We start from the raw sequence: 57671 nt of genomic DNA, 5'->3' as shown, positions 1-57671 counted from the left end.
TCGGCGATCGGGCCGCTCTCGGCCGCCGCCCCGACCACGTCCGCCGGGAGCGCCGCGGCATGACCGTCGTCCCGTCCCACCGCACCGTCGCCACTACCCCGCACCCCCGCACCGAGGAGTCCGCATGAGCACCCCCGCCGTCGCCCGTCCCGTCCGCGCCGCCCGGGGACCCGAGCTGTCCTGCCGCGGCTGGCAGCAGGAGGCCGCCCTGCGGATGCTCCAGAACAACCTCGACCCGCAGGTCGCCGAGCACCCCGACCAGCTCGTCGTCTACGGCGGCACCGGCAAGGCCGCCCGCAGCTGGGCCGCCTACGACGCGATCGTCCGCACGCTCCGCGACCTCCGCGACGACGAGACCCTGCTCGTCCAGTCCGGCAAGCCGGTCGGCGTGCTGACGACCCACGAGTGGGCACCGCGGGTGCTGCTGGCCAACTCCAACCTGGTCGGCGACTGGGCCAACTGGGAGGACTTCCGCAAGCTCGACGACCTCGGGCTGACGATGTACGGCCAGATGACGGCCGGCTCGTGGATCTACATCGGCAGCCAGGGGATCCTCCAGGGCACCTACGAGACCTTTGCCGCCGTCGCCGCCAAGCGCTTCGGCGGCTCGCTGAACGGGACGATCACCCTCACCGGCGGACTCGGCGGGATGGGCGGCGCGCAGCCGCTGGCCGTGACGATGGCCGGCGGCGTGGCGATCTGCGTCGAGGTCGACCGCTCGCGGATCACCCGCCGGATCGAGCACGGCTACCTCGACGTCGAGGCCAGCGATCTGGACGACGCCGTCCGCCGCGCCGTCGCCGCCCGCGACGCCGGTACGCCGCTCTCGATCGGCGTCGTCGCCAACACCGCCGAGGCGGTCCCCACGCTGCTGGCGATGGGTGCCCCGATCGACGTCGTCACCGACCAGACCTCGGCCCACGATCCGCTCGCCTACCTGCCGGCCGGCGTCGCCTTCGAGGACTGGAAGCGGCTGGCGCAGGAGGATCCGGCGGACTTCACCCGTCGCGCCCGCGAATCGATGGCCCGCCACGTCGAGGCGATGGTCGGCTTCCAGGACGCCGGCGCGGAGGTCTTCGACTACGGCAACTCGCTGCGGGCCGAGGCCCAGCTCGGCGGCTACGAGAACGCGTTCGCCTTTCCCGGCTTCGTCCCGGCCTACATCCGCCCGCAGTTCTGCGCCGGCCGCGGCCCGTTCCGCTGGGCCGCGCTCTCCGGCGATCCGGCCGACATCGCGGCGACCGACAAGGCCGTGCTCGACCTCTTCCCCGAGCACGAGTCGCTCAACCGGTGGATGAAGATGGCGGCGGAGAAGGTCCACTTCGAGGGGCTGCCGGCGCGGATCTGCTGGCTCGGTCACGGCGAGCGGCACCTCGCCGGGCTCAAGTTCAACGAGCTGGTCGAGAGCGGCGCGGTCCAGGCCCCGATCGTGATCGGCCGCGACCACCTCGACTGCGGCTCGGTCGCCTCGCCCTACCGCGAGACCGAGTCGATGCTCGACGGCTCCGACGCGATCGCCGACTGGCCGCTGCTGAACGCGATGGTCAACGTCGCCTCGGGCGCCTCCTGGGTCTCGATCCACCACGGTGGCGGCGTCGGGATGGGCCGCTCGATCCACGCCGGCCAGGTCTCGGTCGCCGACGGCACCCCGCTGGCCGCCCAGAAGCTCGAGCGGGTCCTGAGCAACGATCCCGCCACCGGCGTGATCCGCCACGTCGACGCCGGCTACGACGCGGCCGCCGACGTCGCAGTGGACCACGGGATCCGGGTGCCGATGAACGAGGGGGCGGACGGGGCGTGACGGGAGAGAGCGAACCCGTGGGCGCCGGGGCCGATCGCCGTTCCCGGACGGACGGAGGCAGCACGACCGCGGTCGGCGCCCCGACGGTCGGGGTCCCCGCCGTCGGCGATGCTGCTGCGGTGACCGTCTTCCACGCCGAGTTCGCTTGGCTCGGCGGCGACCGGGTCGAGACCGACGTCGAGATCCGCGTCGCCGACGGGCGGATCGCTGCGGTCCGGCCCGGGGTCGAGGCGGCCGACGGCGCCGTGCGGCTGCGCGGCGTGACGCTGCCGGGGATGGCCAACGGCCACTCGCACGCCTTCCACCGCGCCCTGCGCGGGCGGACCCACCGCGGCGGCGGGACCTTCTGGACCTGGCGCGAGGACATGTACGCGGTCGCCGCGCGGCTGACCCCCGATCACTACCGGGCGCTGGCGCGGGCGGTCTACGCCGAGATGGCGCTGGCCGGGATCACCTGCGTCGGCGAGTTCCACTACCTCCACCACGCACCCGACGGCACGCCCTACGCGGATCCGAACGCCTTCGGCGAGGCGCTGATCGACGCGGCCGACGAGGCCGGGATCCGGATCACGCTGCTCGACGCCTGCTACCTCTCGGGCGGCTTCGGCGACCCGGGCGCGGGCGCCGCCGGACCGCGGGCGACGCCCCTGGTCGGGCCGCAGCTCCGCTTCGGCGACGGCGATGCGGCGGCCTGGGGTGAGCGGGTCGCGGCGCTGCGTCCGCGCGACCACGCGCGGATCGGGGCGGCGATCCACTCCGTGCGGGCGGTGCCCGCCGACCAGCTGGCGACCGTCGTCGGCTGGACCGACGAGCGCGAGGCACCGCTGCACGTCCACCTCTCCGAGCAGCGGGCGGAGAACGAGGCCTGCCTCGCGGTCCACGGCTGCACCCCGACCCAGCTGTTGGAGGCCCACGGCGCGCTCGGCCCGCGCTGTTGCGCCGTCCACGCCACCCATCTGACCGACACCGACGTCGACCGGCTCGGCGGCTCGGCGACCTGCATCTGCATGTGCCCGACGACCGAGCGCGACCTCGCCGACGGGATCGGCCCGGCGGGCCGGCTGGCCCGCGCCGGCTCGCCGCTGGCGCTCGGCAGCGACAGCAACGCGATCGTCGACCCGTTCGAGGAGGCGCGGGCGATGGAGCTGAACGAGCGGCTGGCGAGCGAGCGCCGCGGCCACTGGCCGTCCGCCGCGCTGCTGCGGGCCGCGACGGTCGACGGCCACCGTGCGCTCGGCTGGCCCGAGGCCGGCGTCCTGGCCGCGGGCGCCCCGGCCGACTTCGTGACGGTCGGCCTCGAGTCGGTCCGGCTCGCCGGCACGCGACCGGAGACGGCGCTGGAGTCGGTCGTCTTCGCCGCCGCCGCGGCCGACGTCCGTGAGCTCGTCGTCGCCGGCCGCCGGGTCGTCTCCGACGGCCGTCACCTGCTGGTCGACGACGTCGTCGGCGCGCTCGACGCCACGATCGCCGAGGTCCTGGCGTGACCGGCGTCGTGGCGGCGCCCGGCGGAGCGACAGCGGCCCGCCCGGGCGCGATGCTCCGCCTCCGTCCTGTTCGCCCCACCACCGAGGACCGCGCATGAGCGTGCTGATCGACCGCATCGGGACCCTGGTCACCAACGACCCCGAGCTCGGGCGCGGCCCGATCGGGCTGATCGAGGACGCCGCCCTGGTGCTCGACGACGGCGTCGTGCAGTGGGTCGGCTCGCGAAAGGACGTGCCAGAGGCCGCCGCGACGGAGCGCTTCGACGCCGCCGGCCGCGCCGTCATCCCCGGCTTCGTCGACAGCCACGGGCACCTCGTCTTCGCCGGCGAGCGGGCCGACGAGTTCGCGGCCCGGATGTCCGGCCAGCCGTACGCGGCGGGCGGGATCCGCACGACCGTCGAGGCGACCCGGGCGGCCAGCGACGAGCAGCTGACCGCGACGATCGACCGCTTGACCGCCGAGGCGATGCGCTCGGGCACGACCACGATCGAGTGCAAGTCCGGCTACGGGCTGACGGTCGAGGACGAGCGCCGGAGCCTCGAGATCGCCGCCGGCCGGACCGACGAGGTGACCTTCCTCGGTGGCCACGTCGTGGCGCCCGAGTACGCCGATCGCCCCGCCGCCTACGTCGATCTGGTCTGCGGTGACATGCTCCACGCCTGCGCCCCGCGCGCCCGCTGGATCGACGTCTTCTGCGACCGCGGTGCCTTCGACGGCGACCAGACCCGCGAGATCCTGGCCGCCGGCGTCGCCGCCGGCCTGGTCCCGCGGCTGCACGCCAACCAGCTCCAGCACGGGCCGGGCGTCCAGATCGCGGTCGAGTTCGACGCGGCCTCGGCCGACCACGTCACCCACGTCGACGACGCCGACGTCGACGCGTTGACCAGCGGCAACACGGTCGCGACGCTGCTGCCCGCCGCCGAGTTCTCGACCCGCGCGGTCTACCCGGACGCCCGCCGGCTGCTCGACGCGGGGGTCACGGTGGCGCTGGCCGCCGACTGCAACCCCGGTTCCAGCTACACGACGAGCATGCCGTTCTGCATCGCGGTAGCGGTCCGCGACATGCGGATGACGCCTGACGAGGCGATCTGGTCGGCGACCGCCGGCGGTGCCCGTGCGCTGCGGCGGAGCGACGTCGGGCACCTGGGGGTCGGCGCCCGCGCCGACGCGATCCTGCTCGACGCCCCGTCGCACATCCATCTGTCCTACCGGCCGGGGGTGCCGCTGGTCGCGGCGGTCTGGCAGGCCGGCGTCCTGGCCTGGGGAGGCACCCGTGGTTGATCCGACGACGACCGAGACCACGTCGGCGCAGGCCGCAGCGGCGGCGACTCCCGGCGCCACCCCGCTGCGGGTGACGGCCGACGACCTCGCTGTCCGGATGGCCGGGCTCGAGGCGATCGGCGCCGGGTCCGACGGGGTCACGCGGCTGCCGTGGTCGGCCGAGGACGAGCAGACCGGACGCTGGTTCGCCGAGCAGGCCGCCGAGCTGGGCCTGCGCGTCGAGCGCGACGCGGCCGGCAACCGCTGGGCGCTGCCGGACGGCGACGGTCCCTGGTGGGCCGTCGGCTCGCACCTCGACAGCGTCCGCGGTGGCGGTCGCTTCGACGGGCCGCTCGGGGTGGTGGCGGCGTTCGCCGTCGCCGCCCGCTCGAGCCGGCCGATCGCGGTCGTCTCGTTCGCCGACGAGGAGGGCGCTCGCTTCAACACGCCGACCTTCGGCAGCCGCGCGCTGGCCGGGGTGCTCGACGTCCCGGACGCGCTGGCGCGGGTCGACGAGGACGGCGTGACGATGGCCGCGGCCCTGACCGCGGCCGGCGTCGATCCGGAGGGGCTGGCCGGCGCGCCGCAGGGCCTCGACCGGATCCGTGGCTTCGTCGAGCTGCACATCGACCAGTCGCTCGACCTCGTCGGGGCCGGGGTCCCGTTCGCGGTCGTCGAGGGTCTCGCGGCCCGGCTGCGGTTGGCGATCGAGCTGGGCGGGACGGCCGATCACGCCGGCACCACGCCGATGGACGAGCGCCGCGACGCGATGGCCGCGGCGGCCCGGATCGTCGTCGCCGCGCTCGACCTCGCCGACGACGGGATGCGGGTGACCTCGGGGCGGCTGCTGGTCGAGCCGAACGCGCGCACAACGATCGCCTCGTACGTGCGGGTCTGGCTCGACGTCCGCGCACCGACGCCGGAGATCCTCGACGCCTACGAGCGGACCTGGCGGGCGCGGGCCCAGGAGCTGGCGGACGCCGGCCGGGTCGACCTCGCGATCCGGGTCGAGTCCCGCTCGCAGGGCGCCACCTTCGACCCCGAGCTGCGCGCGCGACTGCGCGGCCCGGAAGGCGACGAGACGCTCTGCTTCGCGGGGCACGACGCGGGCAACATCGCCCCGCACCGTCCGGCCGCGATGGTCCTCGTGCGCAACCCGACCGGGATCAGCCACAGCCCGGAGGAGTCCGTCACCCTCGACGACGCGGCGGCGGGGGCGACCCGGATCCTCGAGGTGCTGGAGGGGCTGGGCTGAGCGGGGCGCCGTCCGGCCCCGCGGTCAGGCGGACTTCGGCGCGTAGCGGTGGTGCAGGTCCAGCGCGTTGCCGGCCGGGTCGAGGAAGATCGCCTGGTGGCAGACACCGCTGTCGATCGTGTCGGCGACGAACGAGACGCCCTTCGCCTCGAGCTGGGCCCGGGCGGTGGGGACGTCGTCGACCTGCAGCGCGAGCGGGACGCCGTGGGGCCGGAACTCCTGCCCGAAGGCGGTCGGGTCCATGATCGCGATCGTGAGGTTGCCCGCCTGGAACTCGGCGGCGGGCATCGCACCCCACCGCTTGACGAAGGGGAGGCCGAGCACCTCCCCGTAGAAGTGGAAGGAGGCGTCGAAGTCCTGGGCCGGAATGGCGACGAAGTCGACGCCGGTGATCAGGGGCGTGGTGGTCATGTGTCTCTCTCGATCGTGTGCAGGAGTGCGGGACGGTCTCTGTGAGACGCCCGGGGTGGCCGGAAGTCATCGATCGCCCGCGCCGCGGCGGCCGCGCGGCGCTCGGGCACGGCGGCCACGCTCAGCCCGTCGCCGTCGCCGCCTGGGTCGCGGAGGCCGGCACGCCCGCCGACGTCCCACCGCGCGAGAACTCCATCACCCCGTCGTCGACCGCCCCGAACTTGAGGCTGATGATGTCCCGCGGGTAGTTCTGGTAAAGCCGCCAGGGGGCCCTCGCGCCCTGCTTGGGGAAGGCGTCGAGCGAGCGCAGCACGTAGCCGGAGGCGAGGTCGATGAACGGCTCGACCGCCTGCGACGGGTCGTCATTGCGCGGGACGCAGACGCGGTAGCCGCGCTCGTCCATGTGCTGCAGCAGCCGGCAGACGTAGCCGCAGGTCAGGTCGCACTTGAGCGTCCACGAGGCGTTCGTGTAGCCGATCGACAGCGCCATGTTCGGCACGCCGCTGAGCATCATGCCCTTGTAGCTCATCGTCTCGCCGAGCTCGACCACGCGCCCGTCGACGGCCAGCTGCATCCCACCCAGCGCCAGCAGGTTGAGGCCGGTCGCGGTGATGACCAGGTCTGCCTCCAGCTCCGCGCCGGAGGTGAGCTTCAGGCCGGTCTCGGTGAAGCTCTCGATCTGGTCGGTGACGATCGACGCGTCGCCGCGACGGATCGTCCGGAAGAGGTCGCCGTTGGGCACGACGCAGAGCCGCTGGTCCCACGGGTCGTAGCGTGGCGTGAAGTGGGTGGCGACGTCGTAGCCGTCCGGCAGCTGCTTCTCGACGCCCTTGCGCAGGACCGACTTCATCAACCGCGGGCGCCGGCGGCTGAGCTGGAAGCTCGCCATCGTCAGCAGCACGTTCTTCCAGCGGACCACGGGGTAGGTCAGCTTGTCGGGCAGGAACCGCCGCAGCCCGTTGGCGAGCGCGTCCTCGGCCGGCAGCGAGACGACGTAGGTGGGAGAGCGCTGGAGCATCGTCACATGCTCGGCGTCGTCGGCGAGCGCGGGGACGAGCGTGACCGCGGTCGCGCCGCTGCCGATCACGACGACCTTCTTGCCGGCGTAGTCGACGTCGTCGCTCCAGTGCTGCGGGTGCACGATCTCGCCGCCGAACCGCTCCATCCCGGCGAAGTCGGGGGTGTAGCCCTCGTCGTAGCGGTAGTAGCCGCTGCACATGAAGAGGAAGCCGCAGGTCATCCGGACGGGCTCCTGGCCGTCGCCGCGCGCGACCTCGATCGTCCAGCGCGCGTCGGCGGTCGACCACTCGGCGCGCACGACCCGGTGGCCGAAGCGGATCTTCCGGTCGATCCCGTTGTCGGCAGCCGTCTGGCGGACGTACGCGAGGATGTCGGAGCCGTCGGCGATCGCCTTCGGCGCGGTCCACGGCCGGAACGAATAGCCGAGGGTGTACATGTCGGAGTCGGACCGGATCCCCGGGTACCGGAAGAGGTCCCAGGTCCCCCCGGCGACGTCGCGCGCCTCGAGGATCGCGTACGTCTTGCCGGGGCATTCGGTCTGCAGGTGGTAGCCGGCGCCGATGCCGGAGAGACCGGCTCCGACGATCAGCACGTCAACGTGTTCGAGCGACATGAGGAGCCAATCCGGGCGAGAAGCGTGAGCGGAGATCCCGATCCTACCCGCGGTCGCGCCCGGCGAGAAGGGGAATCGGCGGACGTGCTCCCGTACGTGGTGGGCGCGGGCGGGCCGGAGCGGGGACCGCGGGAGGGGAGCGTCGCCGACTACGCTGGGCGCGTGGAACCACTGCGCGTGCTGGTCGCCGAGGACCAGGTGCTGCTGCGGGCCGGGCTCGTCCGGCTGCTGGAGGATGCGGGCTTCGCGGTCGTGGCCGAGGCCGGCGACGCCGACGAGCTGCTGCGGAAGGTCCGCGCCCACCGGCCGGAGGTGGCGATCGTCGACGTCCAGATGCCGCCCGACCGGACCGACGACGGGCTGCGGGCGGCGGTCACGATCCGCCGCGAGCTGCCGGAGACGGCCGTGCTGGTGCTCTCGCAGTTCCTCGAGGAGCGCTACGCCCTGGAGCTCGTCGGCGAGGACGCGCGCGGCGTCGGCTACCTGCTGAAGGACCGGATCATCGACGTCGACTCGTTCGTCGACGCGATCCGGCGAATCGCCCGCGGCGGCTCGGCGCTCGATCCCGAGGTCGTCGCCCGGATGGTCGGACGGCGGCGCGAGGACGACCCGCTGGAGCAGCTGACGCCGCGCGAGCGGGAGGTGCTGGCGCTGATGGCGGAGGGCAACTCCAACCGCGGGATCGCGACCGCGCTCGGGGTCGGCGTCGCCGCGGTCGAGAAGCACGCGACCCGGATCTTCCACAAGCTCGGGCTGGGGGAGACCCCGAACGAGCACCGCCGGGTGATGGCGGTGCTGACGCTGCTGCGGGCGCGCTGAGCGTCCGCTCAGGTGCCGTCGACCCCGGACGGGTGGGGCCGACGGCGCGCAGCCCGTCGCCGGGATGGGGTCCGGCGGCGGACTGGGCTGGGCGGAGAACGCTCCCGAGGGGGCGGCGGTCAGGCGCCGTTCCAGGCGCCTTCGCGCTCGGCGCGCTCGAGCACCTCGGCGGGGGCCTGGTCGGGCCAGACGCCGTAGCGCTCGAGGAAGGCGCGGGCGTCCTGCTCGTCGTTGCGGTCGCGCTCGCCCTTGAGGCCCATCCGGTGGATCCGGTTGGAGACGACGATCCCGAGGCCGCCGCCGAGCATCAGCGCGGCGCCCTCGACCCCGATGATGTCGGGGCTGATCACGAGCATCGCCGCGCCCACGACGAAGATCGCTCCCGGAAGCCAGAAGCGGACGATCTTGATCGGTGACAGCACGGAGGGCTCCTGTGGCTCGTAGCGTGGTCGCGGTCCCGACCGGGTGCGGAGGCGGGTCGGGCGCGAACCCTGACTCCAGGGTGCCACGCGTCTCGGGGCGCCGGAAGACCCAGTTCCGGACAGTCGATGTCGGGAAAACCCGACACCGTTCGTGCGCGCCGGCACACGGCGCCGTCGTTCGCCGAGACCGGGCCGCAGGAGTCGCCCCACGGCCGGAGGTCCGGAAGCGGCGGGACGAACCGCCGGCGCGCGGCGACCTGCGCCGGCCTACTCGCCCGGCAGCTCGGCGACCACCCGCGTGCCGCCGTCGGGACCGTCCTCCACCCGCAGCGTTCCGCCGACGGTCGCGACCCGGTCGCGGAGGCCCTGGAGCCCACGCCCGACCGAGAGGTCCGCGCCCCCGCGGCCGTCGTCGTCGACCGTCACCACCAGCCGATCCTCGTCGCGGACCACCACGACCCGGGCGCGGGTCGCGTCGGCGTGCTTGGCGACGTTGGCCAGGGCCTCGGCGATCACGAAGTAGGCGCTGACCTCGATCGTCGGCGGGTGGCGCTCGTCGGGGATCTCGATCCGGACCGGGATCGGCGCCCGCGCGGTGAGCGACTCGACGGCCGCCGCCAGCCCGCGGTTGGTGAGGATCGCCGGGTGGATGCCGGAGGCCAGCTCGCGCAGGTCCGCGAGCGTCGCGCGGGTCTCCTCGAGCGCGCCGTCGAGCAGGCTGCGGGCGACCGCGGGGTCGTCGTCGAGTCGTCCACGGCCCTGACTGATCGCGAGCGCGACGTTCATCAGCCGCTGCTGGGCGCCGTCGTGGAGGTCGCGTCCGAGCCGGCGCCGCTCGGCGTCGGCGGCCTCCACGATCCGCGCGCGGGAGGCGGCGAGCTCCTCGGCACGGGCGCGCTCGGCGGCCTCGCGGCGGTCGGCTTCCTCGGCTCGCCGTCGCTCGCTGGTGTCGCGGAAGACGACGACCGCGCCGCGACCGGCGGTGGTCGAGATCGGCGCCGACGAGTAGGCGACGGGCACCATCGTCCCGTCGCGGCGGACGAACCAGTCGTCCTCGACGCGGACGGTCTCGCCGGTCACGCGCGGGCGCAGCAGTGGGCAGCGCGACTCCGGGCAGGGCTGTCCGTCCGGCCGCCGGTAGTGGATCGTCGCGTGGCTCGGGCGGCCGAGCAGCTCGTCCTCGTCGAAGCCGAGGATCGCCAGCGCGGCGGGGTTGGCGAAGCGGACCATGCCCTCGTGGTCGACCACGTAGATCGCGTCGGCGACGCTCGCCACCAGCGCGTCGAGGACGTCCGGGGAGGCCGACCCGAGCGCGGCGGCGTCGATCGATCCCGCAGGGGGCGGCGGACTCATCCGTCGACTGTACGTCGTGCCGGCGACGGGCGCTGGCGCTGACCGGCCGCCCGGGCGGCGGGCGATCGGGTCGGTCCACGATCGCCCGCCGGGCCCCGCTCAGCGCGGTTGCACCATCCGGATCTGGTTGCCCGAGGGATCGCGGACGGCGGCGACGATCCCGAACGGCTGCTCGTTGGGCTCTTCGCTGAACTCGACGCCGCGGCGCTTGAGCTCGGCGGAGGTGGCGCGGCAGTCATCGGTCAGGAACATGACGCCGCTCATGCTGCCCTTGGCCACCAGGTCGTTGACCTTGTCCATGTCGACCTGGTCGAAGACCGGCGGTCCCGGGACCGCGAGGACCAGCTGGACGTCCGGCTGGCCGGGCGGTCCGACGGTCAGGAAGCGGTAGTTGCCCATCTCGGCCATCGTCACGTCGTCGCGGAGCTCCATGCCCAGCTTGTCGGTGTAGAAGGCGAGGGCCTCGTCCTGATCGTGGACCCAGAGATTGACGTGGGTGAGCTGCTTCAGCATGCGGGTTCTCCTTGAGGGAAGGTTGCTGCGACGCACGCTATTCGGGGCGTTGCGGGGTGTCTTCTCGAAAACTGCTGTCCCGCACGTCGCGGGCGGGAGGCAGGGGCTGGTGCGCGTGAACGCGGCCGGATTGCGGACGGCCGTAGGCACGGATGACGCAACTGGGGACCCGCGCCCGGTCGGCGGCCGGCGGATGCGCAGCGCGGTAGGCCGTGGGCGAGAGTCCGAACACCCGCCCGAAGCTGGTCGTGAACGACCCGATGCTGGTGAGTCCGACGGTCAGGCAGACGTCGGCGATCGAGCGATCGGTGGTCCGCAGGAGGACGGCGGCCCGCTCCAGCCGACGGGTCAGGAGGTACTGATAGGGCGTCTCCGCGAAGACGCGGCGGAACTCGCGGCTGAAGTGGGCGGGGGAGAGGTGGACCGCGCGGGCCAGCTCGGCGATGTCGAGCGGCTCGTGGTAGCGCGTGTCGATCACGTCCTTCGCGCGGAGCAGGTGTCGGGCCGGAGGAGGCAGAGCCATCGGCTTCCAGTATTCCGGCTGGAGGGGCGCGTCGGCCGCCTGCGGGGCCCGTGCGGCGGACGCGCCGTACCGGATGGGCGGGCCTGCCCCGGAACAGGCCGCCCGCCGTCCTCCGGGCGTCAGTAGCCCGTCATCGGCTCGCCGGTCTCCAGCAGCGTCTTGAGACCGCTGAGCACGAAGCTCCAGCCGCCGCCGGCGCCGCCGGCCTCCAGCTCCCCGGCCATCAGCGGGGCGCAGCGGGTGGCTCCCGTCAGGTCGTGGGTCACGGTCAGCTTGGTCAGGCCGCCGGTCCGCTCCTCGATCTCGTAGGTGAGGCGGGTGAAGCCCTCCGCGGCCATCTCCTCGTCCATCAGCATCCGCCAGGTCTGGACGAGCTTGTGGGGCGGGTCGGACTCGAGCACCTCGCCGTCGATCGCGAGGTCGGGAGCGCCGTGCTGGCGCATCTCCTCGCTGGTCCAGGCGCGGTAGCTGCCGCCGGGGCGCAGCTCGTACTCGCCACGGCCGCCGTAGCCGTACTTCTCGGTGAACTCGGGCGTGGTGATCGCGTCCCAGATCGCCTGCGGGGTCGCGTTGATGTAGACCGCGTAGATCTGGACGGTCTTGGTGGGGTCGCTGGTGCTGGTCATGACTGCTCCTCCAGTTGGTGCTTGAGGTCGACGAGCGCCGACGCCCGGCGCTCGGTGTACTTGTCGATCCAGCGGTCGTGGATCAGCCGGATCGGGACGGGATTGAGGAAGTGCAGCTTCTCCCGGCCCGACCGGCGCGCAACGACGAGGCCCGCGTCCTCGAGCACGCCGAGGTGCTTCATCACCCCGAAGCGGGTCATCTCCAGCTCGGACTCGAGCTCCTTGAGCGTGCGGCCGTCACGCTCGAAGAGCCGGTCGAGCAGGAAGCGCCGCGTCGGATCGGCGAGCGCCTTGAAGACGAGGTCGTCATCGGTCACTGCTTCGACCATAGGTGACCTAATGGTCACATGTCAAGGGGTGGGTGGGGTGATCTGGACGTCAACCATGGGGTGATCCGGGGCGGAGGTGATCTGGATGTCAGGGGTGGCGTTGCTCCGGGACGGGGTGGGCGGGGTGTCAGGGGTGGCGTTGCTCCGGGGCGGAGGTGATCTGGGTGTCAGGGGTGGCGTTGCTCCGGGACGGGGTGGGGCGATTCGGGCGGGCGCGGTCCGGGGCGGGCCGCCGGGCGAACGAGCGAGGCGGAGTCACGACGCGTCGGCCCTGTCGACTGGGGGTCAATTGGCGTCGCCATCCGGGGCGAAACGACCCCAGTCGGCGGCAACCGACGCAAGCTGACCCCACGCCGCCCCGCACGCCGCGGCTGTCACAGTGGGGACGGCTACCCCGTCAGGAGTCGTGATGACCGACCAGGACCTCGAGCTCGAAGACCTCCGACGCCGCGGCTTCGCGATCGCCTACCGGATGCTCGGCAGCGTCGCCGAGGCCGAGGACATCGTCCAGGAGGCGCTGATCCGCTACACGAAGGTCGCCGGGACGATCAGCGAGCCGGCGGCCTGGATGACGACCGTGACCACCCGGCTCTCGATCGACCATCTGCGGTTGGCCCGGGTCCGTCGCGAATCGTACGTCGGTCCCTGGATCCCGGAGCCGCTGCTCGAGGATCCCGATCCCGGTCCCGCCGCCCAGCTCGAGCTGGCCGACTCGCTCTCGCAGGCCTTCCTCGTCGTGCTCGAGCGGCTGACCCCGGTCGAGCGGGCGGCGTTCCTGCTCCGCGACGTCTTCGACTACGACTACGCGCGGATCGCGGAGATGCTCGGCCGCAACGAGGCCAGCTGCCGTCAGCTCGTCTCGCGGGCGAACAAGCACCTGCAGGCGAACCGGCCACGGTTCGACGCCGACCCCGAGCAGCGCAACGCCCTGCTGGAGCGGTTCCTGGCGGCGGCGGAAGAGGGCGACGTCAGCGCGCTCGAGCAGATGCTGGCCGAGGACGCGGTCCTCTACGGCGACGGTGGCGGCAAGGTCGTGGCGGCCCCGGAGCCGATCTTCGGCGGCGCCGCGATCGCGGCGTTCGTCGCCATGATCACCCGCCGGCGGCAGGAGATCGGCGAGTTCGATCGCGAGCTGGTCAGCGTCAACGGCCAGCCGGGCCGGATCCTGCGCGAGCCGGAGACGCACGCGGTCTGGGACGTGCTCTCGGTCGACGTGGTGGACGGGCGGATCCAGGCGATCCGGATCGTCCGCAACCCCGACAAGCTTGGGCACGTCTGAGCGGGCGGACGGGAGGCGCGGGCCGGTGGAGCCGGCCGTGCGCGGCCTCGCCCGCACCGGATCGGACCCGTCCGGCGGCCGAGCGTCGCGGCCTGTCACAGACCGCCCGGCGGCCCTTGGCCCGTCAGGCCTCTCCCCGCGGTTGGTCGCCGCCGGGCTGTCACAGACCGGCGACCCGCCCCGTCAAGGGGGCATGAGCAACTCCACGCAGCACTCCACCACCCCGCGCCTCGACCTCGCCGCCCACGCCGGCGCCGCCCTCTCGGGTCTGATCCGGTTCAGCGAGCGGATCACGCTCGAGCCGGTCGTCTACGAGCTCGTCAAGCTGCGCGCCTCGCAGCTCAACGGTTGCGCCTTCTGCATCGACATGCACTGGACCGATGCCCGAGCGGCGGGTGAGTCCGAGCAGCGGTTGGCCCAGGTCAGCGCCTGGTCGGAGAGCCCGTACTTCGACGAGCGCGAGCGCGCCGCCCTGGCCATGACCGACGCCGTCACCCGGCTCTCCGCGACCGGCGTCGCCGACGAGGTCTGGGACGAGGCGGCAGCGCACTTCTCGCCCGATCAGCTCGCGCAGCTCGTCTTCGCGATCGCCACCATCAACACCTGGAACCGCCTCAACGTGACGGTCCAGAACCCGCCGGCCAGCTACCGGGCAGAGGCCGAGGAGCGGACCGCCGTCTAGCGTCGCCGCGCGGGGCGCCCGCGCAAGGACCCGTGCAGGGTGGGGGTCGGGCTTGCGCTCGATCCCGGACCCCGGGACGGTGCAGCGATGGGCTGGTCGCGTTCGATCGTGCTGCTCGTCATCTGCCTCGTCGCCGTGGCCGGCGCCGTACGGCCACCCGCGGCACGCGCGGCGAGCGCCGACGTCGCCGCGCTCCAGGTCGCGATGCGGGCTCTCGGTCTCTACCGGGGCGGGATCGACGGGATCACCGGTCCCGGCACCCGCGGCGCGGTGCTCCGCTTCCAGCGGCGGAAGCAGCTCGCCGTCGACGGGGTCGCGGGAGCGCGCACGCTCCGCCGGCTCGGCCGTCGTGGCCGCCCGCGGTTGGGGAGTCGGCCGATCCGGAGCGGCCAGCGCGGCTGGGACGTCGCCGCGCTCCAGTTCCTGCTCCGCAGCCGGGGCTTCTCGCCCGGCCACGTCGACGGCGGCTTCGGGCGGGGGACGCTGGCGGCGGTCCGGCGGTTCCAGCGCGCGGCCCGGCTCGCGCCGGACGACGTCGCGGGTCGGCGCACGATCACGGCGCTCCGGACCCGCACGGTCGCGGCGGGCATCAGCGATCCGGTCCGGTTCCTGAGGCCGGTGGCCGCGCCGGTCACCGACGGCTTCGGCTGGGTCTCCGGTCGCCGCCACACCGGCCTCGACTTCCCGCTGGCGATGGGCGCGCCGGTCGCGGCCGCCGGCCGTGGGGTCGTCTCGTTTGCCGGCTACAACGCCGGCGGCTACGGCAATCTGGTGGTGGTCAGTCACCGGCTGGGCTTCGAGAGCTGGTACGCGCACCTCTCCTCGATCGCGGTCCGGCCGGGGCAGCCGGTGGCGGGTGGCTCGCGGATCGGCGCCGCCGGCTCGACCGGACGCTCGACCGGCCCGCACCTGCACTTCGAGGTCCGTCGCTTCGGCACCCCGATCGACCCGCTCTCGCGGCTGCTGGCGGCCACGAGCCGGGTGGGACCGGGGGTCACCCGGCGGCTCGTCTGCCGGCCGAACGCCGACGCCCGACGCACGCCCGACACCGACCCGGTCCGGGCGCGGGTCGATCGCTGCCCGTAGCGCCGGTCCGCCGATCGGGCCCGATTCGGTGCGGTCGGCGGTGACCACTGGCCCTGGATCGGTGCGGTCGGCGGTGACCGCCGGGCCCGGATCGGTGCGGCCTATCCGGGGGTCCAGGTCGCCGACTCGTGGCTTGTCGGCGGCACGGTCCGGAGGTGGTCGCGGAAGCCGGTGAGCGCGGGGTGCGAGTTGTCGCTGCGCCAGACCAGAGAGTGCGGGTAGACGGGGGTCGGATCCCGCAGGGCGATCCGTCGCAGGCCGTAGTCGGCGGGCCAGACGAGTCGGGTCTGCGCACCGACGAGGGTCGCCAGCGTCGCGGAGTCGGCGATCACGTCGAGCAGCGCCTCGGTGCCGAAGTTGGGGCCGACCACGTCGATCGTGAGGTCGAACGCGGCGGCGAGCTCGTCGTAGTAGGCCGCCCACTCGGTTCCGGCGGCGTTGCCGGGCATCCAGATCCGGTGGCCGGCCAGCGCGGCGGGCCTGATCGCGTGGGCGGCGGCCAGCTCGTGGGCGGGTCCGACCAGCAGCTGGAGCGGCTCGTCGAGGACCCGGGCGGTCTCGATCCCGTCGGGGAGCTGCTGCGCGGGCAGGCTGACCGCGCGGAAGGAGGCGTCGATCGTGCCGGAACGGACGGCGGCGATCGCCGTATCGAGGTCGAAGAGGGTGACGACGTCGAGCTCGACCTCGGGGTGCGCGCGGTGGAAGTCGCGCAGCAGGCCGGCTGGGCCGATCCTCCGGTTGATCACGTCGACGCGCAGCGCGCGGCGGCCGGGCCGCACGGAGTCGGCGGCGCGTTCCACGGCGCGGAGCAGCTCGCGGGCGTGGGGGAGGAAGGCCTGTCCGTCGATGGTCAGCTGGGCGCCGCGGGCGGTGCGGGTGAACAGCTGCACGTCGAGCTCCCGCTCCAGCGCGGCGATCCGCTTCGAGACGGCCTGCTGGGTCACCGACAGGTCGCTGGCGGCGCGCTGGAACTGGCCGGTCTCGGCGACGGCGATGAAGGTCCGGACGGCGTCGAGGTCCACGCGGCAACCGTAGTCCAACAACGCCCGGTTGTTCCCGCTCAGGCTCGGCGCAGGCGCAGCACGTTGTCGGGGCGGGTTCCGGGAGTGCCCTCCGGGCTGGTGCAGGCGGTCGCGATCTCGGTGCTGCGCTCGACCGTCCAGCTCCCCGGCGGGAGCGCGAGGCCCTCGAGGACCTCGTCCGGCGTCGGGAAGTGGACGTCCGGCGGCGAGGCCTGCGTCCACGACGGCGGCCCGGCGTGCCCGACGATCAGCAGCGTCCCGGACGGCGCGACCGCGGCGGCGGCGGCGCGGAGGACGTGGTCGCGGGGCAGGCTGACGGGGGAGTGGAAGAAGCAGGCGGCGACGAGGTCGAAGCTGCCGGAGGGGAACGAGCGGGCCAGGTCGTGGCGCTCCCAGTCGATCCCGCCGTCGACGCCGGCACGCTGGGCGTACTCGGCGGCGCGGGCGAGCGCGTTGGCGGAGACGTCGACGGCCGTGACCTTCCAGCCCTGCGACGCCAACCAGATCGCGTCGCCGCCCTGGCCGCAACCGAGGTCGAGGGCACTCCCGGGCGGGAGCTCCCCGACCTCGGCGACGAGCGCGGCGTTGGGAGCCGTGCTCCAACGGTCGCGGTCGAGGTAGAAGCGCTCCCAGAACTCCTCGGCGCCGGTGTCACGAGTGGTGTCCATGCGACGAGTCTCACCCGACACGGCGCAGGTGGCAAGCGCACGTGCCGGATTGGCAACAATGGGGGCTCTGGGCGGCCAGGCCGGCTGCGGCCCGGGTCAGCTGATCTTCGCCACCCCGAAGGAGCCACCGACGCTGGTCCCGCCGGACAAGCCGTTCTTCATCTGCAGAGAGAGGGTGTCGCCGGCGTCCAGGTGGACGTAGCGGTTGATCTCCGCCCGCCCGTACTGCACCGGCACGCGCATGGACAGCACGAGCACGATGCTCACGTTGACCATCGGCAAGGGCTGGCTCGCGATCGTGGTGCCGTTCTGCTGGAGCTGGAACAGCACCTGCTCGGTGCTCCCGGCCGAGACGGTCTCGGCGGTGGTCTTCTGCAGGGTCCCGGAGGCCGTGACGAGGTACGTCCCGGCGGACGGGGCGGTGAAGACGCCGGTGTCGGCGTCGAACGCCGGGTTCGTCGGCTCGGTGCTGAACGACGAGAACGCGACGAGCGGAGCGGTGATGCCCCCGCCGATCGCGATCCCGGACGTGGACGCCTGGTTGACGAGCGTGATGGCGCCGGGGGGACCCTGGGGGCCGGGCACGCCCGGGGCGCCGGGCGTGCCCGGCGAGCCCGCCGGACCGGTGTCGCCCGTGGGACCCTCCGGACCCTCGGGGCCGGTGTCACCGTCGTTGCCCTGCGGGCCGATCGGCCCCTGCGGCCCGAGCGGACCGGCCGGTCCTTCGGGTCCTGCGGGTCCGGGCGTCCCGACGCCCGGCTGGCCGTCCGCGCCGGTGGGGCCCGGCGTTCCGCTCTCGCCCGTCGCGCCGTTCTCACCCTTGGCGCCCGCGGTGCCGGAGGCTCCGCCGTCACCCTTCGCCCCGGCGTCGCCCTTGGCGCCGGTCGCTCCGACGTCGCCCTGCTGGCCCTCCGACGTCCACTTGATCTTCAAGTAGCCGGCGGGGCACGCACGGCGGTCGCCGCCGAGCCGCATCTCGCGGGTCTTCTCCTGCACGCACGCGTAGATCACCGGGCCGGTCTGGCCGTCACGGCCGGTGAGGTCGGCGACGGCGTACCCCGTGCCCCCGACGAGCGTGAACATCAGGACGAACGCGATGACGTTGTTACGCGCGAACGTGACGAGCTTCTTCATGCCGCAATCCCCGGTTGAGTTCCAGGCAGATCGGGCGACGCCCGGTGCGCGCGGCACACTAGCAATAGGGGTCGCCGGCCCAACCGGCGGTTTGGTCACCGCCCTGGCCCGGGTCACGCTCCCCGAGCAACCGCATCGACCGCCGCAGCGACGACGTTCGTCCTCACGAGATCACCGGGACTGACCCAACGGCTCGAGCACACCGTACGATCCGCGCTGCGGCACTACCGCCGCCCCTCCGAGGAGTCCGTTGGTCCTATGACGCACCGTTCAATCCGCACCGCGCTGGTGCCCGTCGCCGGCCTGGCGCTCGTCGCCGTCGCGTACACCGCTGGCGTCTCCCAGGGCGACAGCACCACCGCCACCGTCTCCCGTGACGCGCTCGCGCAGTCGACGAGCGTTCGGGGCGCAGCCGGGCGCACCCTCGCCCTGACGCGGGTCAACGTGCAGGCGGGGGCGAAGCTCGCGCTCCACCACCACTCGGGCACGCAGATCTCCTCGATCCAGCAGGGCACCCTGACCTACACCGTCAAGACCGGTCAGGTCAAGGTGATGAGCGGGCCGTCCGATGCTCCCACGCTGGTGCGCACGATCAAGGCCGGGCAGACCGGCGCGATCAAGCCGGGGCAGTGGATGGTCGAGCAGCCCAACGTGATTCACCAGGCGGCCAACCGCGGCACGACCAAGGTGGTCATCCTGCTCGCCACCCTCTTCCCGCACGGCGCGCCCCCGTCGGTGCCCAACTGATCGATCGGCCCAGCCGCCTGGTCGTCGTCGTGGGTGATGCCCTGACACTCGGGCGTCACCGGCGACGGTGCCGTGAACAGGCGCGGGCGGCGGCCGGTTGATCCCGCGAGCGCGCGCGTGCCCGCGCGTGCTCTCGGTCAGGCGCCGACGTAGGCCGCCAGGTGCTCGCCGGTGAGCGACGCGATTCCCTCCCGCCCCGCGACGAGGTTCGCGGGCGTGCCCTCGAAGACGATCCGGCCACCGTCGTGGCCGGCGCCGGGGCCGAGGTCGATGATCCAGTCGGCGTGCGCCATCACCGCCTGGTGGTGCTCGATGACGATCACCGACTTGCCGGAGTCGACGAGCCGGTCGAGCAGGCCGAGCAGCTGCTCGACGTCGGCGAGGTGGAGGCCGGTGGTCGGCTCGTCGAGGACGTAGACGCCGCCCTTCTCGGCCATGCGGGTGGCGAGCTTGAGCCGCTGCCGCTCGCCGCCGGAGAGCGTCGTGAGCGGCTGGCCGAGGCTGATGTAGCCGAGGCCGACGTCGTCCAGCCGGGTCAGGATCTTGTGCGCGGCGAGCAGCTTGGCGTCGCCGGCGCCGAAGAACTCGACGGCTTCGCTGACCGGCATCGCGAGCACCTCGCTGATGTCCTTGCCGCCGAACGTGTACTCGAGCACCTCGGCCTGGAACCGCTTCCCCTCGCACTCCTCGCAGGGGGCCGCGACGCCGGCCATCATCGCCAGGTCGGTGTAGATGACGCCGGCGCCGTTGCAGTTCGGGCAGGCGCCGGCGGAGTTGGCGCTGAACAGGGCCGGCTTGACGCCGTTGGCCTTCGCGAACGCCTTGCGGATCGGCTCCAGCAGCTTGGTGTACGTCGCCGGGTTGCTCCGTCGTGAGCCCTTGATCGCCCCCTGGTCGACCGAGACGATGCCGTCGGGGTGGCTGGGATGACCGACGACGTGGCCGCGGATCAGCGAGCTCTTGCCGGAGCCCGCCACACCGGTCACGACGACCAGCACCCCGAGCGGGATGTCGACGTCGACGTCCTGCAGGTTGTGGGTGTCGGCGCCGCGCACCTCCAGCGTGCCGGACGGCTTCCGCACCGCGTCCTTCAGCGACGCCCGGTCGTCCAGGTGCCGCCCGGTCAGCGTGCCACTGGCGCGCAGCCCTTCGACGGTGCCCTCGAACATCACCTCGCCGCCCGCGGTGCCGGCGTGCGGGCCGAGGTCGACGACGTGGTCGGCGATCGCGATCGCCTCCGGCTTGTGCTCCACGACCAGCACGGTGTTGCCCTTGTCCCGCAGCTGCAGCAGCAGCCCGTTCATCCGCTGGATGTCGTGGGGATGCAGCCCGATCGTCGGCTCGTCGAAGACGTAGGTGACGTCGGTGAGCGAGGAGCCGAGGTGGCGGATCATCTTGACGCGCTGCGCCTCGCCGCCCGAGAGCGTGCCCGACGAGCGGTCGAGGCTGAGGTAGCCGAGCCCGATCTCCACGAACGAGTCGAGGGTGTGTCGGAGCGAGCCGAGCAGCGGCGCGACGGCCGGCTCGTCGAGGCCGCCGACCCATTCGGCGAGGTCGTTGATCTGCATCGCGCAGGCGTCGGCGATGTTGATCCCCGCGACCTTCGACGACCGCGCGCCCTCGTTGAGCCGGGTGCCGTCGCAGTCGGGGCAGGCGGTGAAGGTGATCGCCCGGTCGACGAACGCCCGGATGTGCGGCTGCATCGCCTCCCGGTCCTTCGACAGCATCGACTTCTGGATCTTCGGGATCAGCCCCTCGTAGGTGAGGTTGATGCCCTCGACCTTGATCTTGGTCGGCTCCTCGTGGAGCAGCTTGTGGAGCTCCGCCTTCGTGAACTTCCGGAGCGGCTTGTCCATGTCGAAGCCGGCGCCGCTGAAGATCCGGCCGTACCAGCCGTCCATGCTGTACCCGGGGACGGTCAGCGCGCCCTCGCTCAGCGACTTCGTGTCGTCGTAGAGGGCGGAGAGATCGAAGTCGGAGATCCGGCCCATGCCCTCGCAGCGCGGGCACATGCCGCCGGTGATGCTGAAGCTGCGGGCCTCGACCTTCTTGCCGCCGTCGCCGCGCTCGATCGTGACGCCGCCCTTGCCGCTGATCGAGGCGACGTTGAACGAGAAGGCCTGCGCCGATCCGACGTGCGGCTGCCCGAGCCGGCTGAAGAGGATCCGCAGCATCGCGTTGGCGTCGGTCACGGTGCCGACGGTCGACCGAGGATTGGCGCCCAACCGCTCCTGGTCGACGAGGATCGCGGTCGTCAACCCGTCGAGCAGGTCGACCTCGGGGCGCGCCAACGTCGGCATGAAGCCCTGGACGAAGGCGCTGTAGGTCTCGTTGATCATCCGCTGCGACTCGGCGGCGATCGTGCCGAAGACCAGCGAGCTCTTGCCCGAGCCGGAGACGCCGGTGAAGACCGTCAGCCGGCGCTTCGGGAGCTCGACGCTGACGTCCTTGAGGTTGTTCACGCGGGCGCCCTGCACGCGAATCAGGTCATGGCTGTCGGCAGCGTGCTGCGCGGGTGGCGGCGTGGTGGTCTTCGGGGCTGTGCTCATCGTTTCTCGATCCGTTGGGCGCTGGGGGTCGCGCCGCCGATGCGGCAGTGGTGGTCCTGTCTACCCGATGAGGACTCGGCGTTCGAGGCCAACTCATCGCTGCTGCTGGAACCGGAGCAGGTGGCCCGCGGGGTCGCGGAAGGCACGTACCGGGGCGTCAGGCCGACGCGGCCTCCCACGTGAACCCGTCCGGGTCGGTGAAGGGTCCCGCATCGCTCGCGATCGCGATCCGGTGCGACCCGCTGCCGTCCGGGGCTACGCCGGCGTCCTTGGCGAGCGCAGCGCGCCCGTAGAGCGCCAGCTTGACGTGCGATGGAGGCGCCTCGAACTCGACGTACTTGGAGCCGAAGCTCTTCCCGACCGCCAGGCCGTGTTCGACGTAGAACCGCTTGCTCGCCTTGACGTCGGCGACGCCGAGCAGCAGCACCAGCTCGTCGATCTCGCGGGTGGGCGGGCCGCTGTCCTTCTTCGACGAGGTCGCGACCTTCCAGATCGTGCCGTCCGGGGCCTGTACGACGCCGCCGTAGCCCCAGAAGCTCTTCTTGACCGGCTTCAGCGCCGTGGCGCCGGCCTCGAGCGCGGTGCCGATCAGGCTGTCGACGGTGCTCGGCTGGCCGACCACGAGCGACAGCGTGAACCCGCGGAAGCCGGTCGTCTGCGCGTCCGAGGCGCGGGCGCCGACCCGGCCGTCGGTGCCGAAGGCGGCGGTGCAGAAGGCCTCGGCCGCGGTCGGGTCGGGGACTTCGAGGAGGACGGAGCGGATGGAAGCCATCTCAGCGCGGCTGCTGGATGCGGATCAGGTTGCCCGCCGGATCGCGGAACGCGCAGTCGCGCACGCCGTACGGCTGGTCGGTCGGCTCCTGGACGACCTCGGCGTCGCCGGCCTGCAAGCGCGCGAAGGCACCGTCGACGTCGGTGGTCGCCAGGTTGATGCTGGCGAACGTGCCCTTCGCCATCATCTCGGCGACCGTGCGCTGCTCGTCGTCGGTCAACCCGGAGGCCTCCGGCGGATAGAGGACGATCGACGTCCCGGGCTGGTTGGCGGGGCCGAGGGTGAGCCAGTGCATCCCGCCGTACTCGACGTCGTTGCGGAGCTCGAAGCCGAGCGCGTCCCGGTAGAAGCCGAGCGAGGCCTGCGGGTCGTCGTGGGGGAGCATGGCCTGGAAGATCGTGATGTCCATGGAGGTCACCCTAGGTGCGGTCCGCGGCCGGCGCTTCTCGATTCCTGACCGGTCCGGTCACCCGCTTGGCGACACACGGGGCCAGGGCGGGATAGGGAGCGACTCCCGCGCCCGCCGCCTCGCGCCGGTAGACGCTGGGCGGTATCCCGACCAGCTCGCTGAAGCGGGTGCTGAAGGTCCCCAGCGACGAGCAGCCGACCTCGAAGCAGACTTCGGTGACGCTGAGCTCGCCGATCCGCAACAGCGCCATCGCGCGCTCGATCCGGCGCGTCATCAGGTAGCTGTACGGCGACTCCCCGTAGGCGAGCCGGAACTGGCGGCTGAGGTGCCCGGCCGACATGTGCGCGTCGCGGGCGAGCGCCTCGACGTCCAGCGGTTGCGCGTACTCCCGGTCGATCCGGTCGCGAACGCGGCGCAGCCGTGCGAGGTCGCTCAGGCGCTGGGCCGCGGCGGGTCTGCTGGTCACCCGGCGATCATGCCACCTCGTGGATCGATCGCCTAGGCCGGCGTCCAGATCCTCGGCTCGCGGGTCCTGGAGGTGCGTGCCGCTCGCCGCGGCACGGGTCGGAACAGCGTCTCGCCAGTCGCTCCGCCGAGGTCGTTGGCCGGCGACGCCTGCCCCGGCCATCGGGGCACGCCGACGAAGATTCCTACCGGCCGTAGGACGCCTGCTACCGTCCCGTCTGAGGACGTATGCAGGCCGGCAACGAACGACTTCGGACGAACCCATGACCAACACCGTGCGCCCCACGCTCCGAGAGCGGCTCGCCCGTCGAGCGATCAAGGCGGCCAAGCGGCCGATGGAGGGCGCCCGCTCTCCGCATGCCGCGTCCGTGCTCGAGATGCCGGTCAGGCGCGACGCGAGCTTCGATGCGCTCGCGGGTGGCTCCCACGCGCTGCTGGTGACCTACAAGCGCGACGGCGGCGCGGTCCCGACGCCGGTCTGGTTCGGGCTCGACCTCGAGGGCCGCCTGTTCGTCTGGACCGAGATCGAAGCGTTCAAGGCCAAGCGCCTGCGGCGCAACCCCGAGGCGCTCCTGGCCCCGTGCGATCCGCGCGGCGCGCCGCTCGGTCCGCCGATCGCGGCCCGCGGCCGGGTCCTGACCGATCGGGGGGAGCGCGAGCACGCCGCCGCCGTGATCCGGCGTAGCTGGAACGTCGGGCAACGGCTGTTCGAGCGCGTCTCGCGTCCGTTGACCGACGTCCACTACCTGGAGTTCGTCCCAGCCGAGGCCCCGGTCGGTTGATCCGGGCGCACCGCCGTTCCGACGAGGCGACCACACGAAAGTCACGCTGGCGACACGTTTCGGTCACCGGCGGCCGGGTCTCGCCGACGTACGGTCCGCGGGCTTCCCCTGACGCCTCACCACTGGAACCCGATGCAACGACCCACCCGTGCCCTGTTGCTGGCCGGCGCGCTCGCGCTGGCTGGCGGCGCGACAGCGACCGCCCTCACGTTCGACGGCAACGAGGATCGGTCGGCGGCGGTCGCCTCGGCGATCGACCCAGCCACGCCCAAGAACGTCATCCTGCTGATCGGCGACGGCATGGGCGAGTCGGAGATCACCGCCGCGCGCAACTACATCGGGGCGACGACGGCTCGCCTGAAGATGGACAGCATGCCCTTCCGCGGCGTCGCGACGACCTACGCGGTCAACGACGCGGCGGGCACGCGGCCGGGCTTCGTGAACGACTCCGCCGGCGGCGCCAGCCAGTGGGCGACCGGCAAGAAGACGCTCGGGGGCCGCATCTCGCAGGCGCCGACCGACGATCACACCGTTGCCGGCAGCAACGCCGGCTACGACACCGCGCTCGAGATCGCCAAGCGGCTCGGCAAGCGCACCGGCAACGTCACCACCTCCGAGGTCACCGACGCCACGCCGGCCGCGATGTCGGCGCACATCAGCGACCGCGACTGCAAGGGCCCCGAGGCGACCCGCACGCTCTGCCCGACGGAGACCAAGGCGGCCGGCGGGGTCGGCTCGATCGCCGAGCAGCAGATCGACCTCCGCATGGACGTCCTGCTCGGTGGCGGCGGCAAGGACTACAAGCAGACGCTCGACGGCTCGAGCCGGACCGTCCTCGACTACGCCGCGGAGAAGGGCTTCCGGCGCGTCGCGAACAAGGACGAGCTGGCGGCGATCGGCTCGCTCGACGGCGGCCCCGTGCTCGGCATCTTCGACGACGGCGTCTTCGAGCAGCAGTACAACGACGACCGCGCCAAGCGACTCGGCGAGATCGAGACGATCAGGTGCGACGAGACGCACGGCAAGACGCTCGAGCCGCACATGCCGCAGCTCTCGGAGATGACGCAGAAGGCGATCCGCCTGCTCGAGAGCCCGAAGGGCTTCTTCCTGCAGGTCGAGGGCGCCTCGATCGACAAGCAGGCCCACACCGCGGCCGGCTGCGGCCAGATCGGCGAGTTGATCGCGTTCGACGAGGCGGTCGGCGTCGCGCTCGAGTACCAGAAGGCCCACCCCGACACGCTCGTCGTCGTCGCGGCGGACCACGCCCACGCGGGCCTGATCGTCAGTCCGACCAACGACACCACGTCGGGCCCGCCCGGCTACAGCCAGATCATCGAGACCCGCGACGGCACGCCGATGATGCTCACCTACGGGACGGCCGGCGGCGTCGCGCTGCCGGCGAAGGCCAAGACCCAGCAGCACACGGGCTCGGCCGTCCCGGTGATGGCGGTCGGCCCGCAGGCGGCCAACGTCTCCGGCGCGCACGACCTGACCGACCTCTTCCCGCTGGTCTCCTTCCAGCGCACCCCTTCGAAGCTCGAACAGCCCGGGACGGTGACCGTGACCGAGACGACGACCGTCCCCGGGCCGACCGTCGCCGTGCCCGGCCCGACCACCACCGTCGAGCGGCCCGGCCCGGCGATCGCGCCGAAGCTGGTTGCGGGCGTCGCCGCGCCGCCGCGCCTGCGTGCCGCCGAGCTGCGTGCCGGTCTGCCGTTGACGCTGGTGACCACCCGCGACGGCCAGGCTCGGGTCGAGCTGACGGTCGGCAACCGCACGATCGCCCGCAAGACGGTGGCTGTTCGGGCCGACCGCGCGACCACGACGCGTCTGGCCGCGAAGCCGCGCGGCGACGTGCGCAGCCTGCGCGTGCGGGTCACGACGAGCGCCGGCACGCAGCGCGCAACGGCGTCCGCGAAGGTCGCGATCGGACGCTGAACGCCGAGCCGCGCGCGACGTCTGCGTCGCGTGCGGCCTGCTCGGCCGGCTTGGGCTGCTTGGCGGGATTCGGCCGGATCGGGGCGGTCGTGCCGCGGGCGCGTCCGGGCGGACGCGTCTCGGGTACGCGCGCTTCGCCAGATCGTGCGCCGAACGCCGCCAACGGCCTCCGGCCTCGCGATAGGTTGGCGGCATGCACCATCTCGAACGGCACGGGGGAGTGTGGGTCGGGGCGAACGGATTCCGGTTGATGCCGAACGATCCGCTGTACGAGGCACCGATGAGCGCGACGGTCTCGCGCGCCGCGCACGGTGAGCTGGCCCAGATCGCCTACTCGTGGGTGCACCCCGACGACGGTGAGCAGGAGGGCCTGCTCGTCCTCGGGCCGAGCGGAGAGCGGAACGCGGTGGCGGCGTTCTGGGGCGACTCGTGGCATCAGAGCCCTGAACCGCGAAGTCTCGAGGGCACGCTCGAGGGCGGTGTGGTGACCGTCGGGTACGACTACAGCGGTGAATGGCGCTGGGAGATCGTCGTCGACGCGGCAACGCCGGAGCTGTTGACCCTGACGATGAACAACGTGATTCCGGCGTCGGCCGCGACCGGCGAGATGTCCGCGGGCGCGTACGCGGCGATGAGCGCCGTGCTGCGGCGGGCGACTCGGTCAACGACCACCCCAGACAACCACTGATCCTGAAACAGGTCTAGGACCTGGCTGAGACCGCAAGCAGCACGCCGCCGGAGCCACGCACCCTCGCCTCTGGCGGGTCAGCGCCGCCGGAAGACCCCTACACCGTCCACGTTGAGGTCCTCGACGGTGACCGTGCGGGCGCGACCGTCCTTGCGCCCCGCGAACCGAACCTCGTTGATCATGCTGCCGAAGTCCGTCTCGGTGCGGTAGGACCAGCGGTCACCGCTCCAGTGCGTCAGGCGGAAGGCCTTGCGGTTGGGTCCCAGGCGCATCGTCAGGCCCGACCCCGTCGTCTTGACCGTCATCGTGCCGTAGAAGTCCGTCCGATAGGTGCCGGTGTAGGCCGAGCGCGAACGGGAGGGCTTGGGAGCGGCGGGACGCTTCCTCCCCTCCAGCACGCTCGGGTTGGCCATGATCCCGGCCATCATCGTCGAGTAGCTGCCGAACCAGTCTCGTTCGACGTGACCACGCGTCACCAGGTCCATGAAGCTGTCGCCGAGCGCCTCGGGCAGCCCACCCGGCTCGCCGTTGGTCAGGATCACGATCCCCAGCTTCTCCGACGGCAGCATCACGAACCGGGTCCCGGCCCCCTGCGAGAACGCACCCGAGTGGGCGTACCGGACCCGGCCCGTCGCGTCGATGGCGACGTTCATTCCCAGGCCGTAGTGCGTGCTGCGCGCGTCGGGGCTGCTCGGAGCGCCGCTCAACGACCGCGGCGTCCGCATCCGCATCAGGGCGTCCTGACCGATCAGGCGCTTGCCGTCGTAGACCCCGTCGGCCAGGTGCAGTCGCAGCCACTTCGCCATGTCGGTGGCCGACGAGCTGACCCCGCCCGCGGGCGACTGCGCGTCCGGCCGACGGTGCTGGATGGCCTTCCAGCCGGCGTTGGTCTTGTTGTGGAGCGTGGCACGGTTGCTGCGCGCGCGGAAGTCCCGGTACCGCGAGCTGGTCGAGGTCATCCCCAACGGTCCGTAGAGGTTGCGCTGCGAGAGCGTGGCCCAGTCGGTCTTCACGCTCTGCGCGACCGCCTCGGCCCCGGTGGTCAGGCCGAAGTTCGAGTAGCGGTGGACCGTCCGGAAGGGCGCGAGCGGCTCGAACCGCATGCGCTTCAGGATCTCGGTCCGGTTGAACCCGAGGCTCTCCAGCGCGTCGGTCGCCTGCCCGGACGGCCCGCTGTGGTGCGTGTACATGTCCGCGACCGTGACCTGCCGGCTCGCGGCGGGGTCCTGCAGCCGGAACCACGGCAGTGACTTCTGGATCGGGTCGTCCCAGCTGACCTTGCCCTGCGTGACCGACCGCGCGACCACGGTCGCGCCGACCGCCTTCGACACCGACGCCAGTTGGAAGACCGTGTCGGCGTCGACGGGCACGCCGGTCCGCAGGTCACGGACGCCGAAGCCCTTCGCGTAGACCAGCTCGTCGTCGTGGACGACCGCAACCGACATGCCGGGCACGCCCGAGCGCTGGAGCATCGCCGGCGCGATCGTGTCGAGCTGCGCGATCGCGGCTTCGACCTGGCCGGCTGGAATCGGCACCGCCGAGACGGTCGCAGGGTTCTGCGGGACCGCGGAGGCCGTCGCGCCCGTCGTCGGGCCTGCGGCCGCCAGCCCGGTCAGCGCGCTGACGGCGACCGCTGTGACCACCGAGGCCCGTGTCCGCCGCCGAGGCGCCGCCGCCGTGCCGCCGACCGCGGGTCGCTTGAGGGCCGGAGCCAGTCGTCCCGCGGACTCGCCGCACTGGTCGCGTGTGATCATGGTGACGATCCTCCGGGACTCCGGAGCCTCGGGCCATGGACCCAGGTCCATGTTCACCGCGACGCCGAACTGCGAACGTTGACCGCGGATGACGGCCGGTACCTCACGCCACCCAGGCACTGCGCCACCTCCGCTCCGTCGCCGGTCGCTGACGCTCGCCCTCGCACAGGTGGCGGTCCTCGCCGTGTTGGTCGGGTTGGTCGAGCTGGCGTTGCTCTACTCCGGCAACCCGGAACCACCGCCGTGGCAGGCCGCGATCTTCGTGATCTGCGCGTGGACCTACGCCGCCGCCGGGATGGTGGCGTGGTGGCGGCGGCCCGGCAGCCGCATCGGCCTGCTGCTGACCGCGGGGGCGTTCGCCTGGCTCGCCGCCGGGCTGATCAACACCACCGTGCCGGCGCTGACGGCCGCCGGTCAGATCAGCCAGACCCTGCCGTTCGCGTTCCTCGTCCACCTGCTGCTCGCGTTCCCGTCCGGGCGGCTGTCCAACGCCACCGAGCGTGCGACGGTCGCCGGCGTCTATCTGGTCTCGCTGGCGCTCCAGGCCCCCGAGTACCTGCTCGCGGCCGGTCCTCTGCAGATCGCGGACGCTCCCGGCACGCTGGAGGTCGCCGGCTGGATCCAGCAGGTCGTCGCGCTGACGGTCGTCGCCGTCGCCGTCGTTCTGGTGCTGCGGCGCCTGCGCGAAGCGAGCCCGACGCAGCGGCGGGTTCAAGCACCCGTGATGCTCTACGGCATGACGGCGGTCGCGGCCCTGCCCGTCGGGACGCTGCTGGCCGAGATCTTCGGCTGGCGCGGGTCACTCGTCCTGCCGACCGTCCAGGGCCTCCTGGCGGCCGGGGTTCCGCTGGCGTTCGCCGTGGGGATCTCGCGCGGCGGCTTCGCCCCGACTCGCAACGCCGCCGAGCTGGGCGCGTGGCTCGGCATCGACGAGTCGGAGCGTCCCGATCTGCCGGCGTTGCTCGCCGAGGGGCTCGGTGATCCAACCGTGGAGCTGCTCTACCGCGTGCCCGGCGACCTGCGCTGGGTCAACGGCTCCGGCGTTGCGACGCTGCCGCCGGCAGCCAACGAACGCCGTGGGGTCGCCGAGGTCCAGCTGAGCGGCCGCACGATCGGGGCGATCGTCTACGACGTCACGTTGGTGACGCGTCCCGATGACATCGACGACATCGCCCGCGTCGTGGCGCTGGCGCTCGACCGCGAGCGGCTGACCGTCGAGCTGCGCGCCTCGCGCGCCCGCCTGGTCGAAGCGGGCGACGTCGAGCGGCGACGGATCGCCCGTGACCTCCACGACGGACTGCAGTCGCGGCTGGTGCTGCTGGCGATCCAGGCTGGGGTGGCGGCTCAGGACGCCGACGCCGCGCTGCGCGAGGGCCTCGACGCCGCGATCGACGAGCTGCGGGCGCTGGTCCACGGCGTGATGCCCGCGGCGCTGACGGAGCGTGGCCTGCCGGCGGCCGTCAAGCAGCTCGCCGACCGGATGCCGATCGCGGTCGTGCTCGACGTCGCCGACCGCGCGCACCGCCCGCCCCCCGCCGTCGAGAGCACCGGCTACTTCGTGACTACCGAGGCGATGACCAACGCGGTCAAGCACGCCCACGCGAGCGAGTTGCACGTGACGATCAGCTGGGACGACCACAAGTTGCGGATCGAGGTCCGCGACGACGGCATCGGCGGTGCCGACAGCGGGGGCGGGATCCGGTCGATCACCGACCGCGTCGAAGGCCTCGGCGGTGCCCTCGAGATCATCAGCCCCGTTGGGGCGGGAACCTGCGTGAAGGTGGAGCTGCCGTGCGCGTCGTGATCGGCGAGGACCAGTCCCTGATGCGGGCAGGACTCGCGCTGGTGCTGGAGCAGGCCGGGTTCGAGATCGTCGCCGTGGCCGGTGATGCCGACGAGATGGTCCGCAAGACCGGGGCCCACCGTCCAGACCTGCTGATCGCCGACATCCAGATGCCGCCGACGCACACCGACGACGGTCTGCAAGCGGCGCTCAAGCTGCGCGCGCAGCTCCCCGGCCTGCCTGTCCTGGTGCTGTCGCAGTACCTACAGCGGGACTACGCGGTCGAGCTGCTGGAGAGCGGCGAGCAGGGCGTGGGCTACCTGCTGAAGCAGCGGGTGGCCAACGTCGAGCGGTTCGTCGCCGACGTCCGCCAGGTGATCGCCGGGCGCTCCGTGCTCGACCGCGAGGTGGTCGCCACGATGGTCGACCGGCACCGCAAGGGTGACCCGATCGGCCGGCTGACCGACCGGCAGCGTGCCGTCCTGGAGCTGATGGCCCAGGGGCGCAGCAACGCGGCGATCGCCGAACTGCTCGGCGTCTCCGAGAAGGCCGTCGTCCGGCACACCTCGAACATCTACGACGAGCTCGACATCGACCGGAGCGCAGACGATCACCGTCGCGTGCTGGCCGTCGTGCGCTACCTCGCGGCCTAGGGCCGCCCGAGACAAGGATCCCAGCATGCGTCATACCCGACGAGCAGGAGCACGCCTGCTTGCACCAAACAGCGCGGTCGTCGCGGCGCTGGGAGCCTTCTCGGTTGCCACCGTGGCCATCGCGCCGGCCACCGCCGCCACCCCGAACAGCGCGATCGTCTCGCCCAAGCCGAGCCAGAAGATCACCCGCTCGACGGTGCGGTTCGTGGTCCGAGCGGGCCCGGAGCACGGCGACCTGATTGCCCGGCTCAACGGGGTCCCGATCGGCGAGGAGTTCGTCCGCCACTCGCACGCCACCCGCACGCTGCGGATGACCGCCAGCCACGGGCTGCGCCACGGCCGCAACGAGCTGCGGGTGACCGCCCGTCTCGGCAACAAGGTCACCAAGTCGACGGTCAAGTTCACGATCGCGCACGACTTCCCGATCGTCGGCGCGGGGCGTTCGAGCCGCGCGATCGTCGGCAAGGCCCACCACCTGCGCGGACGGATCAACTGGCCCACCAAGGGCGAGGCTCCGACGCAGGTCCGCTGGTCGGTCGTGCGGGCACCGAAGGGCAGCCGGTTCGCGCCGAAGCCGGCGGCCAGGAAGGCCGCGTCCCGGGTCACCGGCGCCGCGGCCGGGCAGGACCCGGCCGTCGCTCCGCCCAACCTGAGCACCCCGATCAAGGGCTTGGTCGACGCGAACACCACGTCGCCGATGTTCACGGCCGACAAGCCCGGCCGCTACGTGCTGCGCATGACGGTCGGCAACGGCGCCAAGTCCCGGTCCGCGTCGGTCCCCGTCGACATCGGCCCGCGCAGTGCCGTGGTCGAGCTCGACACCTCGGTCGACGGCAACGACCCCGCCGGTACGCAGAGCGCAGGGGGCCCGGCCAACGGGCGTCCCGGGATCCGCGTCGGTGGCGTGATCTACCGCGCACCGTCGATGGTCGGGAGCGACAGCCGCACCTCGTACTCGGGCAACGACGGCGGCCGCGCCGACTACCGCGCCCAGTGGCAGGTGCTCGTGCTCGACCGCAAGACGCTCGGGCTGGTCTCGAACCAGACCTTCGGGATCTGCCAGTACCCGAGCGAGTCGAGGCAGTGGCACTGCCGTCGTGACGTCACGGGCTTGCCGCAACGCGTCTTCCTGGATCGGGAGCTGCAACAGGTCGACGAGGACCACCTGGTGATCGCCGTGTCGCACCCGTCCGCCGGCGGCAACCAACGTGGGTGGAGTGCCCCGGGCATCACCAACGGGGACCCGACCCCGCTGTCGAAGGTCGGCATGCCGGCCGATACGGCACTCCTGGCGAACGCCCCCTCGGGTGGCGCGGCGATGATCGGCGTCGGAACGCTCGACCCCGGCCGCGCCAAGTACGACGTCACGACCAGCGGACGGGCGGCCCTGCGCGGCCACCTGGTTGCCGACATCAACGGCCACTACGACTACATCTCGACCACCCGCTCGAGCTTCGACACCGCCCCCGGCAACGACTGCGCGAAGACCACGCAGCCCTGCGATGTGCGGATCACGATCGGGTCCGACAAGCTGGCGGCCCCGCAGCCGGCGGGCACGTCGGGCTTCCTGATCACGGTGCACGACGAGCGGACCCTCGCGCGGCGCGCCAGCCGGAGCTTCTCCAGCCACGTCGACATGGACAAGATCCATGCCTTCATCGAGCACAACAGCGCTGCGGGCAACCTGTTCGCGGTCACCTCGTTCGGGGACATCACCACGGGTGGCGCGATCGACCGGCGTGCGACACGAGCCGCCTCCGAGGCGATCGAGAGCATCGGTGGAACGAAGCACGTCTTCAACTCCGCGCTGATGAGCAAGGGGCAGCGCTACACGCTGATCGGTTGGAGCCACGCCGGTGAGGGCAAGGGCCAAGAGGCCCTGCGCGACGGTGCCCGTCTGCGCGGCGCGTTGTCGCCGAACGCCGCTGGCAAGCTGCGGCCGGCCAACGTCTCGCAGGTCGGCGAGCCCGCCGAGCGCCTGCAGCAGCTGCTCGTCGCGCCGACGAGCCAGGCATGGCCGCTCGACGACGACGGCGCTGCGTCGTTCGCGTTGACCTGGATCGGCCAGCGGATCCCCCAGCTCGGGGGCGATCCGCGCCAGGCCTACTGGCGCCAGTCGGCGTCGTCGATGGCGGCGGCCGAGGCCGCGGTCCTGCGCCTCCGCCCCCCAACCGTGCAGGACGGCGTCTCGCGGGAGAGCTTCGAGACCGCGAAGGAGCAACTCCTGACCGAGCTGGACTGGGTCGCGAACGTCCGCGACTACTTCGAACGGCTGGCGATCCCCTCCGGCACCGCCGGCAAGACCGTCTGGCAGGAGGCGACGGTCCTGCAGAACCGGCTCGAAGCCGAGGTCTCGATCGCCAAGGAGGCGGCCGAGAAGACGACCGCCGGCTGGATGGCCGTCCTCAACAGCCTGCTCTCGATCGCCAGCGGTGGAGCGCTGAGCCTCGACGTGGCGCACTCGATCGAGGCCCTCGTCCACGTGGCGATGGCGGCGGTCGAAGCCGGCGAGGCGTCGTGGGAGCTGACGCACGCTGGCGGCGAGCCGGTCGACGAGGACCCGAGGGTCAAGGCCGACGAGCTGGCGGTCTCGCTGGAGCACCGCTCGCAGCGGACGGTTGACGCGCTGTACCGGATGGGCAACGCGATCATCAGCGACCCGAGGAAGCTGGCCGAGGTCGGCCGCTGGGCGGGCTGCCTGCCGAATGCCTCCAGCGGTGGTTGCCCGAAGGGCTACGAGGAGTACGCGGTGACGCCTGCCGCCACGCAGCAGGCGGCGAACATGGCGCGGATGGCGCTCGAGCGGACGCTCTACTCGGAGCTCGTGCCGTTGAGCTACGGCTCGTGGGACGTCGGCGTGACGGCCAACCCGGACCCGGAGCAGAACCTCTGGTGCACGGGCAGCAACTGGATGTCGAGCCCCTTCCACAACGCGCCGCGGATGGCCTGGACGTCGGGGGTCGAGGACGTCGGGTCCGGCGCCCTGCCGACCCTGTCGCGGGTGTTCGTCCTGGTTCGTCGCGACGGCCTGGCGTACTCGTGGCCGTCGCAGAAGGTGCTGGATCGGATGTTCAGTCCGGTCTCAGGCATCAACGAGAGCAGCGGTCTCGGGATCTCGCCGTTCGAGATGATGCGCGACGCCGAGGACCGCTACGAGCCCGGAGTCAACTGCTCCTGGGGCGACGCCGACCCGCCGGGTCCGGAGCTGGACTAGGTCAGCCCGATCCACCCGCTCACCCCGGTCACGACAAGGACCACCAGATGACCCGTTGGACCCGGTCCGCCGTCGCCGCGCTCGCGCTGTGCACGGCGGGCCTGACGGCGACGAACGCCCACGCCCGCGGGGACGCCCCGCGGCTCGCGGTGGCGGACGCCGCCACGACCCGAACCGCGATCGACCGTGCCGTCCGCACGACGTTCGAGCACGAGCACCTGCGTGCCGCGATCGTCGACGTCACGATCGGCGGCAAGCGGGCACTGCGTCGCGCCTACGGTGAGGCACAGCCGGGCGTTCCGGCCCGCACCGACATGCACTTCCGCAACGGCGCGGTGGCGATCGCCTACATGTCGACATTGCTGCTGCGGCTCGTCGACGACGGCACGGTCCGGCTCGACGATCCGGTGTCGAAGTGGCTGCCGGAGCTGCGCGACAGCAAGCGGGTCACGTTGCGGCAGCTCGCGGGGATGACCGCCGGCTACCACGACTACGTCGCCGATCCGGGGCTGCTCGACCACCTCTACCGGTTCCCGTTCCGGGCCGTGACGACCAAGCGCCAGCTCGACCTGGCGCTCTCGAAGTCGCTGCTGTTCACCCCCGGGACCAACTGGAGCTACTCGCACAGCGACTACGTGATCCTCGGGCTCGCGCTCGAGAAGATCACCGGCCAGCCGCTCGCCACCGCGCTGCGGCAGCGGGTGCTGCGGCCGCTCGGTCTGCGCGGGACTCGCTCGTCGCAGTCCGCGGCGATCCCGCGCCCGGCCCTGCACGCGTTCACCTCCGAGCGCCGCGAGTACCTGGGGATCCCGGCGGGCACGCCGTTCGTCGAGGAGTCGACGCACTGGAGCCCTGCATGGACGTTGGCCCGCGGGGCGGTTCAGACGACCACGATCGACGACATGACGAAGACCGCGATCGGGATCGGCCGCGGGACGCTGCTCAGCGAGCGGTCGCACCGGTTGCAGGTCGATCCGCGGATCGGCTTCGGCCGGCCCTTCGCGGGCTGCGAGGCCTGCACGACGTTCAACGCGACCTACGGGTTCGGCCTGGGCGTCGTCCGCCACGGCGGCTGGATCATGCAGACCCCGATGTTCGCCGGCGCCGCGGCGGTCGCCGCATATCTGCCGAGCCAGCGGATCTCGATCTCGGTCGCGGTGACCTTCGCCGAGCGGGCCTACGACGCCGAGGGCAACGTCGGCCGGCTCCACACCGACCTGTTCCGGGCGATCGCCGCCGCGATCGCCCCGAAGGATCTGCCGCCGGTCTCGGCGCCGCGGGGCTGAGCCGGCCGGCGCGCAGCCGCTGCAGCTCGGTGGCGCGAGATGAGCGAGTCGGTCGGTGCTCGTGCTTCTACGATGCCGTGATCGATGACTTTGGCTGCGAATCGCGGTCTCAGCCTCTGCGGCCGTGGTGGCTGCACCGGAACGACCGATTGGAGTGGACATGGCCAAGCTGATCTATGCGGCGATCGCCTCGCTTGACGGGTACGTCGAGGACGAGGAAGGCAGGTTCGACTGGGCGATGCCGGACGAGCAGCTGCATGCGTTCGTCAACGATCTCGAGCGGCCGATCGGCACCTACCTCTACGGGCGCCGGATGTACGAGACGATGGTCTTCTGGGAGACCGCGAGCACCGAGGCCGGTGAGCCGGCGGTGTTCTCGGACTACGCTGGGATCTGGCGGGCAGCGGAGAAGATCGTGTACTCCCGGACGCTCCCGGCCGTATCCAGCGCGAGGACGCGGATCGAGCGCGAGTTCGATCGAGACGCCGTCCGGCGGCTCAAGCAGTCCTCGGGGGCCGACATCGCCGTCGGGGGTGCCGAGCTCGCCGGCCAGGCACTCAGCGCGGGGCTGGTCGACGAGTGCCATCTGTTCCTGTGCCCGATCGTGGTGGGAGGCGGCAAGCGCGCCCTGCCGGACAACGTCCGCACGCAACTGGAGCTCCTCGACGAACGCCGGTTCCCGAACGGCGTCGTCCACCTCCACTACCGCGTGAGCGTCTGATCGAGCCGACGACGCGACGCCCTGATCACGAGCTTCAGCCCCTCGCGCAGCAGGACCTGGTCCTCGCCGATCACGACCCGCACGGGATCACATAGAAGGTTCTACCTTCGGCCTAGCGTGGGGGCAAGAGCGAACGCAAGGCCCATGGGCCGCGCCGATCCCCGGCGAAGGATGGGACTCAGGTCCCATGCGCTCAGCCACAGCGCATCTAGTCTGGGTGGCTCGCATGCGCCCGAGCCCGAGACACGCCGCCCTGACCACGCTGAAGGCGGTACTGGGGGTCACCGTCGTGACGGCCGTGACGCTCGCCTGCGGCGCCGGGACGGCTCAGGCGGCAACCAACGCGGTCGTCTTCAACAGCCCAGGTGAGCATGCAGTCGTCGTCCCCGCCGGGGTGACAAGCCTGCACGTGGTCGCGACGGGCGGCGCCGGCGGGAGGGGCGACTACCAAGTCGACGGCGGCTTCGGCGCGCAGGTCGCCGGCGACGTCGCCGTGACCCCGGGCTCGACTCTCTACCTCGTGGTCGGCGGCAACGGCGAGGACGGCACGAACCACGGAGGCGCCGGCGGTGGCGGCGGCGCGTCGGACGTGCGTACGCTGCCGGTCTCGGCGGGACTCACCCCGACCGACTCGCGGCGGCTGGTCGCGGCGGGCGGCGGCGGGGCGGGGCGTGGGTTCGGGCACGGGGCCGGCGGATCGGCGGGGTACGGCGGGAACGGCAACGCCGTGGGTGGCGATTCGCGGCAGAACCTCCCGGGCTCCGAAGGCGGCGCGCCGGGCGTTCCCACGGGTACCGGCCTGGGCGGTGCGCCGGGTGGGTTCGGTCATCAGTCGGGGGCGGCCGGGACCCTCGGCGTCGGCGGTGCCGGTTCCTACGTCTCTCCCGGAGCGCCCACCCGTCCGGCGTCCGGCGGGTACAACGGCGGCGGCGTCGGCGGCGGCTACAGCTCCACCGTCTTCGGCCAGGTGTTCACCTACTACGGTGGTGGCGGTGGTGGCGGTGGCCTTCACGGCGGAGGCGGAGGTGGCGGTGTCTCCCTCGGCTCGGGCACGGCCACCGGCGGGGGTGGCGGGGGCGGCGGATCGAACCTCGTCCCGGCGGGTGGCAGCACGTCCACCGGCACCACCCGCGCGGCCAGCATCAGCGTGTCCTTCACCGACAACACGGCGCCCCTGGTGAGCCTGGACGCGATTCCCGCCTGGGTGGGACCGTCCACCGTGCTTACCGGCGACAGCACCATCGGCCTCGGCCAGGGCGACGTCGTGATCAACGCGTACGCGGGGTCGGCAGCGACCGGCGTCCCCGTCGGGTCGCGGACCGCGTCCAGCCGCCAACCGAACGGCCGCTACTCCGCAAGCGCGCCCTCGCTCGGCGACGGTCAGTACACCATGCAGGCGACGCAGACCGACGGCGCCGGCAACCGAGGCGTGAGCGTCGCGCGGACGTTCCGCTACGACGGCACGGCCCCGCTCCTCTCGATCACGGCACCTGCGGACAACCTGGTGACCAACGACCCGACGCTGCAGTTCGCGGGCGTCGCCGGCACGGCGAGCGGGGACGACGCCAGCGTCTCGGTCGACGTGCTGCCGAACGTCGGGAACGTGCCCGTCGCGACGATCAACGCACCGCGCCACGCGACGACCGGCGCCTACGCGGTCCCGGCGTCGCCCGCGCTCGCGGACGGCACCTACCGGGCGCGGGCCCGGCAGGCCGATGCGGCCGGCAACGTGGGCGCGGCGCCCCAGGCCATGCGGTTCACGGTCGACACGCACGCGCCCGCGCCGACGCTGGTGCCGCCGTCGTCGTCGCGCACGAACGACGCCACCCCGACCTTTACCGGCACCGGCACGACGGACGACCGCGACGAGAGCGCCGTCGTCGTCCGGGTGTTCCCGGGCACGACGACGTCCGGCTCGCCGGTCGCGACGCTGAACGGCACGCGTGACGCCGGTGACGGGCGCTACGAGGTGACCGGCACGACGCCGCTGCCCGACGGGACCTACACGGTGCAGACCACGCAGTCGGACTCCGCTGGCAACGCGGGCAGCTCGGGGTCCCACACGTTCACGGTCGACACGACAGCGCCGGCCGTCTCGCTCGCGGACCCGTCCGCTGGCGCCAAGCCGACCTTTGCGGGGACCGGCGGCACCGCCGTCGGTGACCTCGCCGCGGTGACCGTGACCGTCCGGGCCGGCACCACGCCGGGCGGAACGGTCGTCCAGACGCTCACCACCACGCGCAACCCCACGACCGGCGCGTTCAACGTTCCGGCGTCGGCCACGCTGCCCGTCGGGATGTACTCGGTGCGGGCCACGCAAGCGGACGACCTCGGCAACACGCGGACGAGCGCGGTGAGGACGGTCGTGGTCGCCGACTCGGCGCCGCCGATCACCCCGCCGGACACGCCGGGAATCACGGGGCCCCCGGTCACGACGCCGCTGTCAGACGCGGGACTCACCACCCCGATCACCAGCCCGATCCCCTCGCCGTCAGCCCCGACCGGCGACCGCCAGGCGCCGGTCCTGAGCAAGGTCAGCCTCAGCCGCGCACGGTTCCGTGTCGGCGCGGCGGCCGGGCGTGCGCGCCTCGCCCGCGGCACGGTCCTGCGCTACCGGCTCGACGAGCGGGCGACGCTGACGGTGACGATCACGCGATCGGGCCGCGCGAAGGCCCTCGGCACCGTCACCCACCGCAGCGCCACGGGTGCGGGCCGCCTCACGATCAGCGGCCGGGTCCGCGGCAAGGCACTGCGCCCCGGCCGGTACCGGATGACGATTCGAGCGACGGACGCCGCGGGCAACCGCGGCGCCGCCAAGACGATCGGCTTTCGCGTGGGCTGACCGCCGCGGCGTCAGCCCGCGAGGTAACGCACGACGGCGAGCACGCGGCGGTGGTCGTCGGCGCCGATACCGAGGCCGAGCCCGTCGTAGACCGCGGACACGTGCTTGACGACGACCTTCTCGGTGATGCTGAAGTGCGTCGCGATCGCCCCGTTGCTGCGGCCCTCGGCCATCATCGCCAGCACCTCGCGCTGGCGCGGCGTGAGCGCGGAGAGCGGATCGCCGGGGCGGTGACGGTTCACCATCGACGCGACGACGACGGGGTCGAGGACCGTCTGGCCGTCGAGCACCCGGCGCAGGTCCGCGACGAACGAGGCGATGTCGGCGATCCGTTGCTTGAGCAGGTAGCCGACGCCGCGCTCGCCGGCCTCGAGCAGTTCCTGCGCGTACCGCCGGTTCACGTGCTGGGACAGCAGGATCACGGGCAACTCGGGCCGCTCGGCTCGCAGCTGCAGCACGGCCCGCAGTCCGTCGTCGGTCTGGTCGGGCGGCATCTCGATGTCGCTGACCACGAGGTCGGGGCGCAGGCCACGCGCGCGCCGGAGCAGCTCGGGAGCGCTCTCGGTGGCCGCTTCGATGGTGAAGCCGGCGCGCTCGAGCACGAGCTGCAGCCCCTCGCGCATCAGGACCTGGTCCTCGCCGATCACGACCCGCACGGGATCACCGCCCGGATGCTCGTGCCGTCCCCGACGGGACTGTCGATCGTGAGCTTGCCGCCCTGCGCCTCGACCCGGTCGACCATGCCGCGCATGCCGCCACCCGCGCGCGCCCCGCCGTCGCCGTCGTCGGTGACCGCGACGTGCAGGCGGTCGGCGGTGCGCTGAAGCGACACCCCGATCGTCGCGGCGTTCGCGTGCTTGACCGCGTTCACGACCGCTTCGGAGACGACGAAGTAGGCCGCGGTCTCGACGCCCGGCCGGACGGGCTCGTCGAGCCCGTGCGCCTGGAGCGCCACCGCAGCGGGAACGCGGTCGAGCAGCTCCTCGACGGCCGCGGTGAGCCCGCGCTGGGCCAGCTGGGCCGGCATCACGCCGTCGACGAGCTCGCGCAGCTCGTCGATCGCGGTCTGGATCCCGGCGCCGATCGCGGCCCGGTCGGCGCCCGCATCGGTCTGGACGCCCAGGAACACGAGCCGGGACTGGAGTCCGTCGTGGAGGTCACGGGCGATCCGCCGTCGCTCGCCGTCGGCGGCGGCGACGAGTCGGGCGCGCGAGGCCCGCAGTTCCACGGTGAGCCGTTCCCGCTCGAGCGCGAGGACGATCACGCGACCCGCCTCGCGGATCTCGTCGGGCCGGTCGAGCAGGGTCGCGTCGTAGACGATGGCCCCGACCGCGCGCTCGCCGAGCTCGACGTCGACGAGTCCCCGGCCGTGCGCCTTGGCCGGTGCGTCGACGGGCATGCCGAGGTGGTCGACGAGCCCGTCCTCGCCGGGCACGCGGAACAGCAGCTCGACCGTGGGGTCGCCGAGGGTGGTTGCGAGCGCGTCGCGGAGCTCGGGGCGTCCGATCTCGTCGGCGCCGAGCCACACGCCGAGCTCCGTGATGTCGGTGGTGCGCTCGAAGCCGCCGCGCGACGCCGCGACCACGAGCGCGATCGGCAACAGGCCGAGCACGACGAGCTGCGCGATGACCGGGGTCTCGAAGGCCTGATCGCTGAGGTAGTCCGCGACCGGGATGTAGGCGAGGCCGACGGCGCAGTAGACCCCCAGCGGGGCGAGGGCGCGCCGCTGCTCCGAGGTCGTGCGGCGCAGCTTCCCGACGAGCAGCGCGAACATGCCGATGATGACGAAGGCGGCGATCGTGCGCTGCACGTTGAGCCCGGTCATGGCGAGTCCGGGATCGACGTCGATCGTGAGCGGCGAGCCGGGGGCGAAGAGGTACAGCGGCGCCTGCAGGACGAGGCAGACGACGTATGCGCTCACGACGACGGCGCGCTCCGCGGTGGTGTGCAGCCGGCCGGTCGGGAAGCTGACCAGCATGTGAGCGGTCACGGCGTGGGTCAGCGTCGCCGTGACCGCACCGACCGCGAGCGTCGTCGGGGAGTCGATCTTGCCGAGCGCGGCGAGCATCGACGTCCAGCCGCCGATCACGATCAGCAGTCCGAGCTGGCTACCTGGACGTCGTGCCCAGGCGACGAGGCCCGCGGCGAGGTAGATCAGGCCGACGACCGGGAGGAGCGCCGCGATCCCCACGTCCGGGGTGCTCTGGTCCAGCAGCAGCCCGATCTCGACCCCGGCCGCGACCGTCGTCGCAACGCCTATCGCGACGAGTGCGTCCCGCAGTGGACCCGGGCGAACGAATCCCGGCGAACGGACGGGTGAGCGCCGAGGCGTGCGATCTGCGATGCGCCATGCTCTCAAATGCCGCCGCGGTGCGCCCTGGAGGCACGAGCCGCGCGCCGGGTCCCGTACTCGTCATCTGTTGATGGCGTACCGGCCCAGTTCACCGTGGGCGCAATCACTACGGCGCTCCCCATCCATTCGACGAGTCGTTCTCGGAAGCTAGACACTCGCAGCCCCTCGTCGTCGGGTCGCGACGAGCCGTCGCGGACGACTCGTATCCGTCGATTGACGGATCCGATCCTCCGCTGATCGGCCAATGGTGCGCGCGCGGTTCCGGCCGTAGCGTCCTCGGAGTCCTTCCGACCCGAGGAGTGAGCTGGTGAAACCGACTGTCGCTGCGTGCGACTTCGAGGTGCGGCGCCCTGCATCGTTCGACGATCTGGCGCGAGACGTGCGCGCGGCGCTCGACCGCGCCGGCGACGCCGACCTGATCGTGCTGCCCGAGCTGCTGACGTTCGGCCTGGCCGCGCTCGGCGACCCGGCCGACACGCTCGCGATCGCGGCCTACGCCGACGACTACCGCGCGCTGTTCGAGCAGGAGGCGCGCCGTCGCGGCACGCATGTCGTCGCGGGCTCGCACCTCGTCGCCCGCGACGACGGCACCGTCGTGAACGTCGCGCACGTCTACGGACCGGACGGTCTCGTGGCGACGCACGCCAAAACGCACCTGTTCTCCATGGAGACGCAGATCGGCATCGCCGAGGGCGACGAGCTGTGCGTGCTCGACCTGCCGTTCGGCAAGGTCGGCGTCGCCGTTTGCTACGAGGCGGAGATCCCCGAGGTCGTGACCGCGCTGGTCGAGGCCGGTGCCGACGTGATCGTCTGCCCGTCGTTCACGATCGGCGAGGCCGGCTTCTGGCGGGTGCGCCACTGCCTCGCCGCGCGCTGCATCGAGAACCAGGTCTTCGCCGTCCACTGCGGCGTCAGCGGCACGCCGTTCGACGGGTTCCCCGGGGGCTGGGCCCAGGCGTCGGTGCTCGCGCCTTGCGACGCGCCGTGGCCGGACGACGGTGTCGTCGCGCAGGCGGTGCCGAACACGGGTGGCGTCGCCCGCGCCCAGCTCGACTTCGACGCGCTCTACGAGAACCGCCGCTCCGGCGCGGTCCGCACCTACGACGACCGGCGCCGCCGCGCCCCGCTCTACGAGCGTTGGGCTGTCGACCGCGCTACCGCGCAGACCATCACGACCACCACGGAGGCATGACCATGCCCGATACCGCTCCCACCATCTGCATCGGCTTCGACTTCGACGCGATCTGCGTCTGGCCGGGGTCGTTCGGCCTCACCGGCGCGACGGCGATCTCACGGGGCGAGTTCGGCCCGCGCGTTGCGATGCCGCGCATCCTGCGCCTGCTGGAGCGCGAGAACGTGAAGGCGACCTTCTTCACGCCCGGCCACACGGTCGAGAGCTTTCCGGAGATCTGCGCCGCGATCGTCGAGGCCGGACACGAGATCGGCCACCACGGCTACTTCCACGAGAGCCCGGTCGGGCTGGACGAGGCGGCCGAGCGGGCCGTGATCGAGCGTGGCCTGGAGGCGCTCGACAAGACGCTCGGGGTCCGGCCGCAGGGATACCGCTCGCCGGCCTTCGATCTGTCGCCGAACTCGACGCGGCTGCTGGCCGAGTACGGCTTCTCGTACGACTCGAGCATGATGGCGCAGGACTTCGAGCCCTACTGGGCGCGCAGCGGCGACGTCCTGCACACCGATCGCGCGTTCGAGTTCGGCGACGAGATCGACCTCGTCGAGCTGCCGGTCTCGTGGTCGCTGGACGACTTCCCGCAGCTGGAGTTCGTGCTCGCGCCGCCGGTTGCGGTCGCCGGCATGAACGAGCCGGGGAAGATCGAGCGGATGTGGCTCGGCGACCTCGATTGGATGGTCGAGGAGGTTCCCGGCGGGGTCTTCGGGCTGACGCTGCACCCGCAGGCGATCGGCCGCGGCGCGAGGCTGCGCGTGCTCGAGGCGGTGATCGCGCGCGGCAAGGAGCATGGCGCTCGCTTCCTGACCGGCTCCGAGGCGGCGCAGGAGTGGCGCACGTCGGCGCCGCCACGGCGGGCAGCTTCGCCGACCGCCTGAGTGCGTGTCGTCGACCGTGCGCGGGTCTGCGATGCTCGCTCGATGCCGCGCACGGCCTGGGCGCTCATCACCGGCGAGCCGTTGGAGCGCCGGGCAGATCCCGAAGGGCTCTTGGACGAGAGCCCTTTGCTGCTCGCGTACCTGCGCGCCGCACTCGCCTGCGGGATCGACGAGGCGACCTTCTGGTGGCTCGGCGGTGCGGAGCCGCTGCGCGTCGACCTTCTCGGCCGGTCCGGAATCGACGCGGGGGCGGGGCGGGGGCTCGGAGCCGCGGTGCCGCGAGGGGGTGCGGTCGAGCTGACGGCCTCGGCCGAGCCACTGCCGTTCGGCCTCACGCGCCGCGAGCTGCAGGTGCTGACCTTGCTGGCCGGTGGCCTCAGCAACGCCGAGGCCGGGGCGCGCCTGGGCACGGGCGCGCGGACGGTCGCCTCGCAGGTCGAGCAGGTACTCGCCAAGCTCGACCAGACGACGCGCGCGGGGGCAGCCGCCGTCGCGGCCGAGCACGGCGCGCTGTGCCTGCCGGTCCCGGGCGGCGGCGCGAGCCTCGCCGGGCTCGCGGTCGGGCGGCTGCAGCAGGCGGTGGAGGGTGGCCGGGTCGTGGCCGGGCCGCGCTCGCCGACCGCCGGCGCTCGCGGCGGCGCCCGGGGCGATGTGGCGCCGTCGCGCCCGCGCCGTCGCGCGATCGTGCTCGGCTCGGTCTTCCCGGCCAGTGCGAACGGCGGCGACGGCGACGAGATGCGCAAGGGCGCGGCACTTGCGGTCGCCGACCTCAACCGGCGCGGCGGCATCGCCGGACGCACGATCGAGCACATCGTCGTCGAGGTCTCCGACAGCTCCGCCCCCGAGACGATGCGCGGTCTGCGCGAGCTGTTCGACCAGCAGGTCGACGGGGTCACCCTGGGCTACGTCTCCGAGCGGGCCGGGATCCCGCAGGTGATCGAGCTGGCCGCCCAGCCCGGCTGTCCGGTGCTGCACTCGTGCACGGCCCAGGTCGCCGCCGACGTCGTGCATGACGATCCGCGCCGCTTCGGCTCGGTCTTCCAGGTAGGCCCGCCCGAGACGCTCTACGCGGACGGATTCCTGCGCTTTCTCGAAGGGCTCCGCGCGGCCGGGGAGTGGCAGCCGCCCAATCGGAAGCTGGTGGTGCTGGAGCCGATGGCGGGGATGCCGGTCGCGCGCGAGGAGACGTTCGACCGCGCCGCCCGCGACGGCTGGCAGGTCGAGGTGGTCGACCGGACCGCGGTCGAGGCCGGCGAGGCACCGCGGCGGGTTCGGGCGCTGGCGCCGGCGGCGGTGCTCGCCCCGTCGCTCGTCGACGACGAGGCGTTGCTGCTGGCGCTGCTCGACGACTTCCGCGCGGAGCCGATCGACTGCCTGCTCTATGCGGTCTACACGCCGTCGATCCCGGGCTTCGTCCACCGCGCCGGCGAGCGTGCGGAGGGGCTGGTCTGGTCGACCGTGATCGGCCGCGGCGCCGACGTCTTCTCGGACCGCTTCAGCACGGACTTCAGCGCCGCGTTCGGTCGCACGCCGGGGATGTCGCAGGCGGGCCTCCAGTACGACTCGGTGCAGCTGCTCGCCAACGCGTGGCGGGCGGTCGATTCGCCGCGCCGGTTCGGCGATGTCGCGGCTTCACTGCGGCGCCAGGTCCATCGTGGCGTCAGCGGGGCGTACTGGCTCGACGCTCCCGGCCAGAGCGGGCTGGCGTATCCGGATATGACGCCGGACCCGTCGATCGCCCACCCGCACCTCGTGCTCCAGCTGCGGGGCGGCGCCCATCGCACCCTCGCGCCGAGCCCCTACGCCGACGCGCGCTTCGTGCCTCAGCCGTGGATGGGGGAGGCGCCGACGCCGCGCGCTCGGCGTCGCCCGGTTGGCGTGCGCTGAGGTGGTGGGTCGCGAACAACGCGGTGCTTTCCCCTGTCGAGCGTTGCCGTGCTCAGCGGCGGTTCGCATCTTGTGATGCTCCGTCGACGGCCGGCCCCGTAACTTCGCCCTCCAGGCGGTGTCGAGGCAGCGTCGCTGATGGCCGTGAGGGGCTAGCGGCAGCGAAGGGCTACCCGTCTCGCGGGGCTCGGGGCGGGCAGGATGAGGGCGAAACGTCGGGCGCCTTCACTGTCGGCGTGATCTTCGACATGAGGTTCTGTGCCGGGCGGCAATGGGCCCCGCACCTTCGGCTGAAGATCGGGTCGATCAGGCCACGAACGGACCAGCAGCCGCAAGGCGTGGCGCAAACGCTTGCGGCAACAACGGCCTCAACGACCCCGAGAACGCCGAAGGCCCCGCACTAGCGGGGTTTCGGGTACTACTTCGAGGTGCGCGATACAAGACTCGAACTTGTGACCTCACGCATGTCAAAGGCCGGATCGGGCGGAGGATGCGGTCATTTGCAGGGTAGACCGTGGCGTTCATGTTGACGAAGTGCTCACGGTTTCCCGTGGATGCCTGTGCCTTCAGGCCACGACGGACCCACTCGTGGCCCGATCGTCAGGCAGAGGTCGGAGCGGGATCAGGCCGCGATCCCCGTTCACAAGCATTTCTGCCTGCGGGTCGCTAAATCCCTTCCTGTGCCTCGACCAGCAGCCTGCGCTCGAAGCCCTGAAGCAACGTGGGGCGCAGCTTCGCGAGTCGAGCAAGTACTTCGTCGAGGCTGTCCCCTGCTCCGGGAGGCACCAAGTGATGCCTCAGCTTCGCCGCTACTTCCGGCGGCAGTCCGTACTCGTCGAGTGTCGCGAGCGGGGCCGGGAGGAAGAGCCCCTCTAGTGCCGCGGCATACGGGCGCAAGTCTCCAGCTGGGTAGCCGTCCCGTTGCAGCACCTCGCGTTGGATTGCGTCGAGAACTCGTAGATACCGAGGCACTCCAAAGCCTGCCCCGTTCCGCAGGAACGTCAGAACTTCAAGGACGACGTCGTCACCGACGACCTCCTTGCCGCCGCGTTGACGGTACGTTCGCTGTTGTTCGATAAGTGTTGCCGGCTTATATTCGCCTCGTTCGGACCGAACTTTTGAAAGAAGGTAGACAAGTGCGGGGGCCGTGAAGGGCCCCCAGCTTCTATGTGCGTTGGGAAACGTATTCCAGATTAGATCAATGACTGCCGTCAGCTGTTCGTATTCCGGGAACAAGGGCCGCTTCCACTTTAGCTGCGCCGACCAATATTCTGGCCGCTCGGCGATCGCATCGGCGAGGTCAACCTGTGATTGTAGGCTCACGCCTGGGCTGGCCTTGAGGGTATCGACTGTTAGTGACTCCTGCGTCAGGAATGGCGCGAGCCGGTCCTTTGACGAAGGGCTCAAGTCGGGCTCGTCTACTTCGAGCAGCAAAGATTCTGGAACGCCATCCGGCTGGGTCAGTACTGGTATGTCGACGAGCCCAAGCTCGCCGGTTGGCGCCTTGCCAAAGAGGTAAACGCGACCCGTGAAGTGCTTGAACATTCTCCCCGAACGTCCGCGAATATTGTTAAATGTAAAAAGATCCAGCGCTCTCCTGTGCTTCTTGTGATCTACGATAACTACGTTCTTTGCGGTTGTGTTTACGCCTTCAATTAGGGTCTGGGTGCAAACGAGGTACTGAAGTTTTGAATTGTTGGCGTTGAACTCCTGCACCATCCAGTGGGCGAGTCCTCGGGGGATGCGTCCGTGGTGGATTCCGACGCCGGCCCTGATCGCCTCCGCCAGTGTCCAGTCAGGGGCATAGTGAGAAGCGATCCAGTCTGCAGCTTCTGCGTCGCCTCGATCGACTCGGTCGGGTTCAAGCACGTTCGCGATGACGCGGGCGAAGTGCGTCGCCCGAGCGGGTGAGTTGCAGTACACCAGTGTCGGGCCTTCGAGTTCTTCTCGAACGAGTCGTGCAAGTGCTTCGTCCTCGTCGCCGTCGACGGGCACTGATACGAGATCGAGAGCTACCGTACTGTCAAAGCTGGGGATGTAGCGAAATTCGAATGTTGCCGGTAGTGTTACGAGTCCGCCAACGTTGGGGCCTAGAAGGTAAAACTGGCGTGCATGCTTCCAGAGCCTGTAGAGCGCCTGGTTCAGCAGTTCACTGCGTGTTTCGTCTTGATCGAGTCCGAGCTTGTAAAATTCGTCAATGACCAGCAAGTCGATGTCTGGGATAGGGGTGAGTTCGAGTGCTCGCTCTTGTGTGAGGACCCAAACGTTCCGCGCGGCAGACTCTTGGCTTGGGTGACTGATGACCTTGTGGCTCGGAACGGTGCGCGCCAAGCGCCTCCGAGCCTCGTCTATTAGTGCGATTGTTGGAACGATCACAACAACGTTGTCGTATCGGCCAGATGCGATCATCGCATCAATAAGCAAGCTTTTCCCGAAACTGGTTGGAGCGCTCAGGACTACGTTCTCGCCGTCCATAAGGCGAGCGTAGGCTTCTGCCTGCATCGCATGAAATACGAGGTCGCGCCCTTCGGGAGCGATAAGTGGTCTATGTGCCTCAAGCGCCAGTCGTTCGCCGAGTCCGAGTGCTGTTGGGTCTAGGTAGGGGTATAGGCCACATCGCGCAACGATAGCGCTGAGTAGTTCACCGCTAGGGCCAAACGACTCCTGTCGCTCAAGGCAGCGGATGACGAGGTCTCGTGCCCGGCGGCGACCTGCTTCGTCCCCATCGCTCTCGGCGAGGGTCAGTGATGCACTGAGTTCGGCCAGGACGTCGAACGCTGCGGCCGAGCCGCGATCGGGAGCCTCGATTGCCGAGCGCAGGCGTGCGAAGGTTCTCTCATCCATTAGCTTTCGCCGCCTACGGCGGGGGAAGCCTCGACGACAGGTGCGTCCTCGTCCTCCTCGATTGGCTGCTGCAGCCCTTGGAGTCGCGAGTGGAGGTGTTGAACGAGGGCGGCCTTGTCTCGGAGGGGTACGAGTAGGAGGTGCACTCGCACCTCGGGGGGCAGCGACGTGCTGCGCGACAGAAAGTAGGCCAAGGCAGCTCGGGCCTCGGCCTCAAGGTCCGCCAAGTACTGATCGGTAATCCCGTCAGCTGATCCGACCGCGTCGCTGTTATAGGTCAGTAGTACGGGAATGCGGAGTACATCGAAGATCTCGTCGATCGGTCGCTGAGCCTCGAGGAGTTCCCGAAACTGCGCCGCGAATGGCCAGTTGGGATCGATCTTGCTCTGGACCAAAGCGAACTCTCGCCGCAGGTACGACGTTCCGAGATGCACTTCAAGCTCTTGCACGACCTCGCGAACTGCAGCCCGAACGTCTGAGTAGAACTTGGCCTCTCCGAACCACAGTTCGAGTGCGTCCCCTCGCGGCACAACGTGGACGCAGTCGAACCCCTTGACCGTCTCGTTGTCGCTGCTCTTGAAGAAGATCTTGCTCAGTGCGGGTTCGGATTCACAATGCGATCGGAGCACTGCATGGAGAAGCAGCTCCCCAAACTCGCCTCGCGACTTCGGCTTGTCGGAGGTGTAGACCCTCTTTGCGGCTTCGTCGAGCATTTCGAGGGCCGTCGCTGACTGGAGCTCTTGGAGCTCGGTCCACTGGAACGCAAACTCGACCAGGTGCTGGAGGAGATACGTAGAGAGCCCGACCTTCCTCCATTTCCCTCGCTCGAAGCCTGCACAAAGCAGCTGCCAATCGGGAGCGTCCTCCCTGACACGGGCAACCAGGAACGGGCGTGGGCGATCCAGGGCAGGCATCTCGTCGTAGACAATGACGATTCTCTCGGCGGCACGGAGGGCCGCCTCGTGATCCGTGGCGCCCGTTCTGCCGGTGGAGTGCATAGCGTACGGGCGGATGGATCGGAGTCAGGGCACCCGGCAGAGCGACGCCTTGACCCGCGTGCTGCAGATGCTGCTCGCAGTTATCGAGGAGCAGGCTCATGCCATACACGTTGCGGAACGCGCTGCGAACGACTGGCAACGGAAGGCTGTACTCAGCACTGCGACCCTCGCCAATGATCTAGGACTCAGAGTTCGTGAGGCCGAGTCACGCGAGCGATTGCTTCGCGCGGAGATTGCTGACCTGGCTAAGCGCGAGGGGCGTGTGAGCACTCAGCCACACCTGAGGCTGAAACGCTCGCCGTAGTTCAAGAGGGGCGATGCACGGACGGACGCGGTCCGTCGGTCGAAGTTCACCCCATGCGACCGATCGACCCGCTGCTCCAACTGGGCATGGACGTCCATCGTCATCCGCGAGTCAGCGTGACCGACCTGACTCATCACCCACTTGACCTCGAACTGGTTGGCGCGTAGGGCGATTGAGATGTAGGTGCGGCGGAGGCTGTGCGGGCTGATGCTCGGGAGCGGCGGGAGGCCGAGTCCGGCACGGCGCTCGGTGGCGAACGCGGCGGCCTCTCCGACGATCGTCCCGACCCGGTCGTGGGCGAGGCGTCCGCCGTGGCGGTTCTGGACGAGATAGTCGTTCGGGCTAGTAGAGCGGCCGGCGCGTTGGAGGCGGTCGAGGTGGTCGACGACGGCCTCGACGAGGGCGGGGGTCATCGGGACTTCTCGGATGCCGGTCTCGGTCTTCGAGTCGGGGATCCGAAACCGCGCGCCGTCGGGGTCGTGCAGATGTAGGTGGCCGATTCGGATGTCCCACAGCTCGCTGGCGCGGACGCCGGTGCGGCCGAGGATTTCGGAGACCACGCGCCGTCCGACGTAGGCGCGTCCGACGAGTTGGGCGCCGAGGCGCTTGGTGTGGAAGGTGACCGTCGAGCGGGCGAGGCCGAGTTGGTCAGCGATCTGGGCCGGCCGCGCGCTGCGAGCGAGGAGCGCGGCGACGGCCTTGGCCGTCGGCCCGACATCGCCGACCGGCTCGCTCAATGGCCGGTCCTGCTGGGAAGCGGCGGCCAGCAGCGCGGCGAGTTCGTCGGCTTCGAGGAAGCTGCGGCGTGGTTTGGGGGCGTGGACCTTCATGCGTCGGCCGCGGGCGGGGTTGGGTACAGGTGTTCGTCTTCGATCGCTTCGTCGAGGATCGCGGCGAGGGCGCCGATCAGGCGGCGCAAAGATCCGGGGCCGAGCGGCTTGGCGCGGCGTCCGGATCGGTCGCGGATCTCGGCGCCGGCTTCAATTGCCTCGCGGAGCTCGCGGGCTTCTTGCAGCTTGTGGGCCTTGAAGCGTTGGCAGAGCGGCCGGTCGATCTGGTCGAGGCGGTAGTGGCCGAAGAACCGGATCAGGTGCCTGAGCTGTCCGCGATAGCCGTGTTCGGTGTTCTTGGCGATCGGCTTGGTGCCGATCTCGCCGGTCAGCTTGGCGTTGAGCCACCGGTCGGCGTAGTCGCCGAAGGTCGGGACCGGCCCGCGGGGTCGAACGGCTCGCTCTCGGGTGGGGCAGGGGTCGGCGGCTTCCAGACGCCGACCCGGATCTTCCGGCTACCACTTGCGTACGAGATTCACCTGGACCGGACGCGCGCGAATCCCGGCCTTGGCGTTCAAGCGGGGGGCGCGCGTGCCCAGTCGACTTGGACGGCCGCATAGCCGCGGCGCTGGAACAGCCGGCTGAACGATCGGTAGGACAGCTTCCGCTTGCCGCTGCGCAGGCGGGTCGTCTTCCCGATGCTGATGTACACCTCTTGGAACTCGAGGGCTCCCCGCTCTGACAGGGCAAGTCCGGCACCGAGCGGATCTCGCGGGTGGTGCCCGAGGTCGTGCAGCCGGTCGACCGACAGGCTCTGCGGGGGGTCCAGTCGGATCGCGATGCTGCGACCGCTGCGCTTGAGGCCGGTCAATGCGCCGCGCACGGCGACCGGGGTGCGTGAGCCCGTCTTTGGCGAAGGGAATGCGCCGATCCGGGTTGCGGCGGTGTCCAGGGCGGTGATCGGGGCCAGTGCGTCGTTCTTCGACGGGCCGACTCCGAACGTCGCCCGAACCGCTGCCTGCCCCGGAGGGGTCAAGGTCACGAGCACCCGCGCGTCGCCACCGCCCGCGGCCGTCGTGTTCTCGGTCTCGAGGCGCGAGAGCCCGGTCGGCCCGGCGGCCTTTGCCCGCCAGAACTCGAACTGCGGCTTGAGCATCACTTCGACGTAGTTCGCCGGGTCCTGAACGCTCTGCTGCTCGTCCGCCGCCGCGCTAGCGAGACCGGGCGAGCCCGAGAGACTGACGATCGCCGCCGTCAAGACGATTCGCACGTCACGCCTCATGAACCGGCCGCCTCCCGATCGTGGATCGAACTGGAGCCGCGCACAGCAGTGAGCGACGACCCGCACTGGATGGGTCGTGTGCGCCGATCGGCATCTACGGCGCCGTTCGTTGCACGTAGAGCACGCAAGCCTTGTCCCACATTCCGCGGAGCCCGTCTGCTTCGCGAACTACGGCGACGCACTGCACGCGGTCACGGGCAAGCCGGAGCGTTTCGCGGCGCGCCGCTGCGCTCATCTGCTCGAAGATCGCCCGCCACTCGGGGGCGTCGAGCGCCCGACGACGCCCGCCACCCACGAGCACGATCCAAGCTCCCCCGCGTGCGTCGATCAGACGGTCGAGAGCCTTGGAGTTCGTGACGTCCACGATCTGGCGAACTGCTCCCGGGCGAGGGCCGAGCAGGTTGAAGGCGTCTCCACTGCCAGCTGCCGGAAGCTCCCCTGCTGCGAAGGCTGGGCACTTTGCACTGCCGCCGATCCCGCGCACCACCGACGACGGGAGCAGGGCACAGAAGCGCTTGACGTCGTGGTCACGGGCCGCAGCGAGCACCGCGTTGGCTGTCCGCCCGAGCGCGGCATCGGAGGGGCGGGTTGCTGACGGCGTCGAAGAAGAGCCGCAGCCGTTGAGGACGATCGCAACGCACAGGCCTGCCGGGACGGTCACGCGCACGCCGCTCAACTTACCGCTGTCTCTTCGTTCGGCGACGACCCTTCCGCGAGTGCTCCCTGGGCACTCGCAGCTGAAGTCGGATCGGCTGGAATTGGGAGCAATGGCTCATCGTGTTGATCAGCGACGAGACACAACTGCCGGGCAACGGCGGAGAACGGCGTTCGGCTCTCCTGAAGCTCTCACTCGCCACGAGACGACGAGTCCCCGAACTCGGCCTCGCAGCAGTTCTCGCACCAGTGCTTTGCGGCGGGACCGCCTCGCTCCGTCAAGGATCTGGGTCGACGTACACAGCCGTACTCGTGCGTTCTGCGTTTGCTGGCTGAGCGAATCCCCGAGATACAGGCCCGTGGCCTTCGGCCCCCTCCATGCCCGACCAAGCCGTGAGAGCTGAGCACGAGGGGCGTCACGGGGGCTCGCGAACGCAACGCCGACTGCGCTCCCATCGCGCTCCACGCGGGTGGGGGCGCCTTCGACGGTCAGCAGGCGCTGGCCACGTAGGGGAGGAGGGAACGCGGCAAGCGCACGTGCTTCGGCGTCGACCCCAACCACTGCGGTCTGGCAGTCCTCCAACCGACGAGCCTCCTCCTCCGAGATTCCGTCTCGGAAGACGACGGACACCCGAAACGTCGCAGCACCGAGGGAGGCACCGCCGGGCGCTCGCAGCGTCACGACCACGTCTGTCGACGGGGCACTGGCGGTGGCCGTCGTCTCGATCGTGATCGCGCTAGGTCGCCACGGGTGGCCGGCTGTCGCTCGGCCTCGCCAGTACGCCAAGGTCGGCGCGACGCATTCCGTTACGTAGGCACCAGCGTCCGTCAGCGGATCTGTGTTCGCCACGATGGCTCGACCTGAACCAACGAACGACAACGCGACGGCGGCGATGCAAAGGGGCGGTACGGCTCTGGTGGCCCAAGACTTGCCGAGCTTGAACATGGCTAGCGGCCCGCCTTCGTCGATCTGGCCCTTGCACTGCGCCTACCGGAGGCTGGGTACTCGCGAAAGTCCCGCTCCGTCTTGCGGCCGACGTTCATGGCGAGCGGTTTGGTGCGCATGCTCATGTAGAGCGTCCCCATCTTGCGGGGTCGATAGTCGGCGGGCGCGGCGAGAACGAAGAAGACGGCTCGGGCCTGATCGACGAACTGGGGATCGACGTCGTCTTGATTGAACTCGCTGCCCAGCGGATCGAGGAAGTTGACCGATGCGTGGTCTCGCCGGTCGGCTCGGCTGGCAACGATCAATGTGGTCTTGGCGTCGCCGGACGGAGCAAATCCCGATGCGTTCCAGTGAAAGGTAGGCAAGACGGCCGTCGCGCCATTGCGGCAGGTCATAGACGAAGCTGTCATCTGAGCCATTCCGGTCCGGTAGCCCTTACCCGGAATAGCGAATGTCTTGGTCTGGCGACCCGTATCGGCGTCTGCGCTGCTCCACTCGCCTTTGCGCCACTTCGGCCTGCAAAAGTTGGTGAAGCGGCTCGATCCGTAGATCGCGGTTGGAGCTCTGCCGCCGACCTTGTTGGCGGCCTTGAGGCGGAACGTCCGAGAGATCGGTCGCGGCGTCCCTTTGAAAAGTGAGGAGGACGAATTTCGGGCGCAACTCCTCGCCTTCGGATGCGCCCGGCAGTAGCTGCTTGACGGCGACGAGCACGCTCGGGCGGACGGGTGCTTCCTGCAGTAGCTCGCCGAGGGCTTCTTCGTTCCGCCGCCCTTGTCGGGGTGCCGGGAGCCGCCGCCATTGCTGCCGGCACCGCCCTTGCGCGGGGCGGGCACGACCTGGCGGCTCTGCGTGGTCGGGTTCCCGGCGATGTCGGTGGCGGCGATCCGCAGGCTGCCACGGGCCTTGGTCGGGATCCGCAGCTTGCACTGCTTCGCCGCTGCGGGGCAGGAGGACGTCACCGGCTGACCGTCGAGGGTGACGGTTGCCGCTGCCAAGCCGGACTCGCCGTCGCGGACGGTCACCGACTGCCCGCCCTGGAGCTTCTTGGGCCAGGTGACCTTCGGGACGACCCGGTCGATCCGGATCGTCACCGGTCCGCTCGCCGATTCGGTGTTGGCGCCGTTGGCGGCACGGCCGGTCAACGTGACTGCTCCCGTTCGCGGCAACTGGACCGTGCCGCTCCCGGCCTGGCTCTGGGGCCAGCCGGGCAGGGCATTGCCCGAGGTGTCCTGTGCCCAGGTGCCCAAGGTCAGGCGCTTGGTCGACGAGCCCGCCTTGACGTCGAGCGCGACCCGCGACGTCCCCGACTCCGTGTCGGCACCCGTGACCGTCGCGGTCACCGACGAGGCGTTGGTCCAGCCGCCCGCGACGCCGCCGAGCGCCACCGCCGGCGGGGTCGGATCATCGAGGGTCACGGTCACCTGGCCGACGTTCATTCGTGCCTGGCTGTTGGCCGGAGCGTTCTGGCAGTTCGGCTGGCCCAGGCCGGGGTTGCCGCACGCGATCGGATAGAGCCGCACCTGTAGCGCGGACGCGGTCTGCCCGACCGGCGGGGTGAGCGTGAACGCGGTCGGCAGACTCGTCCCGTCGACCGTCGTCGCCTTGCCCCACGACTCGCCTCCCAGCAGCTCGAAGTACGGCTGCGGCACCAGGTTCACCCGCGCTCGCTGACCGTCGGCGCCACGTCCGTCGACGCCGGACAGCGCCGCAGACAGGACCGTCGTTCCGGCCGGTGCCGTGAACTGGGTGCCACCTCGCAGGTCGTTGTCGTAGATCTGGCCGCCGTTTCCGGTCGGGGAGACCGTGATTCCGCCGGCTCCGAGGCTGGTCGAGTACCACGAGCTCGGGGACGGCACGTCGGCGCTCGACCAACCCGCGCTCCCGACGGAGCTGCCGGCGAAGACATAGGGCGCGGTGAACGGAGCAGCCTGGGTCCCGGTTGGGCCGACGAGCGCGAGCACTCCGGTCGCTGCCCCGAGGACGGCGAGGGTCCTGCGGGCGGGGTGGCGCCGGTCACGACTGACCACGGTCCCTGCGGCTGGGCGTCGGAGACGCCGCACTGCGGGCAGGGGCCTGGTGCGGGGGATGTCGGGACACATCGCGGCCAGTTCTAGCAGACCCGTCGATGACGTACGAGCGTTTGAACTCAACGACCGGCCGGCCCGCGGCCGAACCTGTGTACGTCATTGGTTGAGGCTGTACGCTCTCCCTGCCGCACCCCTGTCCCGAGGAGCGTTTGTGGTTTTCACCAGGCACCGAACCGTCGTCGTCGACCCACGTCCAGCTGCCCGAACCCACCGGCGCTGGGCCGCCCTGTCGCTCTCCGCGCTCGGCGCGTTGGCGCTCGGCGCCACGCCCGGTTTCGCCGCGCCGATCGGCGATCCGAGCGTCTGGAAGGTCGAGCCGCAGCAGGCGCCGGTGGCCGGGGTTCCCGTTCGGATCGAGATCCAGGGCAACGCGGCCGGCACCGCCCCGGCCGATCCCGAGGCCGACGCGGACCCAGCGGCGGGGCTGGCGATCCTCCCTCCCGGCGTCGCCTGTCCTGGCTCCTACGCCGAGGTGACCGGTGCCGTCTTCCAGCAGGCGTGGCACTGGCTACGAGGCGCCACGGGTTCGGAGCCCTTCGCGCAGGCCCCGGCGGTACAGATCGATCAGCCGGGTTCCTACACCGCGTGCGGCTACTTCGGCTTGGAGGGTCTGCGCTCGTTGGAGGACGACCAGGAAGCGACCACCATCCAGTACGCCCCGGCGGCCCTGACGGTCGCACGCCCCACGGTCCAGATCGACGCCCAGTTCGACGGGCCGCTCCAGGGCGGTCAGACGATCCGCTTGCGCGGCACGGCTTCGTCGAACGCGCCCGAGACGGTCAGCTTCCAGCTCAACAGGGCGACGGTGGCGTGTGGGGCAACCGCCCGGGTCAATCAACCGGTAGACCAGTTCACGCCCGGTCCGGAGTCGTTCCCGCTCTACGGCGTTCCTCACCCGATCGCCGTAGCGGTCGGGCTCCCCCGAGTCGGTGGCGAGTACCACCTGTGCACCTATGCCGCTCGCGACGGACAGGAGGGAGATCCAGACCTCCTGACCACCGGGCCAGTCGTTGCGATCGCGGGCGCACCGAGCCCGCCGCCAGTGACGCCGCCGCTCGTGCCACCGGCAAACGTGACCCCGCCCGTTGCGATCCTGCCGCCCCCGATGGCGATCGACACCTCGATTCTGACCCAGCCGGTCGTCACCGTCAGCCCGATCGTCTGCGAGATCGGTGACGTTGCGGTTCGGCGCGGACGCTCCGTCGTCGTGCGCTGCCCGAGGGCCGTGGGAACGATCGGGGTCCGTGTTCGGCCGCCCGGCGCTCGCCTTCCGCGGACGCTGCGGACGTTCACGTTGCGGCTCCGCGGCGGCCGCGCGAGCCTCCCGACCCGGCGACTCCAGGTCGGGACCTGGGCCGGCCAGGTTCGGCACGACGGCCGAGTTGTCGGCCGGGTCCAGTTCGTGGTGCGTGCCGCGACGGCCGTGCGCAAGGCCACCCCGCAGGCGAAGCCGGCACCGAGAACGACAACGACCCTCTGGAAGCAGGCCGACTGATGCGCCGAGTGACGCTGAAGACCTACACCGCGACCGGTGCGGCTGTCGCCCTGGCGGGTCTCCTGGCCGTGCCCGTGGTCGTGGCGGCCGCCCCGGTGACCGGGTCACCGTCGGTTTGGAGCATCAGCTCCGACCAGCCGCACGTTCTCGCCGGGGTTCCCGTGCGGGTCACCTTGTCCGGAGACGCGTCCAAGACGGCGGGTTCGGCCAACGACGGCGATGCCGATCCGGCCGCGGCGTTGAGCGTTCTGCCGCCCGGCATCAGCTGCCCGAAGTCGTACGCCGAGACGATCGGCGAGGTGTACTCCCAGAGCTACTCCTGGAAGGCCGGGGACCCCAAGGCGGCGCCGTTCCGGCAGACGCAGGCGATCACCTTCGATCAGCCGGGCCGCTACACGGCGTGCGGCTATTACGGGTTGCAAGGCACGTTGTCGCTCGCCGACGACCAAGACGCCACGACCCTCCTGTACGAGCCGGTGGTCCTCGAGGTGCAGCGGCCGACGGTCACCGCCGACGTGCGACTTGACGGGCCGCTCTATCCAGGCGCCACGGTCAAGCTCGTGGGATCGGCGACCAGCAATGCGCCTGAATCCGTAACGGTCGCCCTCAATCGCGCCGACCAGGCGTGCCAGACCACCGCGCCCGCCAACAACGCGCTGGACCAGTTCTCGCCGGGGCCGGACCCGATCCCGGTCTACGGCACGCGGGTGATTGCCACGACCGTCACGCTGCCCAACCGGGTCGGCGACTACCGCCTTTGCGTCTACGGCGCGAGGGACCGCCAGGACGGTGACCCGGACCTGACGATCGATACCGCGGGCCTGCCTGGGGGAGTGGTGCAGGTGCGCGAAGCTCCGGCGCCCCCGGCCGCGGCTCCGGTCATCTATGGCACCGGCCAGTCCGGCACCACCAAGCCCGACTGTCGCCTGACCCCATTCACCCCGAAGGTCGGTCAGCGGGTGACGATCCGCTGCAAGGGCATCTCCGGCACGGTGGCCGTCGCGCTTCGTCGCTCGAAGTACGGGCCGACGAGGTACAGCCGAACGATCAGGCTCGACGTGCACGGGCGCGGGACCTTCACCA

Annotated in this window: 49 protein-coding genes (2 of these 49 cut by a window edge); 25 read left to right on the top strand and 24 right to left on the bottom strand. The window is 71.3% G+C overall.

Annotated elements, in window-relative coordinates; translation table 11 throughout:
* The 5 genes from hutH to ACVUH9_RS00975 form a co-directional block, all read left to right on the top strand.
* On the top strand, positions 1-63 hold the end of the coding sequence (gene hutH, locus ACVUH9_RS00995) for a histidine ammonia-lyase (protein ID WP_475753052.1). 1521 nt of this gene lie to the left of the window's left edge; only the last 63 of its 1584 coding nucleotides appear in the window; its start codon lies off the left edge, out of view; the stop codon is at positions 61-63.
* A gap of 61 nt (positions 64-124) precedes the next feature.
* The gene (gene hutU / locus ACVUH9_RS00990; protein ID WP_475753050.1) at positions 125-1801 is read left to right on the top strand and encodes a urocanate hydratase; all 1677 of its coding nucleotides are present in this window, start codon (positions 125-127) and stop codon (positions 1799-1801) included.
* Positions 1802-1920: 119 nt separating this feature from the next.
* Complete coding sequence (locus tag ACVUH9_RS00985) at positions 1921-3285, top strand: formimidoylglutamate deiminase (RefSeq protein WP_475753048.1); 1365 nt, start codon at positions 1921-1923, stop codon at positions 3283-3285.
* Between the two features lie 94 nt (positions 3286-3379).
* Positions 3380-4567, top strand: a complete 1188-nt coding sequence (hutI, locus tag ACVUH9_RS00980) for an imidazolonepropionase (RefSeq protein WP_475753046.1) — start codon at positions 3380-3382, stop codon at positions 4565-4567.
* Complete coding sequence (locus ACVUH9_RS00975; protein ID WP_475753044.1) at positions 4560-5801, top strand: hydantoinase/carbamoylase family amidase; 1242 nt, start codon at positions 4560-4562, stop codon at positions 5799-5801. Before hutI ends, ACVUH9_RS00975 begins: the two co-directional genes overlap by 8 nt.
* A gap of 24 nt (positions 5802-5825) precedes the next feature.
* Here ACVUH9_RS00975 and ACVUH9_RS00970 read toward each other — a convergent pair whose 3' ends face one another.
* Positions 5826-6212: a VOC family protein gene (locus ACVUH9_RS00970; RefSeq protein WP_475753042.1), complete on the bottom strand. Its 387-nt coding sequence runs from the start codon at positions 6210-6212 to the stop codon at positions 5826-5828.
* Between the two features lie 121 nt (positions 6213-6333).
* Entirely contained in the window at positions 6334-7845 is a 1512-nt protein-coding gene (locus ACVUH9_RS00965) for a flavin-containing monooxygenase (protein WP_475753040.1), read from the bottom strand.
* 162 nt (positions 7846-8007) lie between these two features.
* Between ACVUH9_RS00965 and ACVUH9_RS00960 the strand changes: the two genes are divergently transcribed.
* Positions 8008-8664 (top strand): response regulator transcription factor, encoded by a 657-nt coding sequence (locus ACVUH9_RS00960; RefSeq protein ID WP_475753038.1) that lies wholly within the window; start codon positions 8008-8010, stop codon positions 8662-8664.
* 119 nt (positions 8665-8783) lie between these two features.
* On the opposite strand, the gene ACVUH9_RS00955 is transcribed toward ACVUH9_RS00960, so the two are convergent.
* The 6 genes from ACVUH9_RS00955 to ACVUH9_RS00930 all read right to left on the bottom strand — a co-directional run bounded on the left by ACVUH9_RS00955 (position 8784) and on the right by ACVUH9_RS00930 (position 12418).
* Entirely contained in the window at positions 8784-9086 is a 303-nt protein-coding gene (locus ACVUH9_RS00955; protein WP_475753036.1) for a hypothetical protein, read from the bottom strand.
* Positions 9087-9353: 267 nt separating this feature from the next.
* Positions 9354-10439, bottom strand: a complete 1086-nt coding sequence (locus ACVUH9_RS00950) for a sensor histidine kinase (protein WP_475753034.1) — start codon at positions 10437-10439, stop codon at positions 9354-9356.
* 99 nt (positions 10440-10538) lie between these two features.
* Positions 10539-10952, bottom strand: a complete 414-nt coding sequence (locus ACVUH9_RS00945; protein ID WP_475753032.1) for a VOC family protein — start codon at positions 10950-10952, stop codon at positions 10539-10541.
* Positions 10953-10989: 37 nt separating this feature from the next.
* Positions 10990-11475 carry a helix-turn-helix domain-containing protein gene (locus ACVUH9_RS00940; protein WP_475753030.1) on the bottom strand — a complete coding sequence of 162 codons (486 nt, stop codon included), beginning with the start codon at positions 11473-11475 and terminating at the stop codon, positions 10990-10992.
* A 119-nt stretch (positions 11476-11594) separates the two neighbouring features.
* Positions 11595-12101 (bottom strand): SRPBCC family protein, encoded by a 507-nt coding sequence (locus ACVUH9_RS00935; RefSeq protein ID WP_475753028.1) that lies wholly within the window; start codon positions 12099-12101, stop codon positions 11595-11597.
* Entirely contained in the window at positions 12098-12418 is a 321-nt protein-coding gene (locus ACVUH9_RS00930) for an ArsR/SmtB family transcription factor (RefSeq protein WP_475753026.1), read from the bottom strand. The genes ACVUH9_RS00935 and ACVUH9_RS00930 overlap by 4 nt, the downstream gene beginning before the upstream one ends.
* A gap of 421 nt (positions 12419-12839) precedes the next feature.
* On the opposite strand from ACVUH9_RS00930, the gene ACVUH9_RS00925 reads away from it, so the two are divergent.
* The 3 genes from ACVUH9_RS00925 (at position 12840) to ACVUH9_RS00915 (ending at position 15477) form a co-directional block, all read left to right on the top strand.
* Complete coding sequence (locus tag ACVUH9_RS00925) at positions 12840-13709, top strand: RNA polymerase sigma-70 factor (RefSeq protein WP_475753024.1); 870 nt, start codon at positions 12840-12842, stop codon at positions 13707-13709.
* A gap of 193 nt (positions 13710-13902) precedes the next feature.
* Positions 13903-14391 carry a carboxymuconolactone decarboxylase family protein gene (locus tag ACVUH9_RS00920; RefSeq protein WP_475753022.1) on the top strand — a complete coding sequence of 163 codons (489 nt, stop codon included), beginning with the start codon at positions 13903-13905 and terminating at the stop codon, positions 14389-14391.
* 87 nt (positions 14392-14478) lie between these two features.
* A complete protein-coding gene (locus ACVUH9_RS00915) occupies positions 14479-15477 on the top strand; it encodes a peptidoglycan DD-metalloendopeptidase family protein (protein ID WP_475753020.1) in 999 nt (332 codons plus the stop codon).
* A 101-nt stretch (positions 15478-15578) separates the two neighbouring features.
* On the opposite strand, the gene ACVUH9_RS00910 is transcribed toward ACVUH9_RS00915, so the two are convergent.
* From ACVUH9_RS00910 to ACVUH9_RS00900, 3 genes are all read right to left on the bottom strand, one after another.
* Positions 15579-16499: a LysR family transcriptional regulator gene (locus tag ACVUH9_RS00910; RefSeq protein ID WP_475753018.1), complete on the bottom strand. Its 921-nt coding sequence runs from the start codon at positions 16497-16499 to the stop codon at positions 15579-15581.
* Positions 16500-16537: 38 nt separating this feature from the next.
* On the bottom strand, positions 16538-17167 hold the full coding sequence (locus tag ACVUH9_RS00905) for an SAM-dependent methyltransferase (RefSeq protein ID WP_475753016.1): 630 nt from the start codon (positions 17165-17167) through the stop codon (positions 16538-16540).
* A gap of 96 nt (positions 17168-17263) precedes the next feature.
* Complete coding sequence (locus ACVUH9_RS00900) at positions 17264-18301, bottom strand: hypothetical protein (protein ID WP_475753014.1); 1038 nt, start codon at positions 18299-18301, stop codon at positions 17264-17266.
* Between the two features lie 258 nt (positions 18302-18559).
* Between ACVUH9_RS00900 and ACVUH9_RS00895 the strand changes: the two genes are divergently transcribed.
* Complete coding sequence (locus ACVUH9_RS00895; RefSeq protein WP_475753012.1) at positions 18560-19048, top strand: cupin domain-containing protein; 489 nt, start codon at positions 18560-18562, stop codon at positions 19046-19048.
* A gap of 137 nt (positions 19049-19185) precedes the next feature.
* Here ACVUH9_RS00895 and ACVUH9_RS00890 read toward each other — a convergent pair whose 3' ends face one another.
* From ACVUH9_RS00890 to ACVUH9_RS00875, 4 genes are all read right to left on the bottom strand, one after another.
* Positions 19186-21597, bottom strand: coding sequence for an ATP-binding cassette domain-containing protein (locus ACVUH9_RS00890; protein ID WP_475753010.1), 2412 nt, complete (start codon positions 21595-21597; stop codon positions 19186-19188).
* A gap of 157 nt (positions 21598-21754) precedes the next feature.
* On the bottom strand, positions 21755-22369 hold the full coding sequence (locus tag ACVUH9_RS00885) for a glyoxalase (RefSeq protein WP_475753008.1): 615 nt from the start codon (positions 22367-22369) through the stop codon (positions 21755-21757).
* A gap of 1 nt (position 22370) precedes the next feature.
* Positions 22371-22778, bottom strand: coding sequence for a VOC family protein (locus ACVUH9_RS00880; protein WP_475753006.1), 408 nt, complete (start codon positions 22776-22778; stop codon positions 22371-22373).
* 10 nt (positions 22779-22788) lie between these two features.
* A complete protein-coding gene (locus ACVUH9_RS00875) occupies positions 22789-23244 on the bottom strand; it encodes a helix-turn-helix transcriptional regulator (protein ID WP_475753004.1) in 456 nt (151 codons plus the stop codon).
* Positions 23245-23506: 262 nt separating this feature from the next.
* On the opposite strand from ACVUH9_RS00875, the gene ACVUH9_RS00870 reads away from it, so the two are divergent.
* The 3 genes from ACVUH9_RS00870 (at position 23507) to ACVUH9_RS00860 (ending at position 26651) form a co-directional block, all read left to right on the top strand.
* Positions 23507-24025, top strand: a complete 519-nt coding sequence (locus ACVUH9_RS00870; RefSeq protein ID WP_475753002.1) for a PPOX class F420-dependent oxidoreductase — start codon at positions 23507-23509, stop codon at positions 24023-24025.
* A 132-nt stretch (positions 24026-24157) separates the two neighbouring features.
* Positions 24158-25963, top strand: coding sequence for an alkaline phosphatase (locus tag ACVUH9_RS00865; protein ID WP_475753000.1), 1806 nt, complete (start codon positions 24158-24160; stop codon positions 25961-25963).
* A gap of 250 nt (positions 25964-26213) precedes the next feature.
* Positions 26214-26651 carry a hypothetical protein gene (locus tag ACVUH9_RS00860; protein ID WP_475752998.1) on the top strand — a complete coding sequence of 146 codons (438 nt, stop codon included), beginning with the start codon at positions 26214-26216 and terminating at the stop codon, positions 26649-26651.
* Between the two features lie 77 nt (positions 26652-26728).
* On the opposite strand, the gene ACVUH9_RS00855 is transcribed toward ACVUH9_RS00860, so the two are convergent.
* Positions 26729-28405, bottom strand: a complete 1677-nt coding sequence (locus ACVUH9_RS00855) for a serine hydrolase (RefSeq protein WP_475752996.1) — start codon at positions 28403-28405, stop codon at positions 26729-26731.
* A 169-nt stretch (positions 28406-28574) separates the two neighbouring features.
* On the opposite strand from ACVUH9_RS00855, the gene ACVUH9_RS00850 reads away from it, so the two are divergent.
* From ACVUH9_RS00850 to ACVUH9_RS00825, 6 genes are all read left to right on the top strand, one after another.
* Positions 28575-30209 (top strand): sensor histidine kinase, encoded by a 1635-nt coding sequence (locus ACVUH9_RS00850; RefSeq protein WP_475752994.1) that lies wholly within the window; start codon positions 28575-28577, stop codon positions 30207-30209.
* Positions 30197-30841, top strand: coding sequence for a response regulator (locus ACVUH9_RS00845; RefSeq protein ID WP_475752992.1), 645 nt, complete (start codon positions 30197-30199; stop codon positions 30839-30841). The genes ACVUH9_RS00850 and ACVUH9_RS00845 overlap by 13 nt, the downstream gene beginning before the upstream one ends.
* 25 nt (positions 30842-30866) lie before the next feature.
* A complete protein-coding gene (locus ACVUH9_RS00840; RefSeq protein WP_475752990.1) occupies positions 30867-34055 on the top strand; it encodes a hypothetical protein in 3189 nt (1062 codons plus the stop codon).
* A 47-nt stretch (positions 34056-34102) separates the two neighbouring features.
* The gene (locus tag ACVUH9_RS00835; protein WP_475752988.1) at positions 34103-35341 is read left to right on the top strand and encodes a serine hydrolase domain-containing protein; all 1239 of its coding nucleotides are present in this window, start codon (positions 34103-34105) and stop codon (positions 35339-35341) included.
* A 160-nt stretch (positions 35342-35501) separates the two neighbouring features.
* A complete protein-coding gene (locus tag ACVUH9_RS00830) occupies positions 35502-36062 on the top strand; it encodes a dihydrofolate reductase family protein (RefSeq protein WP_475752986.1) in 561 nt (186 codons plus the stop codon).
* 226 nt (positions 36063-36288) lie between these two features.
* Positions 36289-38904: an Ig-like domain-containing protein gene (locus tag ACVUH9_RS00825; protein WP_475752984.1), complete on the top strand. Its 2616-nt coding sequence runs from the start codon at positions 36289-36291 to the stop codon at positions 38902-38904.
* An 11-nt stretch (positions 38905-38915) separates the two neighbouring features.
* Here the strand turns inward: ACVUH9_RS00825 and ACVUH9_RS00820 are convergent, their stop codons facing one another.
* Complete coding sequence (locus ACVUH9_RS00820; protein WP_475752982.1) at positions 38916-39560, bottom strand: response regulator; 645 nt, start codon at positions 39558-39560, stop codon at positions 38916-38918.
* Positions 39548-41095, bottom strand: coding sequence for a sensor histidine kinase (locus tag ACVUH9_RS00815; RefSeq protein ID WP_475752980.1), 1548 nt, complete (start codon positions 41093-41095; stop codon positions 39548-39550). Before ACVUH9_RS00815 ends, ACVUH9_RS00820 begins: the two co-directional genes overlap by 13 nt.
* 469 nt (positions 41096-41564) lie before the next feature.
* On the opposite strand from ACVUH9_RS00815, the gene ACVUH9_RS00810 reads away from it, so the two are divergent.
* The 3 genes from ACVUH9_RS00810 to ACVUH9_RS00800 are packed head-to-tail and all read left to right on the top strand — an operon-like array spanning position 41565 to position 45208.
* Entirely contained in the window at positions 41565-42449 is an 885-nt protein-coding gene (locus ACVUH9_RS00810; RefSeq protein WP_475752979.1) for a nitrilase-related carbon-nitrogen hydrolase, read from the top strand.
* Positions 42446-43321, top strand: coding sequence for a polysaccharide deacetylase family protein (locus ACVUH9_RS00805; RefSeq protein ID WP_475752977.1), 876 nt, complete (start codon positions 42446-42448; stop codon positions 43319-43321). Before ACVUH9_RS00810 ends, ACVUH9_RS00805 begins: the two co-directional genes overlap by 4 nt.
* 42 nt (positions 43322-43363) lie before the next feature.
* Positions 43364-45208 (top strand): ABC transporter substrate-binding protein, encoded by a 1845-nt coding sequence (locus tag ACVUH9_RS00800; RefSeq protein ID WP_475752975.1) that lies wholly within the window; start codon positions 43364-43366, stop codon positions 45206-45208.
* A gap of 666 nt (positions 45209-45874) precedes the next feature.
* On the opposite strand, the gene ACVUH9_RS00795 is transcribed toward ACVUH9_RS00800, so the two are convergent.
* The 3 genes from ACVUH9_RS00795 to ACVUH9_RS00785 all read right to left on the bottom strand — a co-directional run bounded on the left by ACVUH9_RS00795 (position 45875) and on the right by ACVUH9_RS00785 (position 50184).
* Positions 45875-48052 carry a DEAD/DEAH box helicase gene (locus ACVUH9_RS00795; protein ID WP_475752973.1) on the bottom strand — a complete coding sequence of 726 codons (2178 nt, stop codon included), beginning with the start codon at positions 48050-48052 and terminating at the stop codon, positions 45875-45877.
* Positions 48052-49050, bottom strand: coding sequence for a HamA C-terminal domain-containing protein (locus tag ACVUH9_RS00790; RefSeq protein ID WP_475752971.1), 999 nt, complete (start codon positions 49048-49050; stop codon positions 48052-48054). Before ACVUH9_RS00790 ends, ACVUH9_RS00795 begins: the two co-directional genes overlap by 1 nt.
* A gap of 270 nt (positions 49051-49320) precedes the next feature.
* The gene (locus ACVUH9_RS00785; protein WP_475752969.1) at positions 49321-50184 is read right to left on the bottom strand and encodes a tyrosine-type recombinase/integrase; all 864 of its coding nucleotides are present in this window, start codon (positions 50182-50184) and stop codon (positions 49321-49323) included.
* A gap of 29 nt (positions 50185-50213) precedes the next feature.
* On the opposite strand from ACVUH9_RS00785, the gene ACVUH9_RS00780 reads away from it, so the two are divergent.
* Positions 50214-50744: a hypothetical protein gene (locus tag ACVUH9_RS00780; RefSeq protein WP_475752967.1), complete on the top strand. Its 531-nt coding sequence runs from the start codon at positions 50214-50216 to the stop codon at positions 50742-50744.
* Here ACVUH9_RS00780 and ACVUH9_RS00775 read toward each other — a convergent pair.
* From ACVUH9_RS00775 to ACVUH9_RS00765, 3 genes are all read right to left on the bottom strand, one after another.
* The gene (locus ACVUH9_RS00775; RefSeq protein ID WP_475752966.1) at positions 50699-51394 is read right to left on the bottom strand and encodes a hypothetical protein; all 696 of its coding nucleotides are present in this window, start codon (positions 51392-51394) and stop codon (positions 50699-50701) included. The two genes, ACVUH9_RS00780 and ACVUH9_RS00775, sit on opposite strands and share 46 nt — an antisense overlap.
* Before the next feature lie 106 nt (positions 51395-51500).
* The gene (locus ACVUH9_RS00770; protein ID WP_475752964.1) at positions 51501-52073 is read right to left on the bottom strand and encodes a hypothetical protein; all 573 of its coding nucleotides are present in this window, start codon (positions 52071-52073) and stop codon (positions 51501-51503) included.
* 935 nt (positions 52074-53008) lie between these two features.
* Positions 53009-54967, bottom strand: coding sequence for a hypothetical protein (locus ACVUH9_RS00765; RefSeq protein WP_475752962.1), 1959 nt, complete (start codon positions 54965-54967; stop codon positions 53009-53011).
* Between the two features lie 124 nt (positions 54968-55091).
* On the opposite strand from ACVUH9_RS00765, the gene ACVUH9_RS00760 reads away from it, so the two are divergent.
* Both ACVUH9_RS00760 and ACVUH9_RS00755 read left to right on the top strand, forming a co-directional pair.
* Complete coding sequence (locus ACVUH9_RS00760; RefSeq protein ID WP_475752960.1) at positions 55092-56588, top strand: hypothetical protein; 1497 nt, start codon at positions 55092-55094, stop codon at positions 56586-56588.
* A gap of 8 nt (positions 56589-56596) precedes the next feature.
* A protein-coding gene (locus ACVUH9_RS00755) for a hypothetical protein (protein ID WP_475752958.1) crosses the window boundary here: on the top strand, positions 56597-57671 show its 5' portion. It continues 170 nt past the right edge of the window; only the first 1075 of its 1245 coding nucleotides appear in the window; the start codon lies at positions 56597-56599; its stop codon lies off the right edge, out of view.

It is taken from the genome of Patulibacter ginsengiterrae (genome assembly GCF_056269115.1).
This window is presented reverse-complemented; position numbering and strand designations above follow the sequence as displayed.

Bases quoted from the DNA above. Each gene is read 5' to 3' on its own strand.
- ACVUH9_RS00885 (WP_475753008.1), bottom strand. From the start codon at position 22,369: ATGGCTTCCATCCGCTCCGTCCTCCTCGAAGTCCCCGACCCGACCGCG.
- ACVUH9_RS00935 (WP_475753028.1), bottom strand. From the start codon at position 12,101: ATGACCAGCACCAGCGACCCCACCAAGACCGTCCAGATCTACGCGGTC.
- ACVUH9_RS00825 (WP_475752984.1), top strand. From the start codon at position 36,289: ATGCGCCCGAGCCCGAGACACGCCGCCCTGACCACGCTGAAGGCGGTA.
- ACVUH9_RS00890 (WP_475753010.1), bottom strand. From the start codon at position 21,597: ATGAGCACAGCCCCGAAGACCACCACGCCGCCACCCGCGCAGCACGCT.
- ACVUH9_RS00760 (WP_475752960.1), top strand. From the start codon at position 55,092: ATGTCGGGACACATCGCGGCCAGTTCTAGCAGACCCGTCGATGACGTA.
- ACVUH9_RS00795 (WP_475752973.1), bottom strand. From the start codon at position 48,052: ATGGATGAGAGAACCTTCGCACGCCTGCGCTCGGCAATCGAGGCTCCC.
- ACVUH9_RS00790 (WP_475752971.1), bottom strand. From the start codon at position 49,050: ATGCACTCCACCGGCAGAACGGGCGCCACGGATCACGAGGCGGCCCTC.
- ACVUH9_RS00920 (WP_475753022.1), top strand. From the start codon at position 13,903: ATGAGCAACTCCACGCAGCACTCCACCACCCCGCGCCTCGACCTCGCC.
- ACVUH9_RS00865 (WP_475753000.1), top strand. From the start codon at position 24,158: ATGCAACGACCCACCCGTGCCCTGTTGCTGGCCGGCGCGCTCGCGCTG.
- hutU (WP_475753050.1), top strand. From the start codon at position 125: ATGAGCACCCCCGCCGTCGCCCGTCCCGTCCGCGCCGCCCGGGGACCC.
- ACVUH9_RS00915 (WP_475753020.1), top strand. From the start codon at position 14,479: ATGGGCTGGTCGCGTTCGATCGTGCTGCTCGTCATCTGCCTCGTCGCC.
- ACVUH9_RS00880 (WP_475753006.1), bottom strand. From the start codon at position 22,778: ATGGACATCACGATCTTCCAGGCCATGCTCCCCCACGACGACCCGCAG.
- ACVUH9_RS00800 (WP_475752975.1), top strand. From the start codon at position 43,364: ATGCCGCGCACGGCCTGGGCGCTCATCACCGGCGAGCCGTTGGAGCGC.
- ACVUH9_RS00835 (WP_475752988.1), top strand. From the start codon at position 34,103: ATGACCCGTTGGACCCGGTCCGCCGTCGCCGCGCTCGCGCTGTGCACG.
- ACVUH9_RS00895 (WP_475753012.1), top strand. From the start codon at position 18,560: ATGACGCACCGTTCAATCCGCACCGCGCTGGTGCCCGTCGCCGGCCTG.
- ACVUH9_RS00965 (WP_475753040.1), bottom strand. From the start codon at position 7,845: ATGTCGCTCGAACACGTTGACGTGCTGATCGTCGGAGCCGGTCTCTCC.
- ACVUH9_RS00940 (WP_475753030.1), bottom strand. From the start codon at position 11,475: ATGGCTCTGCCTCCTCCGGCCCGACACCTGCTCCGCGCGAAGGACGTG.
- ACVUH9_RS00945 (WP_475753032.1), bottom strand. From the start codon at position 10,952: ATGCTGAAGCAGCTCACCCACGTCAATCTCTGGGTCCACGATCAGGAC.
- ACVUH9_RS00830 (WP_475752986.1), top strand. From the start codon at position 35,502: ATGGCCAAGCTGATCTATGCGGCGATCGCCTCGCTTGACGGGTACGTC.
- ACVUH9_RS00860 (WP_475752998.1), top strand. From the start codon at position 26,214: ATGCCGAACGATCCGCTGTACGAGGCACCGATGAGCGCGACGGTCTCG.
- ACVUH9_RS00855 (WP_475752996.1), bottom strand. From the start codon at position 28,405: ATGATCACACGCGACCAGTGCGGCGAGTCCGCGGGACGACTGGCTCCG.
- ACVUH9_RS00925 (WP_475753024.1), top strand. From the start codon at position 12,840: ATGACCGACCAGGACCTCGAGCTCGAAGACCTCCGACGCCGCGGCTTC.
- ACVUH9_RS00870 (WP_475753002.1), top strand. From the start codon at position 23,507: ATGACCAACACCGTGCGCCCCACGCTCCGAGAGCGGCTCGCCCGTCGA.
- ACVUH9_RS00840 (WP_475752990.1), top strand. From the start codon at position 30,867: ATGCGTCATACCCGACGAGCAGGAGCACGCCTGCTTGCACCAAACAGC.
- ACVUH9_RS00785 (WP_475752969.1), bottom strand. From the start codon at position 50,184: ATGAAGGTCCACGCCCCCAAACCACGCCGCAGCTTCCTCGAAGCCGAC.
- ACVUH9_RS00805 (WP_475752977.1), top strand. From the start codon at position 42,446: ATGACCATGCCCGATACCGCTCCCACCATCTGCATCGGCTTCGACTTC.
- ACVUH9_RS00905 (WP_475753016.1), bottom strand. From the start codon at position 17,167: ATGGACACCACTCGTGACACCGGCGCCGAGGAGTTCTGGGAGCGCTTC.
- ACVUH9_RS00900 (WP_475753014.1), bottom strand. From the start codon at position 18,301: ATGAAGAAGCTCGTCACGTTCGCGCGTAACAACGTCATCGCGTTCGTC.
- ACVUH9_RS00970 (WP_475753042.1), bottom strand. From the start codon at position 6,212: ATGACCACCACGCCCCTGATCACCGGCGTCGACTTCGTCGCCATTCCG.
- ACVUH9_RS00950 (WP_475753034.1), bottom strand. From the start codon at position 10,439: ATGAGTCCGCCGCCCCCTGCGGGATCGATCGACGCCGCCGCGCTCGGG.
- hutI (WP_475753046.1), top strand. From the start codon at position 3,380: ATGAGCGTGCTGATCGACCGCATCGGGACCCTGGTCACCAACGACCCC.